Annotated in this window: 53 protein-coding genes (1 of these 53 running past the window's edge); 29 read left to right on the top strand and 24 right to left on the bottom strand. The window is 65.4% G+C overall.

Features of this window, described 5'->3' with window-relative positions:
- The 3 genes in view from aepX to HV675_RS14850 are tightly spaced (at most 20 nt apart) and all read left to right on the top strand, a layout consistent with a single transcriptional unit that may run on beyond the window.
- Window positions 1-636, top strand: partial view of a phosphoenolpyruvate mutase gene (gene aepX, locus HV675_RS14860; protein WP_175111678.1) — the final stretch only. It extends 1083 nt beyond the left edge of the window; only the last 636 of its 1719 coding nucleotides appear in the window; the start codon falls outside the window, past its left edge; it ends in the stop codon at window positions 634-636.
- Window positions 633-1814: a phosphonopyruvate decarboxylase gene (aepY, locus tag HV675_RS14855; protein ID WP_175111677.1), complete on the top strand. Its 1182-nt coding sequence runs from the start codon at window positions 633-635 to the stop codon at window positions 1812-1814. Before aepX ends, aepY begins: the two co-directional genes overlap by 4 nt.
- Before the next feature lie 20 nt (window positions 1815-1834).
- The gene (locus tag HV675_RS14850) at window positions 1835-2902 is read left to right on the top strand and encodes a 2-aminoethylphosphonate aminotransferase (RefSeq protein WP_175111676.1); all 1068 of its coding nucleotides are present in this window, start codon (window positions 1835-1837) and stop codon (window positions 2900-2902) included.
- A 212-nt stretch (window positions 2903-3114) separates the two neighbouring features.
- Here the strand turns inward: HV675_RS14850 and msrA are convergent, their stop codons facing one another.
- Window positions 3115-3867 carry a peptide-methionine (S)-S-oxide reductase MsrA gene (gene msrA, locus HV675_RS14845; protein WP_175111675.1) on the bottom strand — a complete coding sequence of 251 codons (753 nt, stop codon included), beginning with the start codon at window positions 3865-3867 and terminating at the stop codon, window positions 3115-3117.
- Between the two features lie 24 nt (window positions 3868-3891).
- On the bottom strand, window positions 3892-5718 hold the full coding sequence (locus tag HV675_RS14840; RefSeq protein ID WP_175111674.1) for a cytochrome c biogenesis protein DipZ: 1827 nt from the start codon (window positions 5716-5718) through the stop codon (window positions 3892-3894).
- Between HV675_RS14840 and HV675_RS14835 the strand changes: the two genes are divergently transcribed.
- Window positions 5717-5902: a hypothetical protein gene (locus HV675_RS14835; protein WP_175111673.1), complete on the top strand. Its 186-nt coding sequence runs from the start codon at window positions 5717-5719 to the stop codon at window positions 5900-5902. The two genes, HV675_RS14840 and HV675_RS14835, sit on opposite strands and share 2 nt — an antisense overlap.
- Window positions 5903-6069: 167 nt before the next feature.
- Here the strand turns inward: HV675_RS14835 and HV675_RS14830 are convergent, their stop codons facing one another.
- Entirely contained in the window at window positions 6070-7011 is a 942-nt protein-coding gene (locus HV675_RS14830) for a LysR family transcriptional regulator (protein ID WP_175111672.1), read from the bottom strand.
- 115 nt (window positions 7012-7126) lie between these two features.
- On the opposite strand from HV675_RS14830, the gene HV675_RS14825 reads away from it, so the two are divergent.
- The 3 genes from HV675_RS14825 (at window position 7127) to HV675_RS14815 (ending at window position 11695) form a co-directional block, all read left to right on the top strand.
- Entirely contained in the window at window positions 7127-8293 is a 1167-nt protein-coding gene (locus HV675_RS14825) for a mandelate racemase/muconate lactonizing enzyme family protein (protein WP_175111671.1), read from the top strand.
- A 203-nt stretch (window positions 8294-8496) separates the two neighbouring features.
- Complete coding sequence (locus HV675_RS14820) at window positions 8497-9828, top strand: dicarboxylate/amino acid:cation symporter (protein ID WP_175111670.1); 1332 nt, start codon at window positions 8497-8499, stop codon at window positions 9826-9828.
- Between the two features lie 322 nt (window positions 9829-10150).
- Window positions 10151-11695 (top strand): methyl-accepting chemotaxis protein, encoded by a 1545-nt coding sequence (locus tag HV675_RS14815; RefSeq protein WP_175111669.1) that lies wholly within the window; start codon window positions 10151-10153, stop codon window positions 11693-11695.
- Window positions 11696-11878: 183 nt separating this feature from the next.
- Here HV675_RS14815 and HV675_RS14810 read toward each other — a convergent pair whose 3' ends face one another.
- Entirely contained in the window at window positions 11879-12355 is a 477-nt protein-coding gene (locus HV675_RS14810; RefSeq protein WP_175111668.1) for an outer membrane lipoprotein, read from the bottom strand.
- Window positions 12356-12893: 538 nt separating this feature from the next.
- On the opposite strand from HV675_RS14810, the gene HV675_RS14805 reads away from it, so the two are divergent.
- On the top strand, window positions 12894-13703 hold the full coding sequence (locus tag HV675_RS14805; protein WP_175111720.1) for a MipA/OmpV family protein: 810 nt from the start codon (window positions 12894-12896) through the stop codon (window positions 13701-13703).
- A 205-nt stretch (window positions 13704-13908) separates the two neighbouring features.
- Here the strand turns inward: HV675_RS14805 and HV675_RS14800 are convergent, their stop codons facing one another.
- From HV675_RS14800 to HV675_RS14775, 6 genes are all read right to left on the bottom strand, one after another.
- Entirely contained in the window at window positions 13909-14061 is a 153-nt protein-coding gene (locus HV675_RS14800) for a hypothetical protein (protein WP_175111667.1), read from the bottom strand.
- Between the two features lie 161 nt (window positions 14062-14222).
- Window positions 14223-14939 carry a PIG-L deacetylase family protein gene (locus tag HV675_RS14795; RefSeq protein WP_175111666.1) on the bottom strand — a complete coding sequence of 239 codons (717 nt, stop codon included), beginning with the start codon at window positions 14937-14939 and terminating at the stop codon, window positions 14223-14225.
- 202 nt (window positions 14940-15141) lie between these two features.
- A complete protein-coding gene (locus tag HV675_RS14790; protein WP_175111665.1) occupies window positions 15142-15735 on the bottom strand; it encodes a nucleotidyltransferase family protein in 594 nt (197 codons plus the stop codon).
- Between the two features lie 150 nt (window positions 15736-15885).
- On the bottom strand, window positions 15886-18117 hold the full coding sequence (locus HV675_RS14785; RefSeq protein WP_175111664.1) for a xanthine dehydrogenase family protein molybdopterin-binding subunit: 2232 nt from the start codon (window positions 18115-18117) through the stop codon (window positions 15886-15888).
- A complete protein-coding gene (locus HV675_RS14780) occupies window positions 18114-19115 on the bottom strand; it encodes an FAD binding domain-containing protein (RefSeq protein ID WP_175111663.1) in 1002 nt (333 codons plus the stop codon). Before HV675_RS14780 ends, HV675_RS14785 begins: the two co-directional genes overlap by 4 nt.
- 13 nt (window positions 19116-19128) lie before the next feature.
- Window positions 19129-19842, bottom strand: a complete 714-nt coding sequence (locus tag HV675_RS14775) for a 2Fe-2S iron-sulfur cluster-binding protein (protein ID WP_175111719.1) — start codon at window positions 19840-19842, stop codon at window positions 19129-19131.
- Window positions 19843-20226: 384 nt separating this feature from the next.
- On the opposite strand from HV675_RS14775, the gene HV675_RS14770 reads away from it, so the two are divergent.
- Together HV675_RS14770 and HV675_RS14765 are read left to right on the top strand one after the other, a co-directional pair.
- Window positions 20227-20397 (top strand): hypothetical protein, encoded by a 171-nt coding sequence (locus HV675_RS14770; protein ID WP_175111662.1) that lies wholly within the window; start codon window positions 20227-20229, stop codon window positions 20395-20397.
- Between the two features lie 431 nt (window positions 20398-20828).
- Window positions 20829-21764, top strand: a complete 936-nt coding sequence (locus HV675_RS14765) for a LysR family transcriptional regulator (protein ID WP_175111661.1) — start codon at window positions 20829-20831, stop codon at window positions 21762-21764.
- 40 nt (window positions 21765-21804) lie between these two features.
- Here the strand turns inward: HV675_RS14765 and HV675_RS14760 are convergent, their stop codons facing one another.
- Together HV675_RS14760 and HV675_RS14755 are read right to left on the bottom strand one after the other, a co-directional pair.
- Window positions 21805-23097: an aspartate carbamoyltransferase gene (locus HV675_RS14760; protein WP_175111660.1), complete on the bottom strand. Its 1293-nt coding sequence runs from the start codon at window positions 23095-23097 to the stop codon at window positions 21805-21807.
- 105 nt (window positions 23098-23202) lie between these two features.
- Window positions 23203-25320 (bottom strand): putative bifunctional diguanylate cyclase/phosphodiesterase, encoded by a 2118-nt coding sequence (locus HV675_RS14755; protein ID WP_175111659.1) that lies wholly within the window; start codon window positions 25318-25320, stop codon window positions 23203-23205.
- Between the two features lie 229 nt (window positions 25321-25549).
- Here HV675_RS14755 and HV675_RS14750 point away from each other — a divergent pair, with 229 nt between their 5' ends.
- A complete protein-coding gene (locus tag HV675_RS14750; RefSeq protein WP_175111658.1) occupies window positions 25550-26134 on the top strand; it encodes a nitrogen fixation protein NifQ in 585 nt (194 codons plus the stop codon).
- A gap of 126 nt (window positions 26135-26260) precedes the next feature.
- Window positions 26261-26695 (top strand): hypothetical protein, encoded by a 435-nt coding sequence (locus HV675_RS14745; RefSeq protein WP_175111657.1) that lies wholly within the window; start codon window positions 26261-26263, stop codon window positions 26693-26695.
- Window positions 26696-26757: 62 nt separating this feature from the next.
- On the opposite strand, the gene HV675_RS14740 is transcribed toward HV675_RS14745, so the two are convergent.
- On the bottom strand, window positions 26758-27909 hold the full coding sequence (locus HV675_RS14740; protein WP_175111656.1) for an FUSC family protein: 1152 nt from the start codon (window positions 27907-27909) through the stop codon (window positions 26758-26760).
- A gap of 31 nt (window positions 27910-27940) precedes the next feature.
- A complete protein-coding gene (locus tag HV675_RS14735) occupies window positions 27941-28552 on the bottom strand; it encodes a LysE family translocator (RefSeq protein ID WP_175111655.1) in 612 nt (203 codons plus the stop codon).
- A 423-nt stretch (window positions 28553-28975) separates the two neighbouring features.
- Between HV675_RS14735 and HV675_RS14730 the strand changes: the two genes are divergently transcribed.
- Window positions 28976-29983 (top strand): YVTN family beta-propeller repeat protein, encoded by a 1008-nt coding sequence (locus tag HV675_RS14730; RefSeq protein WP_175111654.1) that lies wholly within the window; start codon window positions 28976-28978, stop codon window positions 29981-29983.
- 157 nt (window positions 29984-30140) lie between these two features.
- Here the strand turns inward: HV675_RS14730 and HV675_RS14725 are convergent, their stop codons facing one another.
- From HV675_RS14725 to HV675_RS14710, 4 genes are all read right to left on the bottom strand, one after another.
- Window positions 30141-31199, bottom strand: coding sequence for an alkene reductase (locus HV675_RS14725; RefSeq protein ID WP_175111653.1), 1059 nt, complete (start codon window positions 31197-31199; stop codon window positions 30141-30143).
- Between the two features lie 97 nt (window positions 31200-31296).
- The gene (locus HV675_RS14720) at window positions 31297-31599 is read right to left on the bottom strand and encodes an ArsR/SmtB family transcription factor (RefSeq protein WP_175111652.1); all 303 of its coding nucleotides are present in this window, start codon (window positions 31597-31599) and stop codon (window positions 31297-31299) included.
- Between the two features lie 323 nt (window positions 31600-31922).
- Window positions 31923-32156 carry a hypothetical protein gene (locus HV675_RS14715; RefSeq protein ID WP_175111651.1) on the bottom strand — a complete coding sequence of 78 codons (234 nt, stop codon included), beginning with the start codon at window positions 32154-32156 and terminating at the stop codon, window positions 31923-31925.
- A gap of 103 nt (window positions 32157-32259) precedes the next feature.
- Window positions 32260-32724 carry an Lrp/AsnC family transcriptional regulator gene (locus HV675_RS14710; protein WP_175111650.1) on the bottom strand — a complete coding sequence of 155 codons (465 nt, stop codon included), beginning with the start codon at window positions 32722-32724 and terminating at the stop codon, window positions 32260-32262.
- Between the two features lie 135 nt (window positions 32725-32859).
- On the opposite strand from HV675_RS14710, the gene HV675_RS14705 reads away from it, so the two are divergent.
- Entirely contained in the window at window positions 32860-33489 is a 630-nt protein-coding gene (locus HV675_RS14705) for a LysE family translocator (RefSeq protein WP_175111649.1), read from the top strand.
- A gap of 16 nt (window positions 33490-33505) precedes the next feature.
- Here the strand turns inward: HV675_RS14705 and HV675_RS14700 are convergent, their stop codons facing one another.
- Complete coding sequence (locus HV675_RS14700; RefSeq protein ID WP_175111718.1) at window positions 33506-33679, bottom strand: DUF1289 domain-containing protein; 174 nt, start codon at window positions 33677-33679, stop codon at window positions 33506-33508.
- A gap of 191 nt (window positions 33680-33870) precedes the next feature.
- Between HV675_RS14700 and HV675_RS14695 the strand changes: the two genes are divergently transcribed.
- The gene (locus tag HV675_RS14695; RefSeq protein WP_175111648.1) at window positions 33871-34191 is read left to right on the top strand and encodes a YnfA family protein; all 321 of its coding nucleotides are present in this window, start codon (window positions 33871-33873) and stop codon (window positions 34189-34191) included.
- Window positions 34192-34603: 412 nt separating this feature from the next.
- Here HV675_RS14695 and HV675_RS14690 read toward each other — a convergent pair whose 3' ends face one another.
- On the bottom strand, window positions 34604-35119 hold the full coding sequence (locus HV675_RS14690; RefSeq protein ID WP_175111647.1) for a DUF1993 domain-containing protein: 516 nt from the start codon (window positions 35117-35119) through the stop codon (window positions 34604-34606).
- A gap of 294 nt (window positions 35120-35413) precedes the next feature.
- Here HV675_RS14690 and HV675_RS14685 point away from each other — a divergent pair, with 294 nt between their 5' ends.
- The 5 genes from HV675_RS14685 (at window position 35414) to HV675_RS14665 (ending at window position 40802) form a co-directional block, all read left to right on the top strand.
- Window positions 35414-36976, top strand: a complete 1563-nt coding sequence (locus tag HV675_RS14685) for a S53 family peptidase (protein WP_175111646.1) — start codon at window positions 35414-35416, stop codon at window positions 36974-36976.
- Window positions 36977-37102: 126 nt separating this feature from the next.
- Window positions 37103-38779: a S10 family peptidase gene (locus tag HV675_RS14680; protein ID WP_175111645.1), complete on the top strand. Its 1677-nt coding sequence runs from the start codon at window positions 37103-37105 to the stop codon at window positions 38777-38779.
- 449 nt (window positions 38780-39228) lie between these two features.
- Entirely contained in the window at window positions 39229-39870 is a 642-nt protein-coding gene (locus tag HV675_RS14675; RefSeq protein ID WP_246270283.1) for a hypothetical protein, read from the top strand.
- A 28-nt stretch (window positions 39871-39898) separates the two neighbouring features.
- The gene (locus tag HV675_RS14670; protein WP_175111644.1) at window positions 39899-40267 is read left to right on the top strand and encodes a hypothetical protein; all 369 of its coding nucleotides are present in this window, start codon (window positions 39899-39901) and stop codon (window positions 40265-40267) included.
- 259 nt (window positions 40268-40526) lie between these two features.
- Complete coding sequence (locus HV675_RS14665) at window positions 40527-40802, top strand: RNA-binding protein (RefSeq protein WP_175111643.1); 276 nt, start codon at window positions 40527-40529, stop codon at window positions 40800-40802.
- 133 nt (window positions 40803-40935) lie between these two features.
- Here HV675_RS14665 and nadE read toward each other — a convergent pair whose 3' ends face one another.
- Complete coding sequence (nadE, locus tag HV675_RS14660) at window positions 40936-41823, bottom strand: ammonia-dependent NAD(+) synthetase (RefSeq protein WP_175111642.1); 888 nt, start codon at window positions 41821-41823, stop codon at window positions 40936-40938.
- Window positions 41824-42197: 374 nt separating this feature from the next.
- Here nadE and HV675_RS14655 point away from each other — a divergent pair, with 374 nt between their 5' ends.
- The gene (locus HV675_RS14655; RefSeq protein WP_246270282.1) at window positions 42198-43199 is read left to right on the top strand and encodes a L,D-transpeptidase; all 1002 of its coding nucleotides are present in this window, start codon (window positions 42198-42200) and stop codon (window positions 43197-43199) included.
- Window positions 43200-43242: 43 nt separating this feature from the next.
- Here the strand turns inward: HV675_RS14655 and HV675_RS14650 are convergent, their stop codons facing one another.
- On the bottom strand, window positions 43243-44151 hold the full coding sequence (locus HV675_RS14650; RefSeq protein WP_175111641.1) for a DMT family transporter: 909 nt from the start codon (window positions 44149-44151) through the stop codon (window positions 43243-43245).
- Window positions 44152-44280: 129 nt separating this feature from the next.
- Window positions 44281-45837 carry an ABC1 kinase family protein gene (locus HV675_RS14645; protein WP_175111640.1) on the bottom strand — a complete coding sequence of 519 codons (1557 nt, stop codon included), beginning with the start codon at window positions 45835-45837 and terminating at the stop codon, window positions 44281-44283.
- 269 nt (window positions 45838-46106) lie between these two features.
- On the opposite strand from HV675_RS14645, the gene HV675_RS14640 reads away from it, so the two are divergent.
- Window positions 46107-46862: a DeoR/GlpR family DNA-binding transcription regulator gene (locus HV675_RS14640; protein ID WP_175111639.1), complete on the top strand. Its 756-nt coding sequence runs from the start codon at window positions 46107-46109 to the stop codon at window positions 46860-46862.
- Between the two features lie 85 nt (window positions 46863-46947).
- Here the strand turns inward: HV675_RS14640 and HV675_RS14635 are convergent, their stop codons facing one another.
- Window positions 46948-48090: a 2-aminoethylphosphonate--pyruvate transaminase gene (locus tag HV675_RS14635; protein WP_377700617.1), complete on the bottom strand. Its 1143-nt coding sequence runs from the start codon at window positions 48088-48090 to the stop codon at window positions 46948-46950.
- 392 nt (window positions 48091-48482) lie between these two features.
- Here HV675_RS14635 and phnS point away from each other — a divergent pair, with 392 nt between their 5' ends.
- The 7 genes from phnS (at window position 48483) to HV675_RS14600 (ending at window position 56001) form a co-directional block, all read left to right on the top strand.
- Entirely contained in the window at window positions 48483-49574 is a 1092-nt protein-coding gene (gene phnS, locus HV675_RS14630) for a 2-aminoethylphosphonate ABC transporter substrate-binding protein (RefSeq protein ID WP_175111638.1), read from the top strand.
- 41 nt (window positions 49575-49615) lie between these two features.
- Window positions 49616-50716, top strand: a complete 1101-nt coding sequence (gene phnT / locus HV675_RS14625; protein WP_175111637.1) for a 2-aminoethylphosphonate ABC transport system ATP-binding subunit PhnT — start codon at window positions 49616-49618, stop codon at window positions 50714-50716.
- Window positions 50694-51659 (top strand): 2-aminoethylphosphonate ABC transporter permease subunit, encoded by a 966-nt coding sequence (locus HV675_RS14620; RefSeq protein ID WP_175111636.1) that lies wholly within the window; start codon window positions 50694-50696, stop codon window positions 51657-51659. Before phnT ends, HV675_RS14620 begins: the two co-directional genes overlap by 23 nt.
- Complete coding sequence (gene phnV, locus HV675_RS14615) at window positions 51659-52522, top strand: 2-aminoethylphosphonate ABC transport system, membrane component PhnV (protein WP_175111635.1); 864 nt, start codon at window positions 51659-51661, stop codon at window positions 52520-52522. Before HV675_RS14620 ends, phnV begins: the two co-directional genes overlap by 1 nt.
- A 203-nt stretch (window positions 52523-52725) precedes the next feature.
- A complete protein-coding gene (gene phnA, locus HV675_RS14610) occupies window positions 52726-53988 on the top strand; it encodes a phosphonoacetate hydrolase (protein ID WP_175111634.1) in 1263 nt (420 codons plus the stop codon).
- Window positions 53985-55436 (top strand): phosphonoacetaldehyde dehydrogenase, encoded by a 1452-nt coding sequence (phnY, locus tag HV675_RS14605; RefSeq protein ID WP_175111633.1) that lies wholly within the window; start codon window positions 53985-53987, stop codon window positions 55434-55436. Before phnA ends, phnY begins: the two co-directional genes overlap by 4 nt.
- A 4-nt stretch (window positions 55437-55440) precedes the next feature.
- Window positions 55441-56001: a phosphonate degradation HD-domain oxygenase gene (locus HV675_RS14600; protein WP_175111632.1), complete on the top strand. Its 561-nt coding sequence runs from the start codon at window positions 55441-55443 to the stop codon at window positions 55999-56001.
- The last annotated feature ends 422 nt before the right edge of the window (window positions 56002-56423 follow it).

Here is a 56423-nt window from a genome sequence, read left to right as displayed (position 1 = left end):
GATGCGATCGACACGGCGGGCATCAAGCTTGTCGTGAATGACAAGCATGAAACGACCGGCGAACTCGCGTCGCTTGCCTGCGCGCTCGAGCGTCTGCAGGGCGACACGGTGATCTCGTACGGCGATCTGCTGTTCCGCAGCTATATCGTGCGCGACCTCGTGGAAAGCGAAGCGGCGTTCAGCGTCGTGGTCGATTCGTCGGACGCGTCGGAGACGCATGCGGCCAACCGCAGCGTGCGCGATTTCGCGTGGTGCTCGGCCGCCGACGACCGCGGTCTGTTCGGCAACAAGGTGCTGCTGCGCCGCGTCTCCAGCGACGAAAACGATGCGCCGGCGCAGGCGGCATCGAAAGCGCCGAACGGGCGCTGGGTGGGTCTCGTGAACGTGCGCGGCGCGGGCCTCGCGCGTCTGCAGGACGTGATGGCGCAACTGCGCACGCGCGCGGACTTCGCGTCGCTCGATATGCCGGCGCTGCTCAACGCGCTGATCGAAGCCGGCGAAGCGGTCGAAGTGCAATACGTGCACGGCCACTGGCGCGGCGTGAACGACCTCGACGACTTCCGTCGCGCGGGCGATTTCGCGCATGCGCAAACGCCGCTTGCGCAAGGCGGCAGCGCCGACGAGGGCGCACGATGATCGAAGCGGCACAGTTTGTCGACGCGGCGCGGGCGCGCGGCTTCGACTGGTATGCGGGCGTGCCGTGTTCGTACCTGACGCCGTTTATCAACTACGTGCTGCAGGATCCGAATCTGCATTACGTCTCGGCGGCGAACGAAGGCGACGCGGTCGCGTTGATCGCGGGCGTGACGCTCGGCGGCCGGCGCGGCGTCACGATGATGCAGAACTCGGGCCTCGGCAATGCGGTGAGCCCGCTCACGTCGCTCACCTGGACGTTCCGCTTGCCGCAACTGCTGATTGTCACGTGGCGCGGACAGCCGGGCGTGCCGGACGAACCGCAGCACGCGCTGATGGGGCCGATTACGCCGGCCATGCTCGACACGATGGAGATTCCGTGGGAGACCTTCCCGACGGAAGCCGACGCGATCGGTCCGGCGCTCGACCGCGCGACGAAGCATATGGACGAAACCGGCCGCCCGTATGCGCTCGTCATGCAAAAAGGCAGCGTCAAGCCGTATGAGCTGAAAGTGGCGAACGCGACGCGGCGCGATGCGGCGCAAGCGGCGGTTTCGCCATTCGCCGGTGTCGCCCCCGACGCGCTGCCGACTCGCAACGAAGCGCTGCAACGCGTGATCGCGCATACGCCGCTCGCCTCGACGGTGGTGCTGGCCTCGACCGGCTTCTGCGGCCGCGAGTTGTATGCGCTCGACGATCGTGCGAACCAGTTGTACATGGTCGGCTCGATGGGTTGCCTCACGCCGTTCGCGCTTGGCCTCGCGTTGACGCGGCCGGACCTGCACGTGGTGGCGCTCGACGGCGACGGCGCGGCGCTGATGCGCATGGGCGTGTTCGCGACGCTCGGCGCGTATGGGCCCGCGAATCTCACGCACGTGCTGCTCGATAACGGCGCGCACGATTCGACCGGCGGTCAGGCGACGGTCTCGCCGCAGGTGTCGTTCGCGGGTGTCGCGGCGGCATGCGGCTACGCGTCGGCGGTGGAAAGCGATCAGTTGAGCGTGCTCGACGAGGTGCTCGCGGCGCCGCGCGCCGGCAACGGCCCGCGCTTCGTGCGGCTGACGATTCGCCGCGGCACGCCTGACGGCCTGCCGCGCCCGACCATCACGCCGCCGGACGTGAAGACGCGCCTGATGCGCCACCTTGGCGCGCTCGCCCCGCAAGGCAAGGCCGCACAGTAAGGCCAGGAAGGAGAACCTCGATGTTGCTGCTGAACCCCGGTCCGGTCACGCTGAGCACACGCGTGCGCAACAGCCTGTTGCAGACCGATCTATGCCATCGCGAAAGCGAGTTCTTCGATTTGCAGGACGAAGCGCGCGCGCGCTTGCTGCAACTGTACGGACTCGATCCGTCGCAATGGGCCGCGGTGCTGATGACGGGCTCCGGCACGGCCGCGGTCGAGAGCATGGTTGCGGCGCTCGTGCCGGACGCCGGCAAGCTGCTGGTGATCGAAAACGGTGTGTACGGCGAACGGATCACGCAGATCGCGACGCAATACCGGATCGCGCACACGGTCGCGAAACACGAGTGGATGCAGGCGCCGGATGTCGCGCGTATCGCGGCCGCGCTCGATGCGGATCGTTCGATCACGCACGTCGCGGCGATTCATCACGAAACGACGACGGGCCGCCTGAACGATCTGCGCGCGCTCGCGACGGTTTGCCGCGAGCGCGGCGTGCGTCTGCTGGTCGATGGCGTGAGCAGCTTCGGCGCGGAAGCGATCGACTTTGCGGACATGACGCTCGCGGCAGTCGCGGCGACCGCGAACAAGTGCCTGCACGGCGTGCCGGGCGCGGCATTCGTGATCGTGCGGCGCGACGCGCTGGCCGTCGCGGCAAGCCGCACCTACTATCTCGACCTCGCGCGCCTTGCGCGTTTGCAGGATCAGCGCAATACGCCGTTCACGCCGTCGGTGCACGCGTACTACGCGCTCGTCGAAGCGCTGCGCGAACTGGCCGACGAAGGCGGCTGGAGCGCGCGTCATGCGCGCTACGCGGCGCTGGCCGAGCAGGTGCGCGCAGGGCTGGCGGCGCGCGGGATGGCGAGCGTGCTGGCGCCGCACGAGTCGTCGGTCGTGCTGCGCGCGTACCGGTTGCCGGCGGGCGTGTCGTATCCGCACTTGCACGATGCGTTGAAGTCGCGCGGATTCGTGATCTATGCGGGGCAGGGCGGCCTGTCCGCGGAGCTGTTCCGGATCTCGACGATGGGCGATATCCATGCGGCGGATATCGAGCGTTTGTTGCAGAGCTTTGATGCGTTGACGAAGTGAGGTTGCGCCGCCGCGGGGTGGGGCGATGGTGGCGGCTTGCGACGCATAGGGGCGTATTTTCTACACCGGTGTCCAACCGCTTAATTCCGGTATTCCGGAATTAAGCGTCGATGCTGCCCGTCAAGGGCCATAGTTCCGATATTCCGGAATAATGGTGCGCGTGAACGCGGGACACCTCGTCATTCCGCGCCGCCTTGCCCTCACCCACCCACTCACGAAGCCATCTTCACCAACACCGGCTTGTCCCGATACTGCGTCGGGAACAGCTTCTTCAGATCGTCGACCTTCGGAATATCGTTGATCGCGATATACGGCTGATCCGGGTGCAGCGTCAGGTAGTTCTGGTGATACGACTCCGCCGGGTAGAACGTGCGGTCCGGCTCGATGGTCGTGACGATCTTGTCGGAGAACACATGGGCTTTGCTCAACTGCGCGATATACGCAGTCGCGAGGCGCGCCTGTTCGGGCGTGCTCGGGAAAATCGTCGAGCGGTATTGCGTGCCGACGTCCGGCCCCTGCCGGTTCAACTCGGTCGGATCGTGCGCGACCGAGAAGTAGATCTGCAGGATATGGCCGTAGCTGATCTGATGCGGGTCGAACGTCACGCGCACCGATTCCGCGTGGCCCGTGGTGCCGGTGCTCACCGTCTCGTACTCGGCCGACGACTGTTTGCCGCCGGTATAACCGGACACCGCGCTCGTCACGCCTTTCACGTGCTGGAACACGCCCTGCACGCCCCAGAAGCAGCCGCCGGCGAGTACGACGGTTTCCGATGCGGGCGCGCTTGCGGCCGTTTCGTCGAGCACCGGCGGCGGCACCTGATGGGCCTCGTCGGCAAATACGTGCCCATGCGTGAGGCCGATGCCGGCGACGACCGCCGCCAGCAACCCGGCAAACGGCAGCCGGCGGCGCAGGCCGCGCGCCGCGGCCGTGCGGGAGGTGGGGCGGGAAACTTCGTTTTGCATGTCTATCTCCGTGACGAAGCGGGATCAACCGAACGTGAACGCATATGCGCGCACGCCCGGGTCGAGGAAGCGGATTTCAAACGTATGGTCGGTGATCGCGCCGCTCTGGCGGACCAGCTGATACAGCCGCTGGCTCGTCACCGTGCCGTTGCCGTTCGCGTCGGTGTCGCTGCCGTGGTTCGCGCCCGGCGTCTTGCCGTCGATCATCACCTGGAAGCGTACCGGCTGTCCGTTCGCGGACGGTCCGAGCACCAGATGCAGGTCGCGTGCGTGAAAGCGGAACGCAATCGCACCGCCTGGCTGATCGAGATCGGTATGCTCGGCGCCGAGCGTCCAGGTGCCGTCGAGCGCCCAGTCGTTCAGGCCTAATCCGTTGCCAAGCGTATAGCGATGCGGCTTGTCGAGCACCGGATCGCCCGGCGAGGCGAAATTGGTCGCGCGGTTATAGCCGACATACGTTTCGGGTGACTGAATATCGGCCATCTCCGGCGCGGCCTCGGCGCCCGTGCCGTCGTCCTTCACGAGACCGCCGGGCAAGTTGTGCGCGCCGGCTTCGGTCAACAGTTGCCGGATGGTCTGCTCGGAACCCGCGTAATCGCCTTCACCGAAGTGATGCGCGCGGATGCGGCCTTGCGCGTCGACGAAGTAGTCCGCCGGCCAGTATTCGTTGCCGAACGCGCGCCAGATCTTGTAGTTGTCGTCGATCGCGACCGGGAAGTTGACCTTCAGGTCCTTCACCGCGCGGCTCACATTGCCGACGTCCTTTTCGAACGCGAATTCCGGCGTGTGCACGCCGATCACGACCAGCCCGGCGTCCTTGTACTTGTCGGCCCACGCTTTCACGTACGGCAGCGTGCGCAGGCAGTTGATGCACGAGTACGTCCAGAAATCGACCAGCACGACTTTGCCGCGCAGTTGCGCCGTGGTAAGCGGCGGCGAGTTCAGCCATTGCACCGCGCCGTCGAGCGACGGCAGCGTGCCCTCGACCGGCAGCGGTGCAGGGCTGCCGGGTTGCGCAACCCGGGTGAGCGCGGGGGCGTCTGCGCCGCCGGTTCCCGATGCCTGGCTATCGGCGGAGGCGCCCGACGGCGCGGCCGCCGCCAGCGCGCTTTGCGCGCCGCTCTTCGCCGGACGGAAGCGGTCGATCACGCTTTGTTCGAGGTTGTTCGTGCCGGCAAGCGACAGATGCGTGAGAAAGCCGGTATCCGCATGCGCGGCAATCGCGGCGACCCCCACCAGCACCGCGACGCCCAGCCCGCGCTTGAGCCATTCGCTCACATGCAACGACTTTTTCATCGCGCTGAACACCTTGCCGCCGACCACCAGCGCAAGCGCGAGCGAAGTCGCGGCGCCGGCCGCATAGGAGAGCAGCAGCAGCGACGTATGTACGCTCGCGCCTTGCAGCGCGGCGCCGGTCAGGATCAGGCCGAGAATCGGGCCCGCGCATGGCGCCCACAACAGGCCGGTCGCGACGCCGAGCAGCAGCGACGCCCAGAAGGCCGAGCCGTGCTCGGCGCCCTGTGCGGATTCGGAGAGCCGTGCGCCGAGCGCGACGAGCGGACGCGTCATCGCGTCGGAGAGCCGCGGCAGCAGCAGCGTGAGGCCGAACGCGGCCATGATGATCAGCGCGGCGACGCGGCCGTACTGGTTCGCGGCGACCGCCCAGCCGCCGCCGACCGCGGCCAGCGCGCCGACCGCGCTGAATGTGGCGGCCATGCCGGCCAGCAGCGGCAGACCGCTTTGCAGAAACGGCTTGCCGGTGCGCGCGAAGACAAACGGCAAGACCGGCAAGATGCACGGGCTGACGATTGTCAGCACGCCGCCCAACCACGCAATCAGAAACGGAATCATGTTCGATGACCTCAATGTGCGATGCGCGCGCCGCATACCGGCGCAATCCCTGCGGCGCATTCGTATGCCCAATCAGGCGGGCGATAGCGGCGCGTTCCGCAAGTGCCTTTCATCGGGCAAACACCGTTTGCCGTTGGTTATTCCCCGATACATCGCATCAGTCGCGGCGGGCCGGCAAAAATGACAGGTGTGGAGCGGGGCGACGCCAAACGCGCGGCTCGCTGGCCGGCGAGCATTGCCGGTCAGTCGCCCGAAGCCCATATCGGGCCCGGCAGGCCGGGCCGCTGTGGGGCGCGGCCCGTCATCATCGCCGGCTGCGCTGGCGGGCCCTTGATCACCCCTTACCGGGACTTATCGGCCCGTACCATGCCTGATCAGGCTTTCTCGTCCTCTCCGCGCCGGCGGATCGAACTGCTCGACCAGAAAGTCGATAAACGCGCGCACCCGCGCCGCCTGGTTCTGCCGGCTCGGGTAGTAGACGAACAGATCCGCGTCCGGCAGCACGAACTCCGGCAGCACGACGCGCAGCCGGCCGCTTTTCACATATTTTTCGAGGTCCCACTCGGAGCGGATCAGAATGCCGTGGCCGTCGAGCGCCCAGCTGAGCACGATGTCGCCGTCATTGCTCGACAGCATGCCGTGCACCTTGACAGCTTCGCTGTGCTGATCGTGCACGAAGCGCCAGATGCCGTATGCATCGTCGTTTTGCCGGTGCACGATGCAACGGTGATGCGCGAGATCGCCCACTTTCTGCGGCGTACCGTTGAGCTCCAGATAGCTGGGCGATGCGCACAGGAAGCGCCGGTTCGACATGATGCGCCGTGCGTTCAGGCGCTGATCCGGCAGTTCGCCGAAGCGGATCGCAAGGTCGAACGCGTTTTCGATCAGGTCGATCGGCCGGTCGGTCACTTCGAACTGCACTTCGACGTTCGGGTACGCCTTCGCGAACTTCGATACGAGCGGCGCAAGCGAGGTACGGCCGAAGCCGAGCGACGCGTTCACGCGCAGCAGGCCGCGCGGCGCCGCGCCGTGGCTCGAGACCGCGTCTTCCATTTCCTGCACCTGCGCGAGAATGCGGGTGGCATGCTGCAGGTAGATCTCGCCCTCGGTGGTCAGGCTGACCGTGCGCGTCGTGCGGTTCACGAGCCGCACCCCCAGTTTTTCTTCCATTTGCGCGAGGCGCCGCGTCGCCGCGGGCGGCGTCAGATCGAGCGCGCGGGCGGCCGCCGAAAGGCTTTCGTGGCGCGCCAGCAGAACGAAAAATTCGAGGTCTGAGTTAATGTCAGTTTTCACCGAAAGTGAATTATTAATTGAATAATGTTGAATTCTAACGCGCTTCGGCGGACGTAATCTTGCGACTTTCAAACAGCATCTGCACCGGCCGCGTGCACGAGTTCCGGAAACCCACATGAAGATCGTCGAGATTCGCGAAAAGACTTTCCCTATTAGTTCATCGATTCGAAATGCCTATATCGACTTCAGCAAGATGACGCTGAGCTGTGTCGCAGTGATCACCGACGTGATCCGCGACGGCAAGCCGGTGGTCGGTTTCGGTTTCAATTCGAATGGCCGCTATGGACAGGGCACGCTGATGCGCGAGCGTTTCGTTCCGCGCATCATGGAAGCGGCTCCGGAATCGCTGGTCGACGACAAAGGCACCAACCTCGATCCGCACAAGATCTGGGCAACGATGTTCACGAATGAAAAGCCGGGCGGCCATGGCGAGCGCTCGGTCGCGATCGGCACGGTCGATATGGCCGTGTGGGACGCCGTCGCGAAGATCGAAGGCAAGCCGCTGTTCCAGCTGCTCGCGGACCGCTACGGCAACGGCGTGCCGGATCGCAAGGTGTTCGTCTATGCGGCGGGCGGCTATTACTACCCGGGCCAGGACCACGGCAAGCTGAAGGACGAGATGCGCAGCTACATCGACCGCGGCTATACGGTTGTGAAGAAGAAGATCGGCGGCGGCTCGCTCGACGAGGACCTGCGCCGTATCGACTCGATCCTGTCGGTGCTGCAGGACGGCCAGAAGCTCGCGGTCGACGCGAACGGCCGCTTCGATCTCGACACCGCGGTGCGCTATGCGAAGGCGCTGTCGCAGTACGACCTGTTCTGGTATGAGGAGCCGGGCGATCCGCTCGACTTCGAACTGCAGGCCACGCTGCGCAACTACTACGACAAGCCGATGGCAACCGGCGAAGATCTGTTCTCGATGCAGGACGCGCGCAACCTGATCCGCTACGGCGGCATGCGCCCGGACCGCGACTATCTGCAATTCGACTGCGCGCTGTCGTACGGCCTCGTCGAATATCTGCGCACGCTCGACATGCTGCATGAGCATGGCTGGTCGCGTAAGCGCTGCATTCCGCACGGCGGCCACCAGATGTCGTTGAATATCGCGGCGGGTCTCGGCCTGGGCGGCAACGAGTCGTATCCGGATCTGTTCCAGCCGTTCGGTGGCTTCCCCGATGGCGTGAAGGTCGACAACGGCCACATCACGATGCCGGATCTGCCGGGCATCGGCTTCGAAGGCAAGAGCGATCTGTATCAGCAGATGCAGACACTGCTCGCGTAATCGAGCCGCTTTGAACAAGGCCGCCTGTCCGTCTGCAAGGGAGTGCAGCGGGCAAGCGGCTTCGTCGTTACAACGGGGACCACGCGGAGACAAGCGGATACACGATGGGCGCGAGCTCCCCATTGTCATGTTGGACCGGTACGCTGGCGGCTTTTTCGGGCCCCAGGCGACCAGCCGTAGCAGTACCTAGGAGAGAGACCACGATGAGTGCTCAACGCATCAGGAAAACCCTTTCGAAGTTATACGTGCAGGTGCTGATCGGCATCGTGATCGGCGTGCTGCTCGGCCATTTCAATCCCGATGTCGGCGCGCAGATGAAGCCGCTCGGCGATCTGTTCATCAAGCTGATCCGGATGCTGCTCGCGCCGATCATCTTCGCGTCGGTGGTGGTCGGCATCGCGCGCATGAACGACATTCACGAAGCGGGGCGCGTCGGCGTCAAGGCGCTGCTGTACTTTGAAATCGTGTCGACTTTCGCGCTCGCGATCGGTCTGGTGGTCGTGAACGTGTTGAAGCCCGGCGTCGGCATGAACGTCGATCCGGCGCATCTCGACGGCGCGGCCATCGCGACCTATGCGCACGCCGCGAAAGAACACGGCGCGATCGAGTTCCTGATGGGCATCGTGCCGTCGACGGTGGTCGGCTCGTTCGCCAACGGCGACATGCTGCAGATCATCTTCTTCTCGGTGCTGTTCGCGGTCGCGCTCGCGAAGATGGGCAAGCGCGCCGAGCCGTTCGTCGACATCCTCGACACGTTCCTGCACGGCATGTTCGGTGTGGTGCGCATCGTGATGTACGTCGCGCCGATCGGCGCGTTCGGCGGCATCGCGTTCACCGTCGGCAAGTACGGGATCGGCACGCTGAAACAGTTCGGCGAACTGATGCTGTGCGTGTATCTCACGTCGGGCGTGTTTATCGTCGTGATTCTCGGCGTGATCATGCGCATCTGCGGCCTGTCGCTGTGGAAGTTCCTGCGCTATATCAAGGATGAAATCCTGATCACGTTCGGCACCGCGTCGACCGAAGCGGTGCTGCCGCAGATGCTCGTGAAGATGGAACAGCTCGGCTGCCGCAAGTCGGTCGTCGGCATGGTGCTGCCGACCGGTTATACGTTCAACGCGGACGGCACGTCGATCTATCTGACGATGGCGGCGATCTTCGTCGCGCAGGCGTTGAATATTCCGCTGTCGCTCGAAGACCAGCTGATCGTGCTCGGTGTGCTGCTGTTCACGTCGAAGGGTTCGGCGGGCGTCGCGGGCGCCGGCTTCGTCGCGCTGGCGGCGACGCTTGCGTCGATGCACCAGATTCCGGTGACGGGTCTCGTGCTGCTGCTCGGCGTCGACCGCTTCCTGAACGAAGCGCGCGCGGTGACGAACCTGATCGGCAACGGCGTCGCGACGCTCGCGGTCGCGCGCTGGGAAGGCGCGCTCGATCGTGCGACCGCGCAGGCGGTGCTCGACGGCCGGATCGACCCGGATGACGGCGACTTGCAGCAGGCTGTCAATTTCGATTCGACGGCAGCGCGCGGCCGCTGATCGTCCGCAGACGTTTCACCTGCTGACGTTTCACCCGCTGACGTTTCGCCCGCTGACGTTTCGCCCGCTGACGTTTCGCCCAGATAACCGGTCTTTTACAAGGCCGGTTATCGACGTTTTGCATCGCTCGCGACCGGGCCGCCCGAAACCGGCGGCGAGGTCGCGAACGCGCGTCGCGCAAAGCGCATTCGCAAACGATTTTTTTTGATCGAAAGCCTCAAGTTAGGCGCGCCGGTGCCGTTGTTATCAGCGATAGACCGGCGCCCATCCGATCGTTCGATGAAGGGCCGGGTTGATCCAAAAACAACTTACCTGGCCAATCATGTTTTCACGCCTCTCCATCTCCGCCCGCCTTTGGGCCACCACCGCGCTTCTGGGCGTCCTGATCGTCGCACTCGGTCTGCTTGCGCAGTTCGGCATGCAGGATCTGAGCGGCGACCTCGACTATGCGTACTCGAACCAGCTTGCCTCGTCCATCGCGCTTGGCAAGTCGAACCTGAACCTGACGATCGTGCGCACCACGCTCGACCGCGCGCTGCTCCATCCGGACGCACCGGAGGTGCCGCGCCTCATCGAGAAGGCGGGCGGCTACCTCGCGGATTCGGATCACGCCTGGCAGGAGTACGGCGCGATGCCGCACGAGCCCGAGGAACAGCAACTCGCCGATGCGGCGAACACCGCGCGTAACGCGATCGTCCAGCAGGCCATCCTGCCGATGATGGACGCGTTGAAAAAGGGCGACAGCAAGGCCGCCGACGACATCGCGATGAACGTGATCGTCAAGTACACGGTGCCGCTTTCGAAAGCGTGGGACGCGCTTCAGCAATGGAAGCTCGAGCGCGGCAAGCGCGCATTCGACGAAGCGCAGGCGAACTTCCGCTTGCTGCGCATCGTCGGCGCGGTGCTGATCGTGATCGGCATGGGCGCCTGTTTCGCCTGCGCGAGCGGCCTGAACCGGTCGATCTCGCGGCCGCTGGTGACGGTGCTTGAACAGTTGCGCCGCATCGCGAGCGGCGACCTGACGGGCCGTTTCGAGGCGGGCTCGCAAGACGAAATGGGCAAGCTGGTCGATGGCCTGAAGACGATGCAGGGCGGCCTCACGGAAACGGTTCGCCAGGTCACGCACAGCTCGGAGTCGATCGTCACCGCGACGCGTCAGATCGCGGCGGGCAACAGCGATCTGTCGCAGCGCACCGAAGAGCAGGCCGCGTCGCTGCAGGAAACCGCGGCGAGCATGGAGCAGTTGACCGCGACCGTCAAACAGAATGCCGACAACGCACGCCAGGCGCAGGATCTGGCCGGCAAGGCAAACGTTGTCGCCGGGCGCGGTGCGACGGTGGTCGGCGACGTGGTCGAGACGATGGGCAGCATCGACCGCAGCTCGCAGAAGATTGCCGATATTACCGGTGTGATCGAAAGCATCGCGTTCCAGACCAATATTCTCGCGCTGAACGCCGCGGTCGAAGCGGCGCGCGCCGGCGATCAGGGCCGCGGCTTCGCGGTGGTGGCGGGCGAAGTGCGTTCGCTCGCGCAGCGTGCGGGCGTCGCGGCGAAGGAGATCAAGGATCTGATCGGCGATTCGGTCGAGCGCGTCAATGCGGGCGCGCGCCTCGTCGGCGCCGCGGGCGAAACGATGGAGGAACTGCGCCAGTCGATCGCCCACGTCACCGCGATCATGGATGAAATCGCCGCCGCATCCGAAGAGCAGCGCGACGGCATCGAGCAGGTGAACCGCGCGGTGTCGCAGATGGACGAGGTGTCGCAGCAGAACGCGGCGCTCGTCGAGCAGGCCGCCGCGGCGGCCGCGGCGCTCGATGAGCAGGCGCATTCGCTGCGGCGCGCGGTGTCGGTGTTCCAGCTCGGTTAATAACGATGCACGGTCGCGTGGCTGCTTGACGCGCGATCAAAGTCTTGTGATGCGATATCGCGAGGCCGGCCGCCCGCCGACCCGCGCGCGGCCCAAGATCGCTTCATCTGCGAGCGCGGTCCCGTTCGACACGATCGGGATCGCGCCGTCTTCGACGACCGCGACGCGCTAGCCGTCGCGGAGTCAGTCCGTGACGCGCGTGATGCCGTCGCTCGACAGCAGCCGCACGCGTTGGCCCGGATGAAAATATCCGTCGTCGGCATTTTGCGTGATTGCCCGCCAGTCGCCGTTGTCGAGGCGCACCGTGATTTCCTCGCCATGCTGCTGCGCGAGCTTGTGTTGCACCTCGCTGCCGGCCACTGCGCCGGCCACACCGCCGAGCACGCCCATCAGCAACGAGCCGTGCCCGCCGCCGAACGCGCTGCCGGCGACGCCGCCGAGCAGGCCGCCGCCGAGTGCGCCGAGCACACCGGGCTGGCCGTTGTTCGCATCGATCGTCACATTGCGCACGCTTTCGACCGTGCCCATACGCACGGTTTCCTCGCGCTGTGCCTGAGCGGCGCCGTAGATGTCGGCGGAACCGGCGGGCGTCGCGCAGCCGCTCAGCGCACACGCGCAGATCAGTGCCGACGTGCTGACGAATATCAGTGACCTTTTCATTTTTTCCCCTCGATGCGCATCGGTGCTGCCCGGATCGGTGCGTGCCGTGCGCGCAGTTGACGTTTGCAGCGTAGCGACGCTGAATGAGGGAAAAATGAGCGGCACGCGTAGGCGCGCGTGCCGGCCGGGGCTGGCCCGCGTGCGGCGCATCGGCCGCTGCCGGCAGGAAGCGGCCCGGCGCCCGAAAACTGAAACGGAAACACGGGCGCGCGCGTCCCCGCGCGACATGGTGGAACACCGTTTGCTACCGCATGCATGGCTGCGAATTTACGCAGTAGTGTTTTGCTCAGTGTGCGGGCAAACGGCCCGGCAGGCGCCAGGCACGCACGCTGACATACTCGCTCACCCACTCCGGGCGCGGCTCGAGCCGCGTTGCCATCGACCTTCGACGACGGCAGCGCGGCAGAGGCGCCCAGAGCCAATCAACCAGAAGACGGGAGGCGTTGTGGCGTCAACGAAACACTCCGGGCGTCGCGCCGGACAGCATCGCAGTCTGAAAGCCCGTGGCGCTGCCGGATGGGCGGCCGCCAGCGCGGCGATGGCGGCGTTCGCCGCACCGGGCGCATTCGCGCAAACGCCGTCGCCGCTTGGCGAATGGCAGTACTCGGCGGGCATTCCGCTCGAGAAGATGTTCGCGCCGCAGCCGCTTCCCGACTGGGAAACGCGCATCGGCATCGGCTCGACCTTCGAGCCGCGCTACGACGGTTCGTCCCGTTATCACATGCTGGTCGGTCCGAGCCTCGACATCCGTTACAAGGATCTGGCCTTCCTGTCGACCGGCGAGGGTCTCGGCGTCAATGTGGCGCAGGGCCAGAACTGGCGCGCGAGCATTGCCGCGGTGTACGACCTCGGGCGGCGCGGCCACGACGACCCGCAGCATCTGAACGGACTCGGCAACATCAACCCGGCGCCGGAGATCAAACTGGCCGCCGAGTACGTGGTGTCGAAAAATTTCCCGCTGACGTTTCGCACCGCGATCACGCGCAGCATCGGCGGCTCGAACGGCTGGATCGCGGATCTCGGCGCCTATATGCCGATGCCGGGCAGCTCGGACACGTTCTTCTGGTTCGCCGGTCCGTCGGTGACGTTCGCGGACTCGACGTATATGAACAGCTGGTTCGGCGTGAATCCCGCGCAATCGGCCGCGTCGGGGCTGCGGCAGTACGACGCGAGCGCGGGCCTGAAGTCGGCCGGGTTCGGTATCACGATGATCTGGTTCGTCAACAAGCACTGGTTCGTGACCGCCGACGGCGCACTGAAGCGGCTGCTCGGCAGCGCCGCGGCCAGCCCGGTGATCCAGACGAAGACAGGCGGCGTCTGCGATATATCGTTGAACTATCAGTTCTGACGCAGGCGTACGTGCGGACGCCGGTTAATCGCCGGCGTTCGCAGCGTTGCCGTTCGATGCAGGGTTAGAAGGCGGGGTATACCTGCGCGAGCGAAGGGGGCTGCGCGGCGCCGCTGCGCGCGATGTCGCACGGCGCGCGCGTGGGCGCCGCCTGTCTTCAGGGGCCGGGCCGCGCGGTGCGCGTGCCGGCCCGCGGCGGCGACGACTACACCGGATCCTTATCGGGCGGCCCTTCCGGGCGCTGCGGCTCGTCGTTGTGATGGCCGGGCGACGGCGGCGTCAGCGGGTCGCCTTCAGGATCGCGGGTCGGGTCGGCGAGCGGTTCCGGAATCGGCGCGGTATGGATGCGGCAGATCATGGCGTTACCTCGTGCTTGGCCCGTGAGGGCGTGGCGTGCTTTCCTGCTAACGGAAGCGTAGGCGATCCGGCCCGAGGCCGCTTGCGCTTCGCGCGCGCGGTCGCATGCGCGGTCCGTCTGAAGGCGCCATCCAGCGGACTGTGGCGCGAGCCGCCTCCGGCTCACGTCCGGCGTTCCGTGCGCGACCGCCGTGTCATTTCGAGCCGCCAGTAGCGTTCGCCGGCGAATACGTCCGCATAACCTTGCGGGCCGAACGCACGCAACTGGCTCTCATACGCGCTGACCGCTTCGCGTTTCATCATCGTCTGGCGTTTGGCGTCGAGCGTATGGTCGGCGGCCGGATGCGCGGGCGTCGCGACGATGCCGCGCTTCGCGAGGTCGGCAAGGCGCGCCTGCACGAGTCCCGGCATCGGTCGGTAGATCGCTTCCTCATACGCGAACCATGTGAGATGCGACATCCGCGGCAAGATTTCGCAGCACGCGTCGTACACCAGCGCGTGGTCCTTGTGAAACAGCCCGAGCGGCATCAGCAGCGTGTCCGCGGTCGAGCCGTAGATCGTCTCTTCGAGCACGCCGGCGAGCTTGCTGATCGACGGCGAATCGAGATACTGCGCGTCGCGAAACGGCAAGCGCAGCGGAATCGCGTCGAGTACCGCGAGTGCGTGATTGTCTTCGATCGTACGCGCGTGCACCGACTCGTACGCACCGGCGAAGCCAGCCTTCGTATCCCATTCGGTACACATGTCGTGCTCGGGCGGCGCGGCGAACACCGTGCAGACCGCGGCATCGGGAGAGATGGCGAGCAACGCGCCGCAACTGAACACGGCGTCGTCGAAATGAGGGGACACGACAAAAAGACGCGGGTTGGTTTCGCTCATAACGTGGGTGACTGCGGGACCTGCCTCGTGTGGCGGGGTGGACGGGCGCCGCGGCGACGCAATGGCCGCGGCCCTTCACAGCTTAGGCGCAAAAGCGGGCGGCTGCGCCGGGGTTTTCCGGCTGGGCGTCGAGCGCATGCGCAAGTCATGTGCCTGTGCGATGGGCGGGTTGCCGCATGCGGGCTGCTGGCTGCGGACGACGTCACGGTTGCAGCTTGTGCAGATCGTCCGGCGTATCGACATCGGCGAGTATGCCGGGGTCGTCGATGTCGAGCCGCGTCACCGTGTGCAGCGCGAACAGCGTGCGTGCGCCCGTGTCGCCGTCGAGCGCGAGCAGCGCGTCGCGGTGCGCGAGCCCGAAACCGACCGGGTGCCCGCGCTGCCCGCGATAGTACGGCGCGACGATCGACGCGCCGCCGTCGAGTGTGCGGGCGACGGTTTCGACGGTGGCGATCGCGATGCGCGGCATATCGGCGAGCGCGACGATCCAGCTTTCCGCGTCGTCGCTCGCTGCAACGCCCGCGGCGAGGCTCGCGCCCATGCCGCGCTGCGCGTCCGTCGAAAACACGACGTCGCAGCCGGCATCGTTCAACACGCGGGCAAGCGGGTCCGAACCGGGCCGCACCACGGCGAGCACGCGCGGCACGACACGCAGCAGCCGGTGCGCGGCCTCGTGCGCGACCGGCGTGCCGTCGGGCAATAGCGCGAGCAGCTTGTTGTGAAGACCGTCCGGATCGAAGCGGGATCCGTAACCGGCGGCCAGCAGGATGCCGGTTGCGAGCGACGCGTAGGTCATGGGCGGCACCGGAAGAGGAAGTGAACCCGATTGTGCGGCGCAACCGGCGGGTGACGCAAGCGGCATAAGCCGGTGATCGGGGTGACGGACGACCGGTCGAACGCCGGACCTCATGCGTTTTCCGGATGACCTGTCGCCGCGCAGTCCCCACTACACAACCTGCCGCTTGACCCCCGGCATCACCTTATCGAGCGTAATCGGCAGATCGCGCACCCGCACGCCGGTTGCGTGATACACCGCGTTCGCGATCGCAGCCGGCACGCCGGTAATGCCGATTTCGCCGATGCCTCGCACGCCGACTGAACTGATGTACGGATCGGCTTCATCGAGTACGAGCACGTCGATGGTCTTCACATCCGCATTGACCGGCACGTGATACTCGGCAAGATTCCCGTTCGTGATGCGGCCATCGCGCGGATCGAGCGAACTCTCTTCCTCGAGCGCCGTGCCGATGCCCCAGACGATGCCGCCCATCAGCTGGCTGTGCGCCGTCTTCGGGTTCAGCACGCGGCCGACGTCATACACCGCGGTGACGCGCGCAACGCGAATCGTGCCGAGGTCCGCGTCCACATGTACCTCCGCGAACACCGCGCCGAACGAATGAAACGAATAGCGCTGCCGTTCGTCGCCGGACTTCACGCTGGCGGTCGCCTCGATCGGCTGGCCGCCCGCGCGTGCCAGTACTGCGGCGGCCGGGTCGCGCTTGCCCGGGTCGCGGGTGCTCACCACCCAGCCCTTTTCGACGGTGACATCGGCGAGCGCGCTGCCAAACACCGGCGACGCGCGGTCCGCGAGCGCCAGCGCAATCAGCTTGTTGCGCACCTGCGTCGCCGCGTCGCGTACGGCCGGCGACACGCTCGCCGCCGAGCGCGAGCCGCCGGAGCCGGGCGCGTTCGGCAGTGTCGAATCGCCGAGCGCGAAGCGGATGTTTTGCGTCTCGAAGCCCATCGCATCGGCCGCCACCTGCGTCATCACCGTGTAAGTGCCGGTGCCGATGTCCTGCGTGCCGGACGCGACGAAGGCGCTGCCGTCCGGCAGGATGCGCGCCACGGCCGCGGCCTCGCTGCGGTTCGCCGGATACGTCGCGCTCGCCATGCCCATGCCGATCAGCGTATTGCCCGAGCGCATCGAACGCGGCGCGCGACTGCGCCGCGACCAGCCGAAGCGTTCTGCGCCGGCCTGATAACACTGGCGCAATGCTTTGGCCGACCACGGCTTGTTCTCCTGCGGGTCGACCTCCGCATAGTTCTTCAGACGCAGTGCGACCGGGTCCATGTTCAGTTCGATCGCGAGTTCGTCCATCGCCGATTCGAGCGCGAACGAACCGGTCGTTTCGCCGGGCGCGCGCATAAAGGTCGGCGTGCCGACGTTCAACTGCACGAGGCGGTGAGTCGTCACCTGGTTCGGCACCGCGTACATCATGCGCGTGACCATGCAGCAGGTCTCGGTCCAGTCTTCGATCATCGACGTGTCCGAGATGCTGTCGTGGCGCATCGCGGTCAGCGTGCCGTCCGGTTTCGCCGCGAGCACGAAGTGCTGCTCGGTGCGCGGACGCGCGCCGACCGGGCCGAACATCTGCGGCCGTTCGAGTGCGAGCCGCACCGGGCGCCCGGTCTGTTTGGCGGCCATCGCGCAGAGCGCGACGTGCGACCACGCCGAACCCTTGCTACCGAAGCCGCCGCCGATGAACGGCGAAATCACGCGCACGTTGTCGGGCGGCATGCCGAGCGCTTTCGCGACCGCAACCCGGGTGCCGGTGATGCCTTGCGTCGAGTCGTAGAGCGTCAGATGCGGGCCGTCCCACACGGCCATCGTCGCATGCGGCTCCATCGGGTTGTGCGTTTGCGTCGGCGTCGTGTACACCGCGTCGACGCGTACCGTGCCTTCGCGCAGGCCCGCGTCGTAGTCGCCGCGGCGGGTGTCGGTCTGACGCCCTTGCGGGTTGTCCGGCGCGTGCATGCGCGCTTTCGCCTGCGTGAAATCGAGCGCGGCCGGCTGTGTCTGATAGGTGATGCGCAACCGGTGCGCGGCGTCGGTCGCATGTTCGAGCGTGTCGGCCACGACTACCGCGACCGGCTCGTTGTTGTAGTGCACCTGATTGTCCTGCAACAGCGAAAGACGCCGGCCGGCAGGCGGCGCGAAGCCGGCCATGCCTTTTTGCGGCAGGCGCGGCGCGTTCTGGTACGTCATCACGAGCAGTACGCCGGGCAGCGACTGCGCACGGCTTGCGTCGATCGACGCGATGGCGCCGTTCGCGATCGTGCTGGTCACGAGCACCGCATGCGCGAGCCGTCCTTCCGGAAACTCGGCCGCGTAGCGCGCGCCGCCGGTGACTTTCAGGACGCCGTCGGTGCGATCGAGCGGATAGCCGATCATGTTCATACGACACCTCCGCTGCGGCCCGCGGCCTGATTCACCGCGCGCACGATCGCGCGCTGCGCCAGTTCGATCTTGAATGCGTTGTCGCGCTGCGCACGCGCATCGCTTACCGCGGCGGCCGCGGCCGCGCGCAAGGTCGCATCGTCGAGCGGATGGCCGGTCAGCATCTGTTCGGCGGCGTTGGCGCGCCATGGCTTGTGTGCGACGCCGCCGAGCGCGATGCGCGCATTCGTCACCGTGTTGCCGTTCATCTGCAACGCGGCGGCCACCGACACCAGCGCGAATGCATAGCTCGCCCGGTCGCGCACTTTCAGGTAGTGCGCGTGATCGCTAAAGAGCGGCGGCGGCAGATCGATGGCGGTGATCAGTTCGCCCAGTTGCAACGTGGTGTCGAGATCCGGCCGGTCACCAGGCAGACGATGAAATTCGCCGATCGGCACCGCGCGTTCGCCGCTCGGGCCGCGCACGCGCACGACCGCGTCGAGGGCGGCGAGCGCGACGTTCATATCGGACGGATTCACGGCGATGCATTGCGGGCTCGCGCCGAGAATCGCGTGCGTGCGGTTGATGCCTTCGAGTGCGGCGCATCCGCTGCCCGGTTGACGTTTATTGCATTGCGCGAACGCGGTGTCGTAAAAGTACGAGCAGCGTGTGCGTTGCATCAGATTGCCGCCGACGGTCGCCATATTGCGCAATTGCGCGGACGCGCCCGCGAGAAATGCTTGCGAAAGCAACGGATACCGTTCGCGCACGAGCGCGTGATTCGCCGCGTCGCTGTTGCGCACCAGTGCGCCGATGCGCAACCCGCCGTCGGGCAGCGTCGCGACACTGTCGAGGCCGCTGATATGCGTGATGTCGATCAGTCTGACCGGACGCGTGACGCCGCCCTTCATCAGATCGAGCAGGTTGGTGCCGCCGCCGATATACATCGAGCCGGGCTGCTGTGCCGCGCGTACCGCGCCATTCGCGTCGGCAGCGCGTTCGTACGAGATCGAGTCCATGACTGTTTCTCCTTTACGCGTTGCCGTCGTTGTGCACCGTGCGCACCGCCGCGACGATATTCGGGTAGGCGCCGCAGCGGCAGATGTTGCCGCTCATCCGCTCGCGAATTTCGTCGTCGGACAGTTCGGTGGGGCGCTGTCGCACGTCCGCGGTGACGGTGCTCGCCGTGCCCGCGCCGAATTCGCTGAGCAGCGCGGTGGCCGAGCAGAGCTGGCCCGGCGTGCAGTAGCCGCACTGGAACGCGTCGTGTTCGATGAATGCGCGCTGCAGCGGACTCAATGTGCCGTTTGGCGCGAGCCCTTCGACGGTCGTAATCGCTTCGCCTTCGTGCATCACCCCCAGCGTCAGGCATGCGTTGATGCGACGGCCATCGGCGAGCACCGTGCAGGCGCCGCACTGTCCGCGGTCGCAGCCTTTCTTCGTGCCCATCAGTCCCGCGTATTCGCGTAGCGCGTCGAGCAGCGTGACACGCGGTTCGAGTTGCAGCGCATACTCGCGACCGTTGACGACGAGCTTCACCGGCCGCGCGGGCGTGACTGACGGTGCAGGCTGTCGGCTGGCGGCCGTGTCCTGCGACGCGGCTTCTGTCTGCGCATGCAGATGCGGAGCGGCGCCGACTGTCGCGGCGGCGGCCGCCGATTGCAGAAAGCGACGGCGCGATACCTGGGTGGGGGAAGGGGCGACGTCGCTGTCGTGCGCGTCGTCGTGAGTGTGGTCCTTGAACATGATGTTCTGCTTGCTCCAATGAAAGGTCATGGCGAACTCGCGACAACCGGATCGCAGACGTCGAACCGGAAGCGGACCGGCGAGGCTGGTCCGCGATGGCAAGCGATGCGCAGCGAGCACGCTAAAAAAGCAGCAGCAATTTCGATGCCCCTTCGCCCGACGAAATCGACGCGCGGCACAAGCCCACGCGGCACGGCGCCGCGCGATGCGATGGGCAATCGGCCAGAAAACTGCCGCAGGCAAAAAAGCAGAAGGGCAAATGCGGAAGTGGAACAACCGATACTTCAACGCAGCACGTTGCACGCAACAGGCTGGAAAGTAAACAGGCGCGCCATAGTTTTGCGCATTTGAAAGTCAAGCTTCACATAGCGAGTGTGTCGCGCAATGCGGGCCGCTAAAGAGTTGAAAGAATGCCTGCCGTGTTGTGCCATCGGCGAAGGAGGGTTCATGCACGGCGCAATTGAGGCGGTCGTATCGCGCGAACGCGACCTTACCGACGTGTTAGACAGAATTGAAAAGAATCCGCACCGGCGCACCGCGCGGCGCGATGTGTGACGCATAACGCACGGCTGCATGCGATCGCACGGTGCATCGGACGTTCGGTGCGGGCCGTGAGACGATCGAGCAGTTTATTGATCCGCGATGCGATTCACACTGATCGCGCGTACCCCTAAAGTTCAGGCTAATCCGTCACTGACGGCTTTTGAACGGAAGGGGATTTGCGATGAAAACGCTTGAGCCTCGCGCGAATCGTTGTGTGATTCGTGTTTCCGCCGCGTTCCCGGAAGCCGATAAAGGATGTTCAAGCTGATTTAACGCAAAAGAGTCATGCGGGAATGCCCGTCAATTCCGTCGTGAAATAAAGCCGGCTGGTTATCGGGTTTGAGTGACGCGGAATTCCGGTTGCATCGGCATGGCGATCTGCTCACGATGCCGAAGCCTGTCGAAGAGATATCGAAGGCTAACGCCGATTTGTTGAGGTTGAGATGGATTTGTCCGCCGTGGAGGCGTTTGTGCGTGCCGCTGAAGCCAGCAGTTTCACCGTTGCGGCGAGGCAGATGGGGTTGACGGCGTCCGGCGTCAGCAAAGCGGTCAGCAGGCTCGAATCGCAAACCGGCGTGGTGCTCCTGCATCGTTCGACCCGAAGCGTCGGGCTGACCGCGGAAGGCGCAGTGTTCTTCGAGCGTTGCCGTGACATTCTCGCGGGGCTCAAGGAGGCGGAGGCTGCTTTGCAACAGTGCGCGCAGGCGCCGTCCGGCCGCTTGCGGATTGCCGCGCCGGTCGCCTTCGGCCGATCCGTGCTCGTGCCGGCGCTGGTCGAATTCAGGCGGCGGTTTCCGGGCCTCACGGTCGAGGCGAGCTTCTCGGACGCGTTGCAGGACATCATCGAAGAAGGCTTCGATGTCGCGATCCGTATCGGCGATCTGCCGTCGAGCCGATTGATCGCGCGCGAAGTCGGCGTCGCACAGTGGGTTGCGTGCGCGAGTCCGCACTACCTGAACGAGCGGGGCCGTCCGCGTACGCCGGACGATCTCGCCGCGCACGATTGCATCGCGTATATGTCGGCGCACACGCGGCGCTGCCGCGACTGGCACTTCATGTCGGGCAGCCGGGACTGGACGGTGCGCGTCGGCGAGAGCGCGCGCCAGGTGGTCGATCACTGCGACGCGCTGATCGATGCGGCGCTTGCCGATTCAGGCATCGTGTATGTGCATGGCTATGTCGCGGCCGGCCCTCTGCGGGCGGGCCGGCTCGAACGCGTGCTGGAGGGCTACAACACGCCGAGGCGCAGCATTCACATCCTTTACCCGGCGCTCAGACAACGCTCGCCGAAGGTGCGCGCGTTCGTCGACTTCGCGGCCGACGCGCTAAGCGCGCACCGTGAGTTGTGCGCGACGGCCGAAGCACTCGATATGGCTTGAGCTGTCGATGCGCGGCTCGTTTCGAAAGGGCCGCGTTGCGTCAATCGATGCCGTGAAACACCGCATCGTCCGGCCCGAGATACGCGGGCGGTCGCCACGCCGCGTCGCGCATCGAATGCTGGACCAGCGTATCGACGCCGAGCAGCACCGCGAAAATGGCCATCCGCACCGGAATGCCGTTGTCGGTTTGCCGGAAAATGGCAAGCCGCGAATCATGGTTCAGGTCGGTGCTCAGATCGTTCGCGCCGGGCCGGCTGTCGCGCGGCAGCGGGTGCATGATCAGCGTCTCGGGCCCGCACACGGCATCGACCAGCGCCTGGTTGATCTGGAAATCCGGCGTATAGCCTTCGAACGATTCGTCGGCGAAGCGCTCCTTCTGGATGCGCGTCGCGTACACGACGTCCGCGCCACGCAAACCGGCCGGCAGATCATGAGTCTGCTCGATCACATGACCGTTGCGCGAAATCTGCTCGACGATATACGCGGGCATTTCGAGCATCGGCGGCGAAATCAACGTGAACTTGATGCCGCGATAGAGCGCAAGCAGCTTCACGAGCGAGTGCACGGTGCGCCCGTACTTCAGGTCGCCGACCAGCGCGATATGCGCGCCGTCGACAATTTTCCCGAGACGCGAAAACTCGCGTTGAATGGTGTACAGGTCGAGCAGCGCCTGGCTCGGGTGCTCGCCCGGGCCGTCGCCGCCGTTGATGACCGGCACGTTGGTCGCGCGCGCGAATTCGGCCACCGACCCTTGCTCCGGATGGCGGATCACGAGCGCATCGACATAGCCGCTCATCACGCGGCTCGTGTCGTAAATCGACTCGCCTTTGGCCATCGACGAAAAGGTGAAGCCGGTGGTGTCGCAGACCGAGCCGCCGAGCCGGCAGAATGCGGCGCCGAAGCTCACGCGCGTACGCGTGCTCGCTTCGAAGAACAGGTTGCCGAGCACCGCGCCTTCGAGCACGCGCGAGATTTTCCGGCGGCGCGCGATGGGCTGCATGATGTCCGCGACGCGAAAGAGCGCCTCGACCGCCTCGCGCGAAAACTGATCGACCGACAGCAACTGCGGCTTGCCTTCGAACAGAATCTGGCTGGCGAGCGATTGTGAGTCTACGCTCTGCGTATAGCGCTCGGTGGTCTCGCCGTTCACCACGATCTCCGACACGAAGCGCTCGACGATTTCCGGCATCGCGCGCGACTCCTGCGAGTCGTCGGGCAGCAGCCACGTGTCGAGCGCCCGGCGGGACACGCCAATGCGGCTAGCGAAGCCGTCGCGGGTCAGGTTCATGCGACGCATCGCATCGCGCAGGAAGGCTTGTTGCGGAACGCTCATTCGGGCACCTTGGTCGGCTGGTTTTTCAGAGGCGACTATACGCGGTGCGTATATTAACCGGCTGATACCCGAAGTCAAGAAGATATTCGGAAAAACGCGCGGCACTCAGTTCATCAGGGCCGACGCGCCGGGGTTGGTGCGCATCTGCTGATGCATCAGTGCGCCGAACGCGTCCGCGGTGAGCGGCCGGCCGAGCAGAAAGCCTTGCATCTCGTCGCAGCGCATGTCTTTCAGTTTGTCGTATTGCGATTCCGTTTCGACGCCTTCGGCGACCACGTCCATTTCGAGCGAGTGCGCGAGCGCGATGATCGCCGATACGATGGCGGTGCCCTCTTTGCCGTTCTGATCGAGGCCGTTCGTGAAGAAGCGATCGATTTTCAGCTGCTTCACACGAAAACGCTGCAGGTACGCGAGGCTCGAATAACCGGTGCCGAAGTCGTCGATCGAAATCTGGAAGCCGGCCTGCTGGAATTGATGGATCGTCGCGATGGTCTTCGGCGCGTCCTGCATCGCGACGCTTTCGGTGATCTCGAACATCAGTTGCGCGCACGCGATCTGTTCGGCTTTCACGATGTCGAGGATGGTCGGGACGAGCTCCGCCTGCGTCAGCTGGCGCGGCGACAGGTTCACGGCAACTTTCATCAGCGGCAGGCCGGCGGCCTGCCAGCGGCGGATCTGCCGGCAGGTTTCGCGCACCACCCAGTAGCCGATCTGCACGATCTGGCCGGAGCGTTCCGCGATCGGAATGAAGTCGACCGGCGCAAGCTGGCCGAATTCCGGATGATCGAGCCGCAGCAGCGCTTCGGCGCCCGCGACCTCGCCGGTGTCGCTGCGGAATTTCGGCTGGAAGTGCAGCGCGAAATAGCCTTTGCCCATGCCTTCGTGCAGCGCGCGCTGGATCTTCAGCGTGCGCAGCGCCGCTTCGTTCATGCGCGCCTCGAAGAAGCGCCAGGTGCCGCGGCCTTCGCGCTTCGCTTCGTACATCGCGGCGTCCGCGTCCTTGAGCAGCGTGTCGACGCTGTCGCCGTCCTGCGGGAAGAGCGCGACGCCGATGCTCGGCATCACCTGCAGCGCCTGGCCGTCCGCGACGATGCCTTCGCGCATCCGCGCGAGCACGCTGTCGGCCATCTGCGCGGCATCCTGCGCGGAGCGGAGGTCTTCGGCGAGGATCACGAACTCGTCGCCGCCGAGGCGCGCGACCGAGTCCGCCGCGCGCACGCATTGCAGCAATTGCTGCGCGAACGCCTTCAGCACTTCATCGCCGAACGCGTGACCGAGCGAGTCGTTGATCGTCTTGAAGCCGTCGAGATCCATAAACAGAATCGCGAACAACGTGTTGCGCGCGCGGCACACGTCGATCGCGCGCTCGATCCGCTCGGTCAGCGAGCTGCGGTTCAGCAGGCCCGTCAGCGTGTCGTAGGTCGCGAGCCGCACGATCTGGTTGTTGAGCGTCGCGACTGAGCCGACCAGCAAGGTTGCGCGTGCATCGAAGCGCGACAGCAGCAGCGTGACCAGCAGAATCGCGAACGTGAAGAGGATGACCGTCGCGGCGAGCCATTGCACGTTCTGGCCGTCCGCGACGCTCGCGCTCGAGCCTTGCACCGCGCCGCAGATCGCGCCCGGCGCAAAGTCGGCGGCGGCCATGCCGGTGTAGTGCATGCCGGTGATCGCGAGGCCCATGATCGCGGCCGCGCCGGTGCGCTTGACGATGATGCGGCGCAGGCCCGAGTCGCGCAGCATATGCGCGATCCAGAGCGCGGCGATCGATGCGACGATCGCGATGGCGAGCGACGCGGCGAACAGCAGCGGGCGGTAGCGGATGCCCGGCTCCATGCGCATCGCCGCCATGCCGGTGTAATGCATGCCGGCAATGCCGATGCCCATCAGCACGCCGCCCGCGACGAGGCGCGGGCGCGTCAGCGTGCGCCGCGTGACCACCGCGAGCGCGAAGTACGAGACGACGAACGCGATTGCGAGCGAGGCGCCGGTGATGCCGAGGTCGTAGCCGAGCGGAATCGGCAGCGAAAACGCGAGCATGCCGATGAAGTGCATCGACCAGATGCCGACGCCCATCGCCGCGGCGCCGCCCGCGAGCCAGGCGCGGCGCTGGCGCGCGACCGCCTGCAGCGTGATGCGGCCCGCGAGGTCAAGCGCGGTGTACGACGCCAGGGTAGCGACGGCGATCGACAGCGCGACCAATGCGAGGTTGTACGAACTGGGCATGGCAGGTTCCGAGGTAGATGACTCCCTCTCAGGTTATCGACGCAAGCTTGCAATTATTTAATCCGCATCACGCGGTGCGCGTGCGCATGAGTCCGAACCGGCGCGCCGGCCGGCGCATTTTTGCCACAGAAGTGGCTCTTGTCTGCATTTTCGGCGTATTGTGCTGACGAGTTCGGGCGCGCGAACGCCCGGGCCGTCAACGCGGGGTATTCACACCATGACCGTGCCGATGGATGACGCGCCTTTGCTGCGCGACGCGTGCGTACAAAGCCTGCTCGATCACGCGGCCAACCGCCGCCGGGCCGACACGGTCACCTTTGCGCGCCTGATCGGCGCGAAGCTCGCCAGCGGCGAGCTCGCTCATCTGGGGGTGCCGCGCGATACGCTCGGCGCGCTGGCCGCGCGGCATTTTCCCGACGCCGCGCGCACCGGCGCGTTGCCGCTCGAGGCGTTTCCCGAACATGCGGCCGCGACGCAGCATCAGCGCTTCGTCGACGATTTGCGCAAGCTGCTGCTGCGCCACGAGCGGCCGCCCATCACCAATGCGATCGACGCATGGTGCCTCGCGACCATCATCGCCAGCGCATGCCTGCGGCCCGACCACCTGTGGCGCGATCTCGGCCTCGACGGCCGCGATGACGTCAGCGCGATTCTTACGCGCCACTATCCGGTACTCGTCGCGCGCAATGTCGACGAATTGCGCTGGAAGCGCTTTCTCGCGCAGCAGGTCGCGCTCGACAAAGGGCGCACGCCCGGGCCGGCGCCGGGGTGTCCCGGTTGCGAGGACTTCGGCTTCTGCTTTCCGAAAGCCTGACGTGGCCGCGGCCGACGGCGGCGGATAAAACGGGGCGGCAACACAAGCGCGATTCCGGTATAAAGACCGCTGCTGCGCGAAGTTGCCCGCCGTTGCCATCCCCGCCCACGTTTCCAGGAGAAGTCGATGTACCCAGTTCGAAAGCTGATCGCGACGCTCGGTCTGCTGGCTGCGTTTGCGAGCGCGCCGCCCGCGTTCGCGCAAAGCGCGCCCACCAGTGCGCCGGGGAGTGCGCCCGCCGCGTCGCCGGCCGGCGACGGCACGTTCCTGCTGACGGTGTTCCTGAAGCACGATCAGTCGAAGACGCTGCCCGAGATCAACAGGGCGCTCGCGAAGCAAGGCTTCTACAAGGCATTTCCGCCGCCGGGCGTCGAGGTCGTGTCGTGGTACGTGATGATGGGCATCGGCCAGGTCGTCACGCTGCGCGTGCCGGCCAACCGGCTGCGCGAGGTGAACCGCGTGCTCGAGGAAACCGCCTGGGGCGGCTATCGCACCGAGTTCTATCCGACCTACGACTACAAGGCGGCCGCGGAAGAGGCGCGGCTGAAGGACGGCAAGTAACGCGCAGCGGCCGCAGCCGCGGCGCGGTGGGCGCGGTGCTGGGCGGCGTCCGGCCCGTGCCGCTACGGGCTCGCTTCGTCCGCCGACGGCAGGAACGGCACACTGGCGGTCGCAAACATGACGGCGGCCAGCGTGACGATGCCGATCAGAATGCCCTCGAGCCGCATCAAGGCCGGCAGCGGGTCGGCGGACCAGTGGTGATCCTGCACGAACACCATGATGAACGCGATCGTGAACTGCCGGCCGACATAGCTTGCGCCCGCGCTACCGCTCTGCACATGGCAGCCGATCCATACGCCGCACGACAGCGTGATCAGGCAGGGGATTTCCCTGCCGTTCATCAGCGGCAGCAGGATAATGCCGAGCGCGCCCGCGAGCAGGCAGCCGGTCACACGCTGCACCATCTTCTGCATGACCGGCCGCTGGTCGCGCGTCATCAGCGACGCGGCCGGCAGCACCATCACCGCGACCGTCGTCACCAGCGCCTGTGCGAAGCCCGGCAGATTCAGCGTGTACGTGAGCGCCGCGATAATCGCGATCGACAGCCCGGACTGCAGTCCGAGCAGCACGCGCGCCGCATGCATCGCGCGTAACGGCGGGGCGGCGGCCGGCGCGGCGCTCGCGGGCGGGGCTGCGCCGCCGGACTGCCTGCGGCGATACCAGCGGATCGCGATCTGAAAAATCCCCGCCACGACGACGCACGACAGCGTGCCGACCAGCACCTCCGCGACCCGCAGCACCGCGAACGACGCGGTCTTCTCCATCGACACGAGGATGTGCGCCTCATACGTGACCAGCAGCGACGTGATGCCGCCGAGCACCCACGCATAAGAGGCGACCGCGCCGTTGCCGCTATACACGCAGAAGCCGCCGATCACGCCGATCATCGGGATGAACAGCCACGGCCGGTCGCCGATCAGCGGACCGATGACGACCCCGACCAGCGCGCCGAGCAGCGTGCCGAGCACACGATAGGTGGCGCGCTCGACGCTGCCCTGGAAGCTCGTCTGCATTACCGCGAAGCCGCTGATCGCGGCCCACCAGGTGTTGGTCAGATGCAGCGCGTGCGCGAACGCAACCGACAGCACGACTGACAGCACCGCTTCGGCGCCGAATAGCGCGCGCTCCGTCGACGGCTTCCATGCGGCGAGCTCGCGCCCGAGCGAAAAGATCGCGGAACGCGACAGTTGGGCGAATGAACTGAGCGGATTCATCGGTGGCGGGTTCGGTCGCGCGTGCGCCCGCTCAACGCGTCGCGATGGCCGCGGCGGCGCCCGCCATCATCGCCGCGCTCGTGCGGTTCGCGATGCGCACCGCGCGCCGGCTCGTCAGCAGCGCGCGCGCACGGCTCGCGGCGAGTGCCCAGCCGAGATCGACGGCGGCGAGCACGATCAGCATCGTCAGCGTCAGTTCGAGCCACGCGAGCGGACCGACTCGCGACAGGTCGATCAGGGTCGGCAGCAGCGCGAGATAGAACACCATGATCTTCGGATTGCCGAGCGTGACCGCGAGGCCCGCGCCGAACATGCGCCACGGCGAGCGATGGGTCGGCAGCGTGCCGGCGCGCAGGTCCGCGGGTGCACGCCACATTTTCCATGCGAGGTAGAGCAGGTAAGCGACGCCGGCGAACTTCAGCGCGATGAATACGACCGCGAACGTATGCGCGAGCGCGACGAGCCCGGCGACCGCGCAACCGAGCCACAATGCTTCGCCAAGCCACATGGCGGCGAGAAACGGCAGCACGTCGCGCAGTCCGTTGGTCATCACGCGTGCGATCAGCGCCGCGATGCTGGGTCCCGGGGAGCCGGCCGCCACGACGAGCGCGACGGCGAAGACGAGCAAACCTGACAAGGCCATGGGATGGCTCCGTTGATCGGTTGGACTGCGACGGTCAATAAGCGGCAAACGGGCGGCCGGCGAACAAGGGGACAACTGGCGGCAAGCGGGCGACAGACAAGCGGACAACGAGCGACGAACAAGCAACGGACAAGCAGGCGACGAAACACAATAAGCGCGCAGCAAGACTGGGAACTGGTATGCGACAAGCGGTCGACAAGTCGTGTGCATGCGCCGCCGCATGCGCCGCCGCGGGACGATCCATTATAGCGGCGGACGATCCGGCGGCTCCCCGCGCGAAGAACGATTCAGGCCGTGCATCGAAAGCCTGTGCAAGCCTTCGTCAGGCAAAGATCATTTATGTAACGGGGCTTGGCATCGGGATTCGCGCTCGCGCATAGTGACGCGTTTGACAACCGCTCGGCAATCGCTCGGCCCTATCAATTGAAGACATTCGCCACCTGCATCGGCGTGCTCGGCATTGCGTTCTTCGCAAACGCGGCGCACGCGATATCGCTACCGTCACCCGGTCCGTCCAAAGTGATCGTGCTCGATTCGGGCGAGGCTCAGCTTACGTTGATCGACGAACAGTCGCGTCAGGTGGTCGGCACCGCGAGCACCGGCAAGGAACCGCATCATCTGATGATCACGCCCGATCAGAAATCGCTGATCGTCGCGAATTCGGTGTCCAACAGCCTGATGTTCGTCGACCCGGACAACGCAACCGTGCAGCGCGAACTGCAGGATATCGAAGACCCATATCAACTCGGCTTTTCGCCGGATCATCGCTGGTTCGTGACCGCGGCGCTCAGGCTGGATCGCGTCGATATCTATCGCTTCGACGGCCGCGATTTTTCGATCGCGAAGCGCGTTGCACTCGCGAAAACGCCGAGCCATATGACGTTCTCGTCCGATGCGCACATCGTCTATGTGACCTTGCAGGATTCCGGCGAACTGGCGGCAATCGATCTGGCCACGCAGTCGGTGCTGTGGAAGATACCGGTCGGGCGCGATCCCGCGGGGCTCTGGATGACGCCCGGCGACCGGAGCCTGCTGGTCGGCATGACCGGGGAAGACGACGTCGTGGTGGTCGACCCGCATCTGCATCAGGTGGTGAAACGGATCCACACCGGGCGCGGCGCGCACAACTTCCGCAACCTCGACGACGGCCGTCATGTTGCGGTGACCAATCGGGTGGCCAACACGATCAGCATTCTTGACTATACGACGCTGCAGAACACCGGGGAAATCGACAATTTAATGCCGGGCCCCGACGATATGGAGCTGTCCGCGGACCGGCGTTTTCTGTGGGTGACGTTCCGCTTCTCGCGTCACGTCGGCGTGATCGATCTGCCTGCGCGCAAGCTGGTTGCGACGATCGCGGTGGGACGCTCGCCGCATGGCATCTACTTTCAGAATCGCGCGCCGGTGTATCCGCCGAATCCGGATTGACGCGGCGGCGGGCCGCTCGTCGATGGTCGTTTGCGGGTAGTTGAACGTCGCGTTGCGCCTGCGTTGCGGTTCAAAAAAAGCGCGCCCGGATCGACGTCCGGGCGCGCTTCGCATATGCGGGCCGCGAAGTACGGCCCGCTTCGGATGGCTTGACTGCTTAAGCCGCTTCGAGCGACGGATAGTCGATATAGCCCTGCGGACCTTCCGAGTAGAACGTCGACGCGTCCGGCTCGTTCAGCGGCGCGTTCAGTTCGAAGCGCCGCGGCAGATCCGGATTCGCGATGAACAGCTTGCCCCACGCGACCGCATCCGCTTCACCTGCGTCGAGCACCTGTTGCGCGGTGTCCTTCGTGAACTTCTCGTTCGCGATATACGGGCCGCCGAACGCTTCCTTCAGTTGCGGTCCGATGCGGCCTTCGCCGAGCGCTTCGCGCGCGGCGATAAACGCGATCTTGCGCTTGCCGAGTTCGCGCGCGACATAGCCGAACGTGGCGAGCGGGTTCGAATCGCCCATCGTGTGCGAGTCGCCGCGCGGCGCGAGGTGCATGCCGACGCGAGCGGCGCCCCACACATCGATACATGCGTCGACCACTTCGAGCATCAGCCGCGCGCGGTTTTCGATCGGGCCGCCATAGGCGTCGGTACGCAGGTTCGTGCTGTCCTGCAGGAACTGGTCGAGCAGATAGCCGTTTGCGCCGTGCACCTGCACGCCGTCAAAGCCGGCCGCCTTCGCGTTTTCCGCTCCCTTGCGATATGCGGCGACGATGCCCGGAATTTCCGAGATATCGAGCGCGCGCGGCGTGACGAACGGACGTTGCGGGCGCAGCAGGCTCACGTGACCTTGCGGCGCGATCGCGCTCGGCGCGACCGGCAGGTCGCCGTTCAGGAAGTGCGGGTCCGACACGCGGCCCACATGCCACAGTTGCAGGAAGATCAGGCCGCCCGCCTTGTGCACCGCGTCGGTCACGAGCTTCCAGCCTTCGACCTGCTCCTGCGACCAGATACCCGGCGTGTCTGCGTAGCCGACGCCTTGCGGCGTCACGGAGGTCGCTTCGGACAGGATCATCCCGGCGGATGCGCGCTCCGCGTAGTACTGCGCCATCAGCGCGTTCGGCACGCGGATATTCTCGGCGCGCTGCCGCGTGAGCGGCGCCATGATGATGCGGCTCTTGAGCGTGAGATCGCCAATCTTGAGCGGATCGAAAAGTGTCGGCATGAGTTTCACCTTGTCTGATGGGCATATGCCCGCGTGTGTGGGTCCGGCCTGGGGTTCAGCCTGAAAAAGCTGGCGTTGCCGATGCGTGCGTGTGAGCTCAGAGGTCCGCGTTCATCTGCTCGATGAACGCCTTGATGACTTCCTCGTTGCGCTTGAAGAAGACCCACTGGCCGACGCGTTTCGACGTCACGAGCCCGGCGCGCTGAAGGGCGGCCAGGTGCGCGGAGACAGTCGATTGCGACAGGTCGCAGCATTGATCGATCTTGCCCGCGCACACGCCGAACTCGTGCGGCATTTCCTGGGCGGGGAAATGCCGCTCCGGGTCGCGCAGCTTCGCGAGAATCTCGCGGCGCATCGGGTTCGCGAGCGCTTTGTGTATCGCGTCGATATCGATCGTCATGGGAACTGCTTCAGGTTCTTCGAGGCGTTCGTCAAGGCCGTGGCGGATGTAACGGACGTCCAGGCTTCAGGACTACGACATCTGCATCGTCAGGTGGCGAATCTTATATCGGAATTTTACGATACGAGTGAAAGCCATTCCGCAGCCAGGGTCACGCTTGATTCCGGGGAAGGTGTCGCTATGGCGGTGGGTTGCTATGCAACTAACTGTCTGTCGCAATTCGCCCCCCCGTGGCGCGCGGAGCGGCCGGCGCCGTGCTGCCGGCCGGATATACCGCGCGCATCCACACGGCGTTCGAGCAGGGCGGGCCGCAGCTTATCCGCTCAACGATTGCCGTCAAGCAGATCGCCGAGCATTTCGTCGAACGCGGCCTGCGCGTCTTCGAGTTCCTGCAGCGCGGCGTCGAACGTGTGCAGCGCGATTTGCGACGGGCGGCCGCTGCCGGCCGGCGGAAACTGCGTCTGCAACGCGGCAAAGGCGGTCTGCACCTGCTGCGTCGCGTGCACCACGCGCTCCATCGCGCGCGTTTCTTCGGCTCGTGCCTGCTCGTGATTCATGAATGCTCCGTGGGTCGATGCGCGGCACTGTGCCGCGGCGCTCACTATGCCATCCGGGCCGCGCGTGATCAAAGTTTCGGCCGGTTCGCGGACTGTTGACGCGTCATAAGAGCGGCAATGCACCCGGCTGCTTCACCTCGCGCAGCGACAGCGCGGACTCCATCGCCGTCACGCCGGGCAGACCGCGCAGCTGGTCACGCATGAAGCTGCCGTAGTCGTCGAGATCGCGCGCGACCACTTGCAGCACATAGTCGGCGGTGCCCGAGACGTTGTGGCACGACAGGATGCGCGGGATCGCCTGGATTTCCCGCTCGAAGCGGCCTGAGAGGCTCTTGTCGTGCACCGCGAAGCGGACATAGACAAACGCAAAGACGCCCAGACCCAACGCCCGGCGCGACAGGTCCGCGCGATAGCGCTCGATGTAGCCGTCGCTTTCAAGGCGCTTGAGCCTGCGCGCGCAGGGTGTTTCGCTCAGCCCGACAGCCTCCGCGAGTTTGGCATTGGACATGCGGCCGTCGGTCTGCAGCGCGGCGAGCAGCGCGCGGTCGATCTTGTCGAGGTCGTTCATCGTTGGGTCAATGGGCTAGTTCGTCACACTATTTTAGGGGAAAGCTCCAGGTATTATCGGAGTTTCGTCGAAAAAAGCCGGAAATCGCTCGATGAGTGCAGGCAACATGAAGCCTTCAAGAGATGTGAGGCTGACATGATTTCCGCTCATTTACTGATTCTGTTTATCGCGGCGCTGGCCGTCGTGTGTGCGCTACCGGGACCGGACATGGCGCTGGTGATGCAGACCACGATCGGGCGCGGCACGCAGCACGGTTTCGCCGCGGCCTGCGGTCTCGCGACGGCGCGGGCGCTGCACGTGACGCTATCTGCGTGCGGCGTCGCGGCGCTGCTGCGCAATGCGCCGTGGCTCTATGAAATCGTGCGTTACGGCGGCGCGGTTTATCTGGCGTGGGTCGCCGTGCAGGTTTTCCGCTCGCCGGTGTTCGCGCTGCCGGGCGGAACCGTGCGCCTTGCCGAACGTCCGCCGTTGCGGACCGCTTATGTGAAGGGCCTCTTCACGAACCTGCTCAATCCGAAGGCGTTGCTGTTCTGTTCGGTGCTGCTGCCGCAGTTCTTACGTCCGGACGCCGGGCCGATCTGGTCGCAGATGATCGAACTGGGCGTCGTGCTGGTAGCCGTCTGCAGCGCGTTTGATGCCGTCTACACGCTTGGCGTCGCGCGCATTGCGACGTGGGTGCGCGCGCATCCGCTTGCGCAAAACGTGCAGCGCTGGGCATTTTCAGGCGCCTTGATCGCCTTCGCGGTGCGATTGTCGCTCGACTGAGCGAGCGGAGGCGTCGTCACTTCTTCAGCATCGCCGCGCGGTCCGATTTTTCTTCGATGATCTTGCGGCGGTGCTTGTCTTTCATCTTCTTCCAGCTTTTGCATTCATCGCGCGTGCGCAGACAGCCGATACAAAAGCCGGTCTTGCCGTCGAATTTGCAGATGTCGATGCACGGTGATTTGACGCTCATGGCACAGAGTGCAGAAAAAGGTGAAGGGAGCGCAGGGAAAAACGGACCGCGCTGACTGGCGGACTGTGGCATGGCTTCGCGATGTCCGGCCAAGTGATTGTCTTAATAAAGACGATAGACTGCCCGGCGATGCCGCCGATCGCTTCGATCGCCTTGTTGCCGGCGCGGTTTTTCCTTCACTCTTTCGGGCTATGAAGACCTTCCTGCTTTATGTCGTCACCGCGCTTGCGGAAATTCTCGGCTGCTACCTGCCGTGGCGTTGGCTCAAGGACGGCGGCCCCGCGTGGCTGCTCGTGCCCGGTGCGTTCAGCCTTGCGCTGTTCGCGTGGCTGTTGACGTTTCATGGCGCAGCGGCCGGGCGCGTCTACGCCGCTTATGGCGGCGTGTATGTCGCGGTCGCGATACTCTGGCTGTGGATTGTCGAGCAGACGCGGCCTACGATGTGGGACCTGGCCGGCGCCGCGTTGACACTCGCCGGTATGGGCGTGATCGCGTTTCAACCGCGCGGGTGACAGGCGAGCGCGCAGGTCGGGGCGGTCCGATCTGATCCGATCCGATGATCCGCTTGGGGGCGCCGAGCTTTGCGTTCGCTCGGGGGACGCAAGGCGTTGCCCGAACAGCGAAGTGGACCTGACCTGGGCGCAGATCCGGGCGGCGCACTGCGGCGGTGTTGCTGTCGCAGCGCGTTGCTTCGCCGAAGCGGTTTTGAAGCCCCGCTTCGAAGTCCCGCTTCGAAGCCCCGCTTCGAAGTCCCGTCACGAAGTCCCGTCACGAAGTCCCGTCACGAAGTCCCGTCACGAAGTCCCGTCACGAAGCCCTGTCACGAAGCCCTGTCACGAAGCCCTGTCACGAAGCCCTGTCACGAAGCCCTGTCACGAAGCCTGCGCAGCCTTCGCGATGCAGACTCGCTACGCAGCCCGTCGCTCAACCGTTGTTCTGCTTGCCGAGAAAGTCCATCTTCCCGACCTCGATCCCGTTGTGACGCAGGATGTTGTACGCGGTCGTGATGTGGAAGTAGAAGTTCGGCAGCACGAACCCGAGCAGATAGTCGAGGCCTGAAAACTCCACCGGCCCGGAGCGCATTTTCAGTGAGATATGGCGCGCTTCGCTGCCGTCGATCTGCTCCGGCTTGAATCCCTTCAGATACGCGATGGTTTTTTCGATGCGAGTGGTGAGTTCGTCGAACGACACCTCGACATCGTCGTATCTGGGTGCTTCGACACCGGCCAGACGTGCGGCGCAGCCCTTCGCGTTATCCGTGACGATATGCACCTGGCGCGCGAGCGGCAACATGTCCGGAAAGAGCCGCGCATTCGGGAGTACCGACGGCTCCAGCTGCTTTTCTGCCGCATGCGCCTGCCCCTTGCCGAGGATGGCCTGCAGGTTCGTCAACCCGCGAATCAGCACAGGCACTGATGCCCGATACATCGAAATGGTCATGATTCTTCTCCGTGATTTCTGGCGCGCCATACCGCGGCGTTCGCCTTGACGGCGGCACGCTCGATGAATGCATTGCGGCAGCATCATAACCTTTGCAACAGAGTCTGGACATTAGGCCATTCGGACGACTGTCGCGCGACCCGGAACTGTGTTGGAATCGTTTTGTCGGACAGAACGATGTGATCTCTGAAAACGAAGGGCGGCAGCGGGTGGCGCGACATACCGCGCGTCAGCGTGCATGCCGGCTATGTGCAACGCGTGGTCACGAGCCGCGCATCGCAGGAGAGCGAAACTATGGGCATGCATCCATTGCCGGGCAGCGAGCGGGCGGTCACCGATGGTTCGACAGTAGTCGGGTGTTGCGATCCGGCGGAAATCATCGAGGCCGTCGTCATGCTGCGCCGCCAGGACGAACAGCAGTTCCAGCAGATCGTGCGCAGAATCGAAACGGGTACGGCGGGCGCCATGCCCATTTCGCGCGATGAACTGGAACAGCGCTTTGGCGCATCGGCCGCGGACATCGCGAAGCTGAAGGCCTTCGCGGCGCAACAGGGGCTCGACGTGGTGCGTGAAAATCCGGCCGCGCGCACGGTCGTGCTGAGGGGCACGGTCGCGCAATTCCAGAGCGCATTCGCCGTCGAGCTGCAGCACTACGAGCACCATTCGATCGGCCGCTATCGCGGGCGCACGGGTGCAATCAGCGTGCCCGACGAACTGAACGGCGTGGTCACCGCGGTGCTCGGGCTCGATAACCGTCCGCAGGCGCGGCCGCATTTTCGCATCCGGCCGCCGTTCAGGCCCGCACGCGCGGAGCCGGCGGTGTCGTTCACGCCGCTGCAACTGGCGTCGCTCTATCGCTTTCCGCAAGGCGACGGCGGCGGCGAATGCATCGGCATCATTGAGCTCGGCGGCGGTTATCGCACGTCGGACCTCACCGCCTATTTCTCCAGCCTCGGCGTGAAGGCGCCGAAGGTGGTGCCGGTCGCGGTCGACCAGGCCGGCAACGATCCGACCGGCGACCCGAATGGTCCGGACGGCGAAGTGACGCTCGACATCGAAATCGCTGGTGCGATTGCGCCGGGTTCGACGCTCGCGGTGTATTTCGCGTCGAACAGCGACGCGGGCTTCGTCGATGCGGTGAGCCGCGCGGTGCACGACACCACGCATAAGCCGTCGGTCGTCTCCATCAGCTGGGGCGCGCCCGAATCCACCTGGACCGAGCAGTCGATGCAGGCGATGAACGATGTGTTGCAGTCGGCGGCGGCGGTCGGCGTGACCGTGTGCGCGGCGGCGGGCGACAGCGGCTCGAGCGACGGCGTCGGCGACGGGCGGGACCACGTCGATTTCCCCGCATCGAGTCCGTACGTGCTCGCATGTGGCGGCACGAGCGTCGAAGTAGCGGGGCAGGCCATCGCGCGTGAAGTGGTGTGGAACGATGGCGCGAACGGCGGAGCGACCGGTGGCGGTGTGAGCGTCACGTTTGCGCTCCCCGCCTGGCAGGAAGGCCTGTCGGCCGCCGGCGCGCATGGCGGCAAGACGCCGCTTGCGCGGCGCGGCGTGCCGGATGTCGCGGCCGACGCGTCGCCTGCAACCGGGTATGACGTGCTGATCGGTGGGCAGAACACAGTCGTCGGCGGCACCAGCGCGGTCGCGCCGCTATGGGCCGCGCTGATTGCACGCATCAACGCGGCGAAAGGGCAGCCCGCGGGCTTCGTCAATGCGAAGCTGTACAAGGCGGCCGGCGTGTGCAACGACATCACCCAGGGCAATAACGGCAGTTATGCGGCGGTGTCGGGGTGGGACGCGTGCACGGGTCTCGGCAGTCCCGACGGTTCGAAGGTGGCGGCGGCACTTTAGCCAGGCCACGCGCCGCGCGGATGCGCAGTTGCGGCGCATGCGCGGCGAGAGCGACAGCAGCGGCATCGCCACTTCATTGCGAGGTGCAGTGGCGTCTATCTGACGGTCACGTTTTATGGAGCGATCATGGCAAACAACGAATCGGTTTCCGATGGTCTGCAGTCCTCTCACGGTGCTCAAGCGTCGCCTGACGCGGCAGGCGGGAGCTCGCCGCATCGCGCGGGCGACCAGCCTTTCTTCGATCCCGTCGCATACGGCAACGGTCCCGACGACTCGGTCAGCGACTCGAGCGAAAACGCGGCAATCACGAAACATTCGATCACGCTTGGCGGCAAGAAGATCAACTACACGGCAACGGCCGGCCATCTGGTGACGGTCGATCCGAGCAGCTCGCAACCGGACGCGAAGATGTTCTACGTGGCGTTCACGCAGGACGGCCAGAAAGAGGAAGCGCGCCCGCTCACGTTCTTCTATAACGGCGGACCGGGGTCGTCGTCGGTCTTCGTGCTGCTCGGCTCGTTTGCGCCAAGGCGCATCAGGACGTCGATGCCGAACTTCACGCCGCCCGCGCCGTACCAGATGGAAGACAACCCGGACAGTCTGCTCGACAAGAGCGATCTCGTCTTTATCAACCCGGTCGGCACCGGCTACTCGGCTGCGATCGCGCCGCATAAGAATCGCGATTTCTGGGGCGTCGATCAGGACGCGGACTCGATCAAGCAGTTCATCAAGCGCTTTCTCACGAAGAACAATCGCTGGAACTCGCCGAAGTTTCTGTTCGGCGAATCGTACGGCACCGCGCGCAGTTGTGTGCTCGCTTACCGGCTGCATGAAGACGGCGTCGATCTGAACGGTATTACGCTGCAATCGTCGATTCTCGACTACACGCAATCGGGCAATCCGGTCGGCGCGCTGCCGACCGCCGCCGCGGACGCGTGGTACCACAAGAAACTTGGCGTCGCGCCGACACCGACCGATCTCGGCGCGTTCGCCGAGGAGGTCGCGCAGTTTGCGCGCACCGACTATCTCGCGGCGCTGCGCAAGTTTCCGGCCACCGACGATGCGACAAACGAAAAGCTGAGCGAATACACCGGGATCGACAAGACCACGCTGCTCGCCTGGAGCCTCGATATCGCCGCTTACGACAGTCGCGGCAATTCGCTGTTTCTCACCACGCTGTTGAAATCGAAGGGACTCGCGCTTGGCGCATACGACGGCCGCGTCACCGCGATCGACACCGGCATTGCCGGCCAGATCGATCCGAATTCCGGCGGCAACGATCCGACCATGACAGCCGTCACCGGCGTCTATACGACGATGTGGAACACGTATCTGAACGAGCAGTTGAAGTTCACGTCGAATTCCGCGTTTACCGATCTGAACGACCAGGCGTTTCAGAACTGGGACTTCGGCCATATCGATCCGACCGGCGCGCAAAAGGGCACCGATGCGCATGGCAATATCGTGCTCTACACGGCCGGCGATCTGGCGGCGGTGATGGCGCTCAACGTCGATCTGAAGGTGCTGTCCGCGAACGGCTTTTACGATTTCGTCACGCCGTTCTACCAGACGGTCATCGACTTGCAGCGCATGCCGCTCGTCAGTCAGCAGGTGCGCGAGAACCTGTCCGCGCGGTTCTATCCGTCCGGGCATATGGTCTATCTCGATGGCGGATCGCGTACGGCGCTCAAGCATGACCTTGCGGCGATGTACGACTCGGCGATCAGCAACACGGCTGCGCTTGGCCGGATTCGTGCGCTGCAGGCGCGCAAGCTGGAGCGGGTGGAGAAGCCGGCGCAATAGGCGCTGACGAGCCGTGAGCCACGAGCCACGAGCCATGAGCCACGAGCCATGAGCCATGAGCCGCGAGCGCGTGCCTGCGATCACGCGCTCGCCGGCATCGCATGCTATCGGCGTTTGCCATGCCGGTAGTTACGCGTTACGCGAAGGGGCCGCAATCGCAGATCCGACGTCGTCCGCGTTCCTCGCGTGGCGGCTCGCGTATCACGTATCGCGGGCCGATTGCCGGCGTCTCTTTCGAGGCTTCGCAGCAGCGCGTCGCATTGTCGCATTGCATGCGTCCGGCAGCGGTATGAAAGGTTGTGGACACAATCGTTTTGTCCACGCGTTTGGCACGCACGCAACCGCATTTTCAGGTTTCCGGAGCCATCGAATTCGCAATGCGCTCACCGAGTATGTTTTAATTGGTCTGCGAATTGACCCTTCCGCGCCGGTCGACGGCGCGCTGACCAATGAACGAAGGCAATGCAGACAGGCGCGGTAACGCGCACCGCATCAGTCGTATCGAACTCACCGAACCTCCGGCCGGAGCGGGCGTGCGCCGCACAGCGGACAGCGCGCGGCGCGCGTGGCCGACGCAGATCAGGCAGCGCGGCGTGATGGCGGCGCTGTGGGCGTCGGCCGCGCTGTATGGCGGCGCGGCGTTCGCGCAAGCGCCATCGATGCTCGACGAGCGCGTCACGCAGCAGTCGGTGGCGGACACGATCTGCAAGCCTGGTTACGCAGACACCGTTTCGCCGTCGGTCGACAAAATGATGGCGCACAAGAACCGGTTGCTGGCCGAACGCGGCATCGATCCCGACGACGGCACCGATTACGCGCTCGACCGGCGTGTGCCGATCGTGCTCGGCGGTTCGCCCGATGCGACCGACAACTTCGACTTGCTGCCGTGGGGCGGACATGGCGGCGAGCGCCGCAAGGAACTGTTGACCGCGAAACTGAAGCGCTGCGTCTGCGCAGGAAAGATGAGCCTGAGCGCCGCTCAGGCTGCGATCGCGGGCGACTGGTCCGCGCAATACGCACGCTTGCGCCGCGTGCCGTGCGGTGACGGTCATGTCGGCATGACCGGCGACGCCGACGATGACGGCTCGTGACGCGCCGGTCCGGATCTGGAGAATCTCGATGACGAAGCTGAACCTTGCTCTGATCGCCGCCATCGCGGCAGCCGGCTTGTCGACGATGACGAGCGCGTTCGCGTCGGCCGGGGCGCCGCTCAAATGCCGTCACGGCAACGCTTTGCAGATTCGCGGCGACGCGCCCGCCGCGATCAGCTACGATGTGTACAGCCAGTTGCAGCCGCTGTCCGCGAAGCGGCTCGCGCTGTTCGAGGCCGCGGGCGCGGTAAAGCGCCTGCCGGACGGCCTCGAAGTCTGCGAGATCGCGGACGACGGCGTGACGGACCCGTCCGCGGTGCTCGTGCATGGCCCGGATGACAGGATGGCGTGGTGGGTCGGCGCGGACCACGTCGAGGCGAACCACGCGGACGACTGACCGGTCAGTCGTGCGGCGCACGACCACGCGGGGTAGTAATCGCGCGGAGCCATTACGCGCAACAATCACGCGCCGCAATCACAGCGCACAGTCAAGACAGGCGAGACAATCGAGACAATCGGGGGGGGACGGTTCTCGCGCATGCGCCAGCATGCGGCGAGAGTGTGCGGCACTTCACAGGAGTGTGCGACATGACGGCGTCTGACCTGGACCCGGCCGCAGCGCGATGGCTGCGTGGGTTTCGTTGCGCGGAGCGTGTATGAACCTGATCGTCTGGAATATTCCCGAGACCTGTTCCGAGCAGGACGTGCGCGACTTTCTGATGCACGAGCTTGGTCACTACGCAAAGCAGGTCACCGTGCATGAGCCGGGCACGTCGAACGCCTATGCGCACGTCGAACTGAACGCGGATGTGCCGTATGTCGGCGACGTGATCGCGCAGCAGGTGCACGGCAAGTTATTGTGTGGCGTCGCGTTGCAGGCAAGCGCGACGCCGTTCAACGAAAGACCGTCGCCGCCGCCGCGGCGGGAGTGAACGACAGGCATCGACGGGCGGGTCGCGCATCGTCACGGCACGGCGGCTGACTACGCAAAGGTTCCGCGAGGTTCGCGTGCGCGATTGCGTAAGAACCACCTGAAAGCGCCACCCGAAAGCGCGCGCACCACGCTCACGAGCGCCGGATCGGCGGCGCTTCCTGCCAATCGAACGGCGTATACGGCAGCGCACGCTTGTGCTGCGTCGCCTCGTAAAAGCGCATCACGGTTTGATAGACCGCGTCGCTGACCGGCTTGCCTTCGAGAAAATCGTCGATGTCGTCATAGCGGATGCCGTACGCGTCCTCGTCCGGACGTTGCGGGCGCAACATCTCGAGATCGGCGGTCGGCACCTTGTGCGCGAGCGCGTCCGGTGCGCCAAGCGTCTGTGCGAGCGCACGCACGCGCCGTTTGTTCAGGCCCGCGAGCGGCAGCACGTCGGCGCCGCCATCACCGAACTTCGTAAAGAAACCCATCACCGACTCGGCCGCGTGATCCGTACCGATCACGACGCCGCGCCGTGCGCTCGCGACCGCGTATTGCGCGATCATCCGGCTGCGCGCCTTGATATTGCCGTGCACGAAATCCTGTTGTTCGTGACTCGCGAAGCGCAAGCCGCTGGCGTCGACCGACGCGAGCATGGCGTCGGCGGCGGCCTTCACGTCGACTGTCAGCACTTCGTCCGCGCGAATAAATGCGAGCGACTGCTGCGCGTCTGCCTCGTCCTGCTGGGCGCCGTACGGCAAGCGCATCGCAACGAAGCGCGCAGTGTAATGCGCGCCGCGCAGCCGCTCGACGGCGAGTTGCGCGAGACGGCCCGCGGTCGTCGAATCGACACCGCCGCTGATGCCGAGCACGTACGTGGCGAGCCGGTTTTCGCGCAGATAGCGCGCAAGAAAATCGATGCGCTGCTCGATTTCCGCCACCGCATCGAACCATGTGGCGACGTGCAATTGAGCCGCGATGCGTCGTTGCTGCTGTTGTTGCCGGCGAGCGGATGAGTCTGCGTCATGGGAGGTCATCGGCGTGCTCCTGAATAAGGATGTTCGATGGTGGCGAGATGCGTCGCGATGGATAGTCTGGTTTAATGTCGACAGCCTGTCTTCGATTATGTTCGCCTGAAGCTTTAATTTGCCTGACGCATTCGCGGCGTATTTGTCGGTATTTTGCCGGCGCATCTGTTCCGATGCCGGTCAAATCAGGCTGGCGTTTTGTCCATTCAATACCGATATTCGTGTTCCGATTTTCGACGCATGACACGTTTGCCGTCGAAAGACCTGCGCAAGGCGGCTTTCCACCGGCCTTTGGCGCGCGGTGAGTGCCGGCGCGGCTGACGGTAAGCGGGTTCGCACACACAGCGATGACGAACAATAAGTTTTACCGGCTGGTGAAACGTATGGCGGAGTCCGGGGGCGGTATTCACGCATGCGATTCAATTGATACAACGCGCCGTTTCGCTCTTTTTGCGCGTGCGCGTATCGCTATCTGTTGCATCGCTTTAATCGCCTGGTACGGTTCGGGCGCGATTGCCTTTGCCGCCGCTGCGGCGTCCGATACGCCGCGCACGCCGGCGGCGTGGTCCGCGCTTGCCGCGCGGGTTGCGGCGCGCGATGCGGTCGGCGGTGCGGACCCACGCCAGGCGCTGCTGATGCGCGAGATCTTTGCGCACGACGTCACACGCCGCCTCAAAGTCCCGCCGGCCGAGCAGCGCGCGTATGGCGCGCGGCTGCAGGCCGCGCTCGACGCGAGCACGCTCGGCGGGCTGTCGGGCGAATACGTGGTGCTCGTCGACCGGAACCAGAATGTGCAGGCGCTGTTCGTCTATTTTCGCGCGGTACCGGCCGACGACTGGCAACTGATCGGCGCAGCGCCGGTGGCGACCGGCCGGCCCGGACAATTCGATCATTTCATCACGCCGCTCGGCGTGTTCGAGCACACGCCGGACAATATGGATTTCCGCGCGGAAGGCACGATGAACCAGAACGGCATTCGCGGCTACGGCAGGCACGACATGCGCATATTCGATCTCGGCTGGGCGCAGGGCGAGCGTGGCTGGGGCAAGGGCGGTTTCTCGGAGATGCGCTTCCAGATGCACGCGACCGACCCGGACCGGCTCGAGCCGCTGCTCGGCATTCGGCATTCGAAGGGATGTGTGCGGATTCCCGCGACGCTGAATGCGTTCCTCGATCACTACGGCATTCTCGACGCCGAATACGAGAATCTGATCGACTCCGGCCGCTCGTTGTGGGTGCTGCATTCGGACCGGCAGGTCACGCCGTGGGCGGGGCGTTATATCGTGGTCGTCGATTCGCAGCGCAAGGCGCGCGCGGCGTGGTCGCCCGCGCCGAGCGGCGCGATGCGCGCGAAGATGCCGGCCGGCGCGGATACGGCCGACTGACGCGAAGCCGCATGGCGCCGGTTCAGGCTTTCGCGCTCGCCGATCAAGACCTGGCGAGCAGCACCCCGATCAGCGCGACGACAAACCCGGCAATCTGAATGGGCAACAGCGTTTCGCCGAAGGCCGCATAGCCTTCGAGCGCGGCAAGGGGCGGTACGAGAAACAGCAGCGCGGTCGCGCGCGACGCATCGCCGCGCCGGACCAGCCACACGAGCAGCGTGAGGCCGACGCCGGACAGCATCACGATGCCCCACGCCAACGATGCCCATAGCGTCGGCGACGGTATCCAGCGATGCTCGCCGAGCGCGAGCGCGAACAGTGCGGCGACGCCGGCGGCGCCGGCGTTCTGTATGGCGCTCGAACTGCGCAGGTCGCCGCGCGCGAGCGACGTCTTCTGAAACAGCGTGCCCGCAGTGATCGATACCACCGCCAGTATCGCGATCACGACGACGAGCCACGCGGGCGCGTGCCCTGCGGTGTGCCCCGGGGTGTATCCCGGGGTGTACCCATGCGACGCCGGCAGCGACGCGGCGGCGAGTTTCGGTTCGAGGACGAGCGCGACGCCGACGAGGCCGAGCGCCATGCCGCCCCAGCCGCGGGGCGACAGCCGCTCGCCGAAAAGCGGTGCGGCGACGGCCGCGGTCAGCAGCGGTTGCAGCGCGCCGAGCAGCGCCATCACGCCGGCGGACAGGCCCTGCGCGACCGCCCAGTAGCCGGCGCCGAGATAGACGCCCTGCAACAGCGCGCCGGCCAGTAGATGCTTGCCGAGCGCGCGGCCGCTCGGCCACGCCGCGCGGCCGATGAGCGCCGCGCACGCGAACAGCAGCGCGGTGCCGGAGAAGCGCGCGAGCAAATAGAGATTCGGGTCGGCGTAGGGCGCGATCGCGCGCGCGACGACAAAGCCTGTCGACCACAGGACGACGAACACGACGGCGCTGATTGAAGCGAGCATGAGACTGGACGTGGCGGGAACTGGAATGCGCGCAGTATCGCGAACGGCACGTGGGGTGTCTTGTTCGAAGCTGCACTCGGGATGCGGGCGCGGGCTCGCGCCACAGAGCCCGCGGCGACGCGCGAGGGCTCAGTACATCAGCAGGATCGCGAGGCCGCCGAGCAACGCGCCGCAGATCGTGCATGCCCACAACAACGTGCGCGTACGGCGATATTCGCGCGTCACTTCGCCGACCAGTTGCGCCTGCTGCCGCACGGTCGCGACACTGTGCTGCTGTTGCAGATAACGGATCGCCAGCTGCGGCACGCGCGGCACCAGATGCGCAAGGTGCGGCAGTTCCTGCGCAAGATGTTTGGCCCAGCCGCGGTGGTCGAAATCGCGCCGCGCGAGATCGGCGAGCACGCGGCGCGCGACGCCCCAGCTGTCGACGCCCGGATGCAGCGCGTTCGCGAGCGCTTCGGCCTGCTCGAATGCGCGCTGTGCGCCGACGAGGCGCGGCGGCACGCAGCCGTCGAACGGCGCGACCGCGTGCAGCAGATGATGAAACAGCGGACCAGCGAACCGTTCATGAGGCGCGCCCGCGAAGTGCGCCTCGGCACGCGTGCGCAGTTCCGCCTCGAGCTGTTCGGTGCGTGCATCGGGCGGCACATGTCCGGCGTTGCGATGCAGATCGGCAAGGCGCCCGTAGTGCTGGCCGAACAGTGCGGTCGCGCCATGCACGAAGAACGCGCGCTCGTCGGCGGACAGATTCGACATCACCGCGAAGTCGCCGAGCACCAGCTTGCCGTGCGTTTTTTCGTCGATGCTGACGCGCACGCGCCGTGCGTCGAGCGCCGCATGAAAGAAGCCGTGTTCGAACGCCTCGTGCGTGACCACCTCGATGATGCGCGCGGCGAGCGCCGGCACGCTGACACGATGCTCGGCGAGGGCGGCGAAGTCGGTGGCGCGCACGGTCGCGATCCGCTCGATCACGAGCGTCGCATCGCCGCTCAAGTCCCAGATGACGGCGGGCACGACGACGCGCGAGTCGTCGGCGAACAGATGAGCGGTCTGGCTCTGGTTCGCGGCTTCGGCGCGCAGATCGAGACGGCGCAGGATTTCCTGCGTAAAGGTCTCGGCGAGCGCGCGCACCTGCAACCGGCGCGCGGCGGGCGAGAGCTTCTCGAGCCAGCGCGCGACCCAGCGCAGCAGCGCCGTTTCATCCGCGATCTGGGTGCGCTGCGCGACGCGCAGCAGCTTGATCTCGACCTCGCGATGGCCGTCGATCGGCAGCGCGAGCCGCGCGGTGTGCACCTGATGCGCAAAGCCGCTTTCGACGGCGTTCAGATCGATCGATTCGAAGAGGTCCGCGAGCGGCGTGCCGAACGCGGCGGCTAGCGCGCGCCCGGCAGCTTCGGGCGGCAGCGGCTCGAGCAGATGACTCGCCGAATTGAGCGCGTCGTGCAGCGTGCCCTGCGCGAGTTCGGGCCGTACGGCGAGATTGTGCGCAAAGCCGCCGGCCAGCGGTCCGAGCAACGGCAGCACGCCGTGCAGGCCGGCGCGGCCACGCTCGGACGCATGCACGCGCCGGATCAGCGTGACGATCCAGTGCATCTTGTGGTCGGCAGGCGCGGCGAGCCAGATCAGGCGTACGCCAAAACGCAGCGCATAGAACAGCAGAAGCAGGCGGCGAAACAGAGAGGGCATGGGCTCAGCGGTCGGCAGAGCGCACGGTCGGTGCGCGGCATTGGGGGCCAAGCTTAGCAGGGATGCGGCTGCGCGCACACTGGCCGGTCATAGGCGGCATGTCGTGCGGCGGGGCGCGTGCAGCCGGGTTCCAGCAGCGCGCCTGCGCACGCATGGCGCGCCCGACAGCTTCACGTAATACAATACGCCGGCCTCCTGAACTCACGCAAAACCGCCGGAGCGTGGCTGCCCATACGCAGACGACCATGCGCCGGACGATAGATAGATCGATGCTCGCCGAACAACGTTATCAATACATCCTGTCGCAAGTCTCGAAGAACGGCGCATTGTCGGTGGCGGACCTTGTGCGCGAGCTGAACGTGTCGCGCGAGACGATTCGCCGCGATCTGAACACGCTCGCCGAACGCGGTCTGATCGTCACGACGCATGGTGGCGCGTTATCGAGCGAGCGGCGCGAGCCCGACCTCGACGTGCGCGAAGCCGCCAACGCGGCCGCGAAACGCGCGATCGGTGAACGCACCGCGCTACTGGTGCCGGACGGCGCGTCGCTGGTGCTCGATTCCGGTAGCACGACCACTGCGGTCGCGCGTGCGCTGATGATCCGTCACCGTCTGTCGGTCTATACGAACGACTGGCGCATTGCGCTGGTGCTCGGGCGCCGCAACGAGAATCGCGTGACCTTGCTCGGCGGCGAACTCTCGGATATCGAAGACGCCGCATTCGGGCTCGATACGATTCACCAGCTCTCGCAGTATCACGTGGACTTCTCGATTGTCGGCGCGGGCGGCATCACACCGGATGCGCATCTGTCCGACTACTCGCGGATGGCCGCGGAAGTGCGCGCGAAGATGATCGAGGCGGGCAATATCGTGATCGTGGTCGCGGACAATTCGAAGTTCGGGCGCGTGACGCCGGTTCGTATCAACGGTCTCGAACGCGCGCGCTATGTCGTGACCGAGGCCGCGCCCGAACGCGCGCTGGCAAAAGCGATTGCCGCGCGCGGGCCGGAGATCGTCGTCGCCTGAGCGGCTGTTGCGGCGGCCGCTTTTTTATCGACGTTGCGGCTGCCGTAAGGGTCTTGCATGTGCGTCGGCGTCTTGTGCGTATTTTTCAGGCCGATGCTTTCACCCTGGTCGTTCGCGGCTGCACGGCTATTCCTAAACGCTCGACGGTCCGGCCGATTGCCGCGACCGCATTGTGCATCTCATTGACGTCGATCGCGCCGATGCACCCGACGCGGAACGTGTCCGCCTGCGTCAGTTTCCCCGGGTACAGCACGTATCCCGCTTCGCGCACCGCCGCGTAGAAATCAGCGAAATTCCACTTCGGGTCGTCAGGCGCATGGAAGGTGACGATCACCGGCGCCTGAGCTTCGGCACGCAGGAAGGTTCTGAATCCGAGCGCGTGCATGCCGTCGATGAGCGTCGCGCAGTTGCGCGCATAGCGCGCGCCGCGTGCGCGCTGTCCGCCTTCCGCAACGAAGCGGTCGAGCGCGCTGCGCAGCGCGGCCGCCACATGCGTCGGCGGCGTGAAGCGCCACTGCGCGGTCTTTTTCAGATACGCGTGCTGGTCGTACAGATCGAGCGCGAGCGACGGCGAGCGGCCTTCGCACGCGTCGAGCACGCTGCGCTTCACGATGACGAATCCCATGCCGGGCACGCCTTCGAGACACTTGCCGCTCGCCGACACCAGCGCATCGATGCCGCCCGTGCGCAGATCGATCGGCAATGCGCCGAACGAGCTCATCGCATCGACGATCAGGCCTTTGCGATGCCGCTTGCAGAGCGCGGCGATGTCGTCGAGCGGATTGAGCAGTCCCGCGCTGGTTTCCAGATGAACCTGTGCGACGTGGGTGATGCGCGGTTCGCGCGCGAGCGCCTGTTCCAGCGCGGTGGCGGTGACCGGCTCGTCTTCACGCAGCGGCAGTTCCACACACGCGATGGCGAGCCGCTGCAGGATCCGCACGATGCGCGCGCAGTACGCGCCGTTGTTCGGCACCAGCACGCAGCCGTCGCGCGGCACGAGGGTGCCGAGCGCCGCCTCGACCGCGAACGTGCCGCTGCCTTGCAACGGCACACACACGTAATCTTTTTGTCCGTGCACGATGTCGACGAGATCGGTGCACAGGCTTTGCGTGATCTGGTTGAAAGCGCCGTCCCACGAACCCCAGTCGCGCAGCATCGCTTCGCGTGTGGTGGGCGACGTGGTGAGCGGCCCGGGCGTCAGCAGGATCGGGTCGTTTCCGAGTATCACAGGGTTCCCTCGTTGAGCGTTTGAGTGCGAGCAACAGGCGTCGATTGGACGGCGCCAATGCATAACTGCAGCGTCGCGGTATGTTGCATATTAGTGGCAATTTGTGTCAAGTTGTGGCGTTTTTGAGGATGTCACGGCATTGTCACGGAAAACTGTGATTCTTGCCCCTGCCTGCCGCAAGACGGCGGGCGGCGGATTCGTCTGATCATGGGCCGCCCTCGCCGGGCTGCGGTCGGCCGGATGCCAGCGAACCTCAGTTGGCAATCTGTGCGATGTCCGGCGGGCCAGACAGAAGCGGCGCGGGCCCTTGCGCCGCGCCAACAAAACAGGTTCGGGCAGCCCGATGCGCCGGCTTAGGCAGCGGGTGTTACGCCCTTCGGAGAGAAAACGACATGAGAACGACGAATCAACTTCGCGCAACGGCCGGCATGGTCCGCACACTGTTGCCGGCGCTCGTCGCCGCAGCGGCATTCGGCGGCGTGGCACTGCCCGCGCACGCGGCGGACGCGGTGGTGCTGTACACGGCCGACGGCCTCGAAAATCTCTACAAGGACGTGCTGCCGGCTTTCGAAAAGAAGGAAGGCGTCAAGGTCAATATCGTGACGGCGGGCAGCGGCGAAGTGGTGAATCGCGCGACCGTCGAAAAGGATTCGCCGAAGGCCGACGTGCTCGTCACGCTGCCGCCGTTTATCCAGCAAGCGGCGCAAACGGGCCTGCTGCAGAACTACCAGAGCGTCAACTACAAGAACGTGCCGGCCATTGCGAAGGCATCGGACGGCGCGTGGGCGACCTTCGTCAACAATTACTTCTCGTTCGCGATCAATCCGGAGGTGGTGAAGACGCAGCCGAAGACGTTCGCGGATCTGCTGCATCCGGACTACAGCGGCAAGGTCGCGTACTCGAATCCGGCGACCGCCGGCGACGGCATGGCGGTGATCATCCTGACGACGTCGCTGATGGGTGAGGACAAGGCGTTCGACTACCTGAAGAAACTCGAGCAGAGCGCGAAGTTCCACACCAAGGGCACCGGCTACCTCGACGTGCTGCTGTCGCGCAACGAAATTTCGGTGGCGAACGGCGACCTGCAGATGGACCTCGACGACGCGGCGAACGGCGGCCTCACGCTCAAGCCGATCTTCCTTGCGGTCGACGCAGGCGGCCAGCCGACCACGTTCCAGTTGCCGTACGCGATCGGCCTGATCAAGAACGGCCCGAACCAGGCGGGCGGCAAGAAGCTGATCGACTATCTGATGTCGAGCGACGTGCAGTCGCGCGTGCCGGACATTTTCGGCATCCCGGCGCGCAGCGATGTCCCGCTGACCGGCAAGAACGGCGAAGCGGTGAAGCAGGCGATTTCCGGCGTGAAGCTGATTCCGGTCGACTGGAATCACGTGATGTCGAAGAAAGCCGACTGGACCGCGCGCTGGAAGAACGACGTGATCGGCAGTTCGGGCAAGCAGCTTGAAGTCGTGAAGCCGCAATAAGCGCGTCGCCCGGCGACTGGAGTCTACTGGAGACGAACCCGGTGAATACCGCGAGTCTTGCTCATGCCGGCGCGCTCGACGCCGCTGCCGAATCACCGGGTATCGCTCGCGCGGACGCGCCGGGCGGCGTGCAGATCGAGCATCTGACCGTGCGCTACGGTTCGCGCGCGGTGCTCGACGATCTGTCGCTGACGATCGAGCGCGGCGAGTTTCTGACCGTGCTCGGGCGCAGCGGCTGCGGCAAGACCACGCTGCTGCGCTTTATCGCCGGGTTTATCGAAGCGGATGGGCTCACCGGCACGCTGAGCGTCGCCGGTCACGATCTCACGCACGTGCCGCCGCACAAGCGCAATCTCGGGCTGCTGTTCCAGAGCTACGCGCTGTTTCCGCATCTGTCGGTGTTCGACAACGTCGCGTTCGGGTTGCGCGCGCGGCGCGTGTCGTCGAAAGACATCGCGCGGCGCGTCGCCGATGCGTTGAAGCTCGTGCAACTCGGCGATTCGGGGCATGTGATGCCCGCGCAGCTGTCGGGCGGCATGCAGCAGCGCGTCGCGCTGGCGCGCGCGCTGGTGATCGAGCCGGACGTGCTGCTGCTCGACGAACCGTTGTCCGCGCTCGATGCGAATCTGCGCGCGTCGGTGCGCTCCGAACTGAAGGCGCTGCACGAGCGGCTGCCGAATCTGACGATTGTCTGCGTGACGCACGATCAGGACGATGCGCTCGTGCTGTCCGATCGCACGCTGCTGATGCGCGACGGCCGCATCGCGCAGCTCGGCACGCCGCAACAGCTGTACGACGCGCCGGACGATGCGTTCGTCGCGCGTTATCTCGGCGCGGCGAATCTGCTGCCGCCGCACGTTGCGTTTCCCCTCGGCGATGCGCGCTATACGGAGCGCGAACGGGTCGCGTGTCTGCGGCCGGAGGCGCTGCGCATCGTGCCGCTCGGACAAGGACATCTGCATGGCGCGATCGCGTCGGTCGAATGGTATGGCGCGGTGTTGTCGGTGTCGGTGGTGCTCGACGCGATGCCGAACGAGCCGGTGCTCGTCACGATGCAGCGCGTGAGCAGCATGACGCCGCAGAAGGGCGCGCGCGTGTCGTTGCAGTACGAGGCCGATGATGTCGTTCTTATCAAGCCCTGACGCGCTCGGCGGCGCTTCACAGGCCGCTTCACAAGCCGCTGCGCAGTCCGATGCGCTCGCTGACGCGCGCCGCGCGGCAAGCGCCGCATCGCATGCCGCGATCCGGCGCCGCCGCACGCGCGCATCGCAGTGGCATCTGCTGTTTCTCGCGGTCTGCGTGCTCGGACCGCTCGTGATCTATCCGCTCGTGCGGCTCGTGCTGTTGAGTCTGTCCGGCGCGCATGGCATCAGCCTGCACGCGTATGCGACGTTCTTCGGCAACCCGGAGACGCGCGGCGTGATCGGCACGACGCTATGGGTGCTGGTTCTGAGCGCGGGGCTCGCATCGCTGCTCGGCGTCGCGCTCGCGGCGCTGCTGTTTTTCAAACCGTTTCCCGGCGCGCGGCTCGTCACGCGTTTTCTTGAGCTGTTCGTCGCGTTCCCTTCGTTTCTGGTCGCGTTCACGCTGATCTTTCTGTACGGCTCGCAAGGCTCGGTCAGCATCGCGCTGCAGCGGCTCTTTCATTTGCAGTCGCCGCCGCTCGATTTTCTGTTCGGCGTCGGCGGCGTGATTCTCGCGGAAGTCGTGTTCTATGCGCCGTTTGTCGTGCGGCCGACGCTCGCGTCGTTCGCGCTGCTCGATATGCGCCTGATCGAAGCCGCGCGCAGTCTCGGCGCGCACGGCTGGATGGTTGCGTGGCGCGTGATCCTGCCGCTCGCGTGGCCCGGCATCGCCGCGGGCACGATCCTGTGCTTCCTGCTCACGCTCAACGAGTTCGGCATTCTGCTCGTGCTCGGCAGCGCGCACCTGGTGACGCTGCCGGTCGCGATCTACAGTTCGGCGACCGTCGATCTCGACCTGCCGACCGCCGCCGCGGGCGCGGTCGTGATGCTCGCGATGTCGCTGTCGCTCTATGCGCTGTACCGCCAGGTCAATCGGCGCAGCGCGGGAGGACGCCGCTGATGGCGACCCCGCAAGACGATATCGTGCTGCCGGCGCTTCGTCATCGCGCCCGCCCGGTGCAGCGCAGTCTTGTCACGCGCGTCGCGGGCGGCGCGTTCCTCGCGTTCGCCGCGCTGCTGTGTGTCTGGCTCTTCGTTTTGCCGGTGATCGTCGTCGCGTTGTCGAGTGTCGCGTCACATTGGTCCGGCACAATCCTGCCCGACGGCTTCAGCATGCGCTGGTTCGAGCGGCTCGGTTCCAGCGATTTCGACGCGGTGACGACGAGCCTCGAAGTCGGCTTCGGCGTGTCGCTGCTCGGCACGGCGCTCGGCTTGTGGCTGGCGCTCGCGCTCGAAGGACGCGACCGGGGCGGACTCGGCGCGCTGGTCGACACGATCGCGATGATGCCCAATGGCGTGCCGAGCGTTGTGCTCGGGCTGGCGGTGCTGATTGCGTATCACAAGCGGCCGGTCGATCTGTCGAGTTCGGCGGCGATTGTCGTGTTCGTGCAGCTCGCGCTCGTGCTGCCGTTCTGTTATCGCTGCGCGGCCGCCGCGTTGCGGCCCGAGTTGACCGTGCTGCGCGAAGCGGCCGCAAGCCTGGGCGCGCCGCCGTCGATGGTGCTGCGCACAGTGGTGTTGCCGCAACTGGTGCCGGCGATTCGCGCGAGCCTCGCGCTCGGTTTCGCGTTGTCGCTCGGCGAACTCGGCGCGACGCTGACGGTGTATCCGCCGGGCTTCGCGACGGTGCCGATCGTGGTGGTCGGTCAGGTCGAACGCGGTTACTACCTGCCGGCTTCAGCGCTCGCGCTGATTCTGCTGCTCGTCTCGCTCGCCGCGCTGCTGCTGATCGCCGCGCGCGTGCCCAAGCGGCGCCCGGACTGACGTCCGCGCGCTATTCCTGATTTTTTGCGTGGTGTCCTGCTGGGGAATTCGACGTCGATGATTGTGGCAAAAAATGTCGAAATGACCGAAAATGTGGAAATCGCGCTGGGCGCAGTATGGTTCGTAGCGCGGTTCGTAGTGAGGTTTGCAGTGTGGTTATTCGCAGCGCGGTTATCCAGCGCTGGCACCAGGGAAAGTACGCAATGACTCGCTCCACGCCCCGTAAGATTGAAGTCAACGGCCGGACCTACCGGTTGCCCGAGATGCCGACTGTGGTGGTGTGCGTCGACGGCTGCGAATACGACTATCTCGAAGCGGCGGCCGCGGCCGGCGTCGCGCCGTATCTCGCACAACTGCTCAGCGGCGGCGCCGCGTTCAAGGGCGATTGCGTGATCCCGTCGTTCACCAACCCGAACAACCTGTCGATCGTCTGCGGCGTGCCGCCGGCGGTGCACGGCATCTGCGGCAATTACTTCTGGGATCCGGACGCGAACGGCGGCGCCGGCGGTGAAGTGATGATGAACGATCCGGCTTATCTGCGCGCCGGGACCTTGCTTGCCGCCGCTGCGCAGGCCGGGGCGGCGGTGGCGGTGGTGACCGCCAAGGACAAGTTGCGGCGTCTGCTCGGCTGGCAGATGAAGGGCATCTGTTTTTCCGCGGAGAAAGCGGACGCAGCCACGCTCGAAGAGAATGGCATCGACCGCGTGCCTGAGCGCGTGGGCTTGCCGGTGCCGGATGTCTATAGCGCGGGATTGTCCGAATTCGTATTCGCCGCGGGCGTGCGGTTGGCGCAGACGCACAAGCTCGATCTGATGTATCTGTCGACCACCGACTACGTGCAGCACAAGTGTGCGCCGGGCACACCGGGCGCCAATGAGTTCTACGCGATGATGGACGGTTATCTCGCGCAGTTGCACGAGTTGGGTTGGGCGATCGCGTTGACCGCCGATCACGGCATGAATGCGAAGCACGATCCGTCGACGGGCGAACCGAACGTCATTTATCTGCAGGACGTGCTCGACGATTGGCTCGGCCCGCGCACGACGCGAGTGATTTTGCCGATTACCGATCCGTATGTCGTTCATCATGGCGCGCTCGGTTCGTTTGCGACGATCTATCTGCCTTCTTCCTCTCCGGCTGACACGCACGCTGTGATCGACAGGCTGGCGGCGCAGCCTGGCATCGATGTGGTGCTCGACAATCGCGCGGCGTGCGAACGCTTCCAGTTGCCGAACGATCGCGTCGGCGACATCGTCGTAATCAGCCAGCGCGATGTCGTGCTCGGCACGCGTCGCGCCGAGCACGATCTGTCCGGATTGACCGTGCCGCTGCGTTCGCATGGCGGGTTGTCCGAGCAGCAGGTGCCGCTGGTTTTCAACCGGCGCGTCGCCGATTGGCCGGCTAACCGGCGCTTGCGCAACTTCGATGTGTTCGATGTCGCGCTGAACCATCTGGTGATGCCGTGAGTGCGGTGCTGACCGATCATCCGGCATTCCGCGATGAAGCGTTGCGTCTCGCGGGCGCGCATGCGCGGCGCGAACGCAGGCTCGATGTGTTCGATCCGTATCGCGGGCTGCGCGTCGGCAGTGTGCCGCTCGCGTCCGTCGACGATGTGCGTGCGGCGTTCGATTATGCGCATGCGTATGCGGCGAAACTCACGCGCTACGAGCGCTCGCAGATTCTCGAGCGCGCGGCGGCGTTGTTGCGCGAGCGCGCGGAGCAGGCATCGGATCTGATCTCGCTCGAGTCGGGATTGTCGAAGCAGGACTCGCGCTATGAGATCGGGCGCGTGGCCGACGTGTTCAAGTTCGCGTCGATCGAAGCGCTGCGCGACGACGGCCAGAGTTTTTCGTGCGACCTGACACCGCACGGCAAGCCACGCCGCGTATTCACGCAGCGTGAGCCGCTCGCCGGTGTGATCGTTGCGATTACACCGTTTAACCATCCGATGAACCAGGTCGCGCATAAAGTCGCGCCGGCCATCGCGACCAACAACCGCGTGCTGCTGAAGCCGTCGGAAAAGACGCCGCTATCCGCCTGTTTTCTGGCGGATCTGCTGTATGAGGCCGGCTTGCCCGCGCCGATGCTGCAGGTGCTGACCGGCGACCCGCGTGAAATCGGCGACGAACTGATCACGCATCCGCTTGCGGAACTCGTGACGTTCACCGGCGGCGTGTCGATCGGCAAGCACATCGCGATGCGGGCCGGTTACCGGCGCGTGGTGCTGGAACTCGGCGGCAACGATCCGCTGATCGTGCTCGACGATGCCGACCTCGAACGTGCGGCCGAACTCGCGGTGCAAGGCTCGTATAAGAACTCGGGGCAGCGCTGCACCGCAGTCAAAAGAATACTCGTGCAGCGCAGTGTGGCGGCGCGCTTTACCGAGCTGGTCGTCGAGAAGACGCGTGCGTGGTCGTATGGCGATCCGTTCGATGAGTCGAACCGGATGGGCACAGTGATCGACGAAGCCGCGGCGCGTTCGTTCGAAGCGCGCGTCAACGAGGCGGTGGCGCAGGGCGCGCGGCTACTGACCGGCAACCAGCGCGATGGCGCGTTGTATGCGCCGACGGTTGTCGATCGCGTCGATCCGTCGATGACGCTGATTCGCGAAGAAACCTTCGGGCCGGTCTCGCCGATCGTCGCGTTCGAGACGCTCGACGACGCGATCCGTATCAGCAACGGGACGCGGTATGGGTTGTCGTGCGGCGTCTGCACGAACCGGCAGGACGCAATCGTGCGTTTCATCAATGAATTGCGGGTCGGCACGGTGAATGTGTGGGAAGTGCCGGGATACCGCGTCGAGCTGACACCGTTCGGCGGCATCAAGGATTCGGGGCTCGGATACAAGGAAGGCGTGCAGGAGGCGATGAAGAGCTTCACCCATCTCAAGACGTTTTCGTTACCGTGGGAGTGACATTGTGGCATTGAGTCTTAGCGACATCCGTGAGGTGTTCGAACAGCACGGCAGTCTGAATTATGGCGGCGAGCAGGTGAGCCAGCTCGAACACGCACTGCAGTGCGGCGCGCTGGCCGAGCAGGAAAATGCGGGTGATGAACTTGTCGCCGCGGCGTTTCTGCATGACATCGGGCATTTGCTGAGCCGGCGCGGTCCGACGCCGACCGCGCGCGGCGTCGACGATCTGCATCAGTTCTTTGCGTTGCCGTTTCTGCGGCCGGTGCTGCCGGATGCGGTGCTCGAGCCGATTCGCTTGCATGTGGATGCGAAACGCTGCTTGTGCGCGATCGACGATACGTACTTCAGCAAGCTGTCGCCGGATTCGGTGCGCAGTCTGAATTTGCAAGGCGGCATTTTTAGCGACGATGAAGCGCAGGCGTTTTTGCGCAAGCCTTATGCGGAAGACGCGCTGCGTTTGCGCAGATGGGATGATCTTGCGAAAGTCGCGAATACGCCGACGCCGGATGTCAGCCATTTTCTGAGCACGGTCGAGCGTGTGATGGAGAAACAGGCAGTGGCTTGAGCGCGTGGGAACGCGTTTGAATGTGGTCGAATGCGGTTGAATGCGTTTTTCGAATGCACCGATTCGCTGAGGTTCGATGCGTTTGCATGTGGGCGTGTGAAGGGCACTTCACACGCCCACATTGCTTTTCAAATACCGCTTGCGTCACGTGATGCAAGTGACTAGAATTCCGGTCTTTCGCGCTTCGGTGAGCCTCCATGTGAGGCTGGGTTGAACGGAGTGCGGAAGGCGGGAGCGCCAGCAATGGCGGGGGTTTGCACGATGTGCGGCAGGTTGGTGGAAGTAAAAAACCTGTTGACGATGTGAGTGCGAGTCTGCATAATCTCGCTTCTCTGCTGCGACGCGCGGCAGACACGGAAAGGCGGTGGTGGTTGGGCAGTGTGCGCCTTTTCTGTGACGCGATCTTTAACAATTCACAGTCG

Source organism: Paraburkholderia solisilvae (assembly GCF_902859875.1).
In the GTDB taxonomy this organism is placed as follows: Bacteria; Pseudomonadota; Gammaproteobacteria; order Burkholderiales; family Burkholderiaceae; genus Paraburkholderia; species Paraburkholderia solisilvae.
This window is presented reverse-complemented; position numbering and strand designations above follow the sequence as displayed.

Excerpts from the sequence above, each read along its gene's own strand:
- HV675_RS14820 (WP_175111670.1), top strand. The coding sequence starts at position 8,497 with ATGAGTGCTCAACGCATCAGGAAAACCCTTTCGAAGTTATACGTGCAG.
- HV675_RS14760 (WP_175111660.1), bottom strand. The coding sequence starts at position 23,097 with ATGAGCGTTCCGCAACAAGCCTTCCTGCGCGATGCGATGCGTCGCATG.
- HV675_RS14745 (WP_175111657.1), top strand. The coding sequence starts at position 26,261 with ATGTACCCAGTTCGAAAGCTGATCGCGACGCTCGGTCTGCTGGCTGCG.
- phnS (WP_175111638.1), top strand. The coding sequence starts at position 48,483 with ATGAGAACGACGAATCAACTTCGCGCAACGGCCGGCATGGTCCGCACA.
- HV675_RS14770 (WP_175111662.1), top strand. The coding sequence starts at position 20,227 with ATGCGGGCCGCTAAAGAGTTGAAAGAATGCCTGCCGTGTTGTGCCATC.
- HV675_RS14670 (WP_175111644.1), top strand. The coding sequence starts at position 39,899 with ATGACGAAGCTGAACCTTGCTCTGATCGCCGCCATCGCGGCAGCCGGC.
- HV675_RS14735 (WP_175111655.1), bottom strand. The coding sequence starts at position 28,552 with ATGGCCTTGTCAGGTTTGCTCGTCTTCGCCGTCGCGCTCGTCGTGGCG.
- HV675_RS14835 (WP_175111673.1), top strand. The coding sequence starts at position 5,717 with ATGTTCGATGACCTCAATGTGCGATGCGCGCGCCGCATACCGGCGCAA.
- HV675_RS14755 (WP_175111659.1), bottom strand. The coding sequence starts at position 25,320 with ATGCCCAGTTCGTACAACCTCGCATTGGTCGCGCTGTCGATCGCCGTC.
- HV675_RS14690 (WP_175111647.1), bottom strand. The coding sequence starts at position 35,119 with ATGACCATTTCGATGTATCGGGCATCAGTGCCTGTGCTGATTCGCGGG.
- HV675_RS14780 (WP_175111663.1), bottom strand. The coding sequence starts at position 19,115 with ATGGACTCGATCTCGTACGAACGCGCTGCCGACGCGAATGGCGCGGTA.
- HV675_RS14810 (WP_175111668.1), bottom strand. The coding sequence starts at position 12,355 with ATGAAAAGGTCACTGATATTCGTCAGCACGTCGGCACTGATCTGCGCG.
- HV675_RS14750 (WP_175111658.1), top strand. The coding sequence starts at position 25,550 with ATGGATGACGCGCCTTTGCTGCGCGACGCGTGCGTACAAAGCCTGCTC.
- HV675_RS14700 (WP_175111718.1), bottom strand. The coding sequence starts at position 33,679 with ATGAGCGTCAAATCACCGTGCATCGACATCTGCAAATTCGACGGCAAG.
- HV675_RS14740 (WP_175111656.1), bottom strand. The coding sequence starts at position 27,909 with ATGAATCCGCTCAGTTCATTCGCCCAACTGTCGCGTTCCGCGATCTTT.
- HV675_RS14815 (WP_175111669.1), top strand. The coding sequence starts at position 10,151 with ATGTTTTCACGCCTCTCCATCTCCGCCCGCCTTTGGGCCACCACCGCG.
- HV675_RS14675 (WP_246270283.1), top strand. The coding sequence starts at position 39,229 with ATGAACGAAGGCAATGCAGACAGGCGCGGTAACGCGCACCGCATCAGT.
- phnA (WP_175111634.1), top strand. The coding sequence starts at position 52,726 with ATGACTCGCTCCACGCCCCGTAAGATTGAAGTCAACGGCCGGACCTAC.
- HV675_RS14775 (WP_175111719.1), bottom strand. The coding sequence starts at position 19,842 with ATGTTCAAGGACCACACTCACGACGACGCGCACGACAGCGACGTCGCC.
- HV675_RS14620 (WP_175111636.1), top strand. The coding sequence starts at position 50,694 with ATGTCGTTCTTATCAAGCCCTGACGCGCTCGGCGGCGCTTCACAGGCC.
- HV675_RS14640 (WP_175111639.1), top strand. The coding sequence starts at position 46,107 with ATGCTCGCCGAACAACGTTATCAATACATCCTGTCGCAAGTCTCGAAG.
- HV675_RS14720 (WP_175111652.1), bottom strand. The coding sequence starts at position 31,599 with ATGACGATCGATATCGACGCGATACACAAAGCGCTCGCGAACCCGATG.
- HV675_RS14825 (WP_175111671.1), top strand. The coding sequence starts at position 7,127 with ATGAAGATCGTCGAGATTCGCGAAAAGACTTTCCCTATTAGTTCATCG.
- HV675_RS14785 (WP_175111664.1), bottom strand. The coding sequence starts at position 18,117 with ATGAACATGATCGGCTATCCGCTCGATCGCACCGACGGCGTCCTGAAA.
- HV675_RS14685 (WP_175111646.1), top strand. The coding sequence starts at position 35,414 with ATGGGCATGCATCCATTGCCGGGCAGCGAGCGGGCGGTCACCGATGGT.
- HV675_RS14715 (WP_175111651.1), bottom strand. The coding sequence starts at position 32,156 with ATGAATCACGAGCAGGCACGAGCCGAAGAAACGCGCGCGATGGAGCGC.
- HV675_RS14705 (WP_175111649.1), top strand. The coding sequence starts at position 32,860 with ATGATTTCCGCTCATTTACTGATTCTGTTTATCGCGGCGCTGGCCGTC.
- nadE (WP_175111642.1), bottom strand. The coding sequence starts at position 41,823 with ATGACCTCCCATGACGCAGACTCATCCGCTCGCCGGCAACAACAGCAG.
- HV675_RS14800 (WP_175111667.1), bottom strand. The coding sequence starts at position 14,061 with ATGATCTGCCGCATCCATACCGCGCCGATTCCGGAACCGCTCGCCGAC.
- phnV (WP_175111635.1), top strand. The coding sequence starts at position 51,659 with ATGGCGACCCCGCAAGACGATATCGTGCTGCCGGCGCTTCGTCATCGC.
- msrA (WP_175111675.1), bottom strand. The coding sequence starts at position 3,867 with ATGCAAAACGAAGTTTCCCGCCCCACCTCCCGCACGGCCGCGGCGCGC.
- HV675_RS14710 (WP_175111650.1), bottom strand. The coding sequence starts at position 32,724 with ATGAACGACCTCGACAAGATCGACCGCGCGCTGCTCGCCGCGCTGCAG.
- HV675_RS14645 (WP_175111640.1), bottom strand. The coding sequence starts at position 45,837 with ATGCCCTCTCTGTTTCGCCGCCTGCTTCTGCTGTTCTATGCGCTGCGT.
- HV675_RS14695 (WP_175111648.1), top strand. The coding sequence starts at position 33,871 with ATGAAGACCTTCCTGCTTTATGTCGTCACCGCGCTTGCGGAAATTCTC.
- HV675_RS14840 (WP_175111674.1), bottom strand. The coding sequence starts at position 5,718 with ATGATTCCGTTTCTGATTGCGTGGTTGGGCGGCGTGCTGACAATCGTC.
- aepY (WP_175111677.1), top strand. The coding sequence starts at position 633 with ATGATCGAAGCGGCACAGTTTGTCGACGCGGCGCGGGCGCGCGGCTTC.
- HV675_RS14790 (WP_175111665.1), bottom strand. The coding sequence starts at position 15,735 with ATGACCTACGCGTCGCTCGCAACCGGCATCCTGCTGGCCGCCGGTTAC.
- HV675_RS14680 (WP_175111645.1), top strand. The coding sequence starts at position 37,103 with ATGGCAAACAACGAATCGGTTTCCGATGGTCTGCAGTCCTCTCACGGT.
- HV675_RS14665 (WP_175111643.1), top strand. The coding sequence starts at position 40,527 with ATGAACCTGATCGTCTGGAATATTCCCGAGACCTGTTCCGAGCAGGAC.
- HV675_RS14725 (WP_175111653.1), bottom strand. The coding sequence starts at position 31,199 with ATGCCGACACTTTTCGATCCGCTCAAGATTGGCGATCTCACGCTCAAG.
- HV675_RS14655 (WP_246270282.1), top strand. The coding sequence starts at position 42,198 with ATGGCGGAGTCCGGGGGCGGTATTCACGCATGCGATTCAATTGATACA.
- HV675_RS14765 (WP_175111661.1), top strand. The coding sequence starts at position 20,829 with ATGGATTTGTCCGCCGTGGAGGCGTTTGTGCGTGCCGCTGAAGCCAGC.
- HV675_RS14795 (WP_175111666.1), bottom strand. The coding sequence starts at position 14,939 with ATGAGCGAAACCAACCCGCGTCTTTTTGTCGTGTCCCCTCATTTCGAC.
- HV675_RS14805 (WP_175111720.1), top strand. The coding sequence starts at position 12,894 with ATGGCGGCGTTCGCCGCACCGGGCGCATTCGCGCAAACGCCGTCGCCG.
- HV675_RS14850 (WP_175111676.1), top strand. The coding sequence starts at position 1,835 with ATGTTGCTGCTGAACCCCGGTCCGGTCACGCTGAGCACACGCGTGCGC.
- HV675_RS14650 (WP_175111641.1), bottom strand. The coding sequence starts at position 44,151 with ATGCTCGCTTCAATCAGCGCCGTCGTGTTCGTCGTCCTGTGGTCGACA.